This window comes from Streptomyces barringtoniae, assembly GCF_020819595.1.
GTDB classification, from domain to species: Bacteria; Actinomycetota; Actinomycetes; order Streptomycetales; family Streptomycetaceae; genus Streptomyces; species Streptomyces barringtoniae.
The window spans coordinates 1-57177 of sequence record NZ_JAJHNP010000005.1 but is presented as its reverse complement, the minus strand read 5'-3'; the positions used below and the strand labels follow the sequence as shown (position 1 = coordinate 57177).

Sequence of the window (57177 nt, the reverse complement as noted above, 5' to 3'; positions counted from 1 at the left end):
CAAGGACTGGATGCCGCACGAGTACGTGCCATGGAGCGACGCCCGCAACTTCCCCGGCCTGTTCGAGGACGGGGAGGCCTGGGGCAAGGACCAGTCCAAGGTGACCGAGATCGGCCGCATCGCCCTCGTGGTCAACCTGCTCACCGAGGACAACCTGCCGAGCTACCACCACGAGATCGCCACGCTCTTCGGCCGCGACGGCGCCTGGGGCACCTGGGTGCACCGCTGGACGGCCGAGGAGGGCAGGCACGGCATCGTGATGCGCGACTATCTGCTCGCCTCGCGCGCGGTGGACCCCGACAAGCTGGAGCAGTTCCGCATGTCGCACATGAGCGAGGGCTTCGAGTCCGACAACCGGCACTCGATGCTGCACTCGATCGCCTATGTCGCCTTCCAGGAACTGGCCACCCGGATCTCGCACCGCAACACCGGCCACCAGTCCGGCGACCCGGTCTGCGACCGCATGCTGGCCCGCATCGCGACCGACGAGAACCTCCACATGGTGTTCTACCGCAACCTGCTGAAGGCCGCCTTCGAGCTGGCCCCCGACCTGACCATGCAGGCGGTGCGGGACGTCGTGGTGAACTTCCGCATGCCCGGTCACGGCATTCCCGGCTTCGAGCGGGCCGCCGCGCAGATGGCCATCGGCGAGGTCTACAACCTGCGCATCCACCACGACGACGTGCTGCAGCCCGTACTGCGCTTCCTGAGGGTCCTGGAGATGGACGGCCTCGGCCCCGAGGGAGTCAAGGCGCAGGAGGAACTCGGCCTGTTCATGGGCGGCCTGAACGAGGAGGCCCTCAAGTTCGACGAGAAGCTGGCCACCCGCAAGGCCCGGATGGCGGCCCGGGCCGGAGCCTGAGGCACGCCGGTCACCGACCGCACGCCGGGGTCCGACGCCCGCAGGGGACCCGCCGGAAGGACGGGTACCCGGCGGGCGTCGGCGGACGTCGTCAGTGGGACGTGCGGCGCAGGGCGAGGCGCTCCTTCTCGGACAGGCCGCCCCAGACGCCGAAGCGCTCGTCGTTGGCCAGCGCGTAGTCCAGACAGGCAGGGCGCAGCTCGCACATGGCGCAGATGCGCTTCGCCTCGCGTACCGAGCTGCCGGGCTCGGGGAAGAAGAAGTCCGGCCCGGTCTGCGCGCAGAGTGCCTGCGCCTGCCAGGTGTCGTCGGCCGGAGTGATGGTTTCGAAGGGCATGACCAGGATCGTGCCGCGCGGCGAAAAACGTTCGATCAACGCCGGGTCAACGCCGCCGGCAGTGCCTCCGGCCGCCCCCGATGATGCTCTTCCGGACCGCACCGGCGCACGGCGGCGCGCGGGGCACGGCGAAAACCCGCAGGGCGCGCCCGGCCACCCGGGGTGAGCGTGGTCCGTCCGGCGCGTCGCGGCGATCCGGCGGCGATTGTCAGTGGGGGGTGCCAGACTCGGCAGTGCAGAGGACGGGACCCCTTTCGAGGAGGGCGAAGATGCTCACCACCCGTTTCGTCGACGGCGCCCCGAACTGGCTCGACATCAGCACCCCCGACATCGACGGCGCCGTGTCCTTCTACGGCGGTCTCTTCGGCTGGCAGTTCCAGTCGGCGGGCCCGGACGCGGGAGGCTACGGCTTCTTCCAGCTGGGCGGCAGGACCATCGCGGGCGGCATGCAGTCCGGCCCCGAGCAGGGCCCGCCGGCCTGGACGGTGTACTTCCAGAGCGCGGACGCACAGGCCACCGCCAAGGCCGCCGAACAGCACCACGGCAGCGTGCTGTTCCAGCCGATGGACGTCATGGGCGAGGGACACATGGCGGTCCTCGCCGACCAGGCGCACGTGCCCTTCGGGATCTGGCAGCCGGGCCGGACCAAGGGCGTCGACATGGCGAGCGAGCCGGGCTCGCTGTGCTGGGTCGAGCTGTACACCCCGGACATCGCGGCGGCCGCCGCCTTCTACCACCAGGTGCTGGGGCTCGAGACGTCCGCCGTGCCCTTCCCGGGCGGGACGTACACGTGCGTCAATCCGGCCGACGGCGGGGAGGACGCGATGTTCGGCGGGATCGTGCCCCTGGCCGACGACCCGGTCGAGGCCCAGGGCAGCCCGTACTGGCTGCCGTACTTCGAGGTCGAGGACACCGACGCGGTGGTCGAGAAGGCGCGGCAGCTCGGCGGAGAGGTGCGCGTGCCGGCGACGACCATGGAGGGCGTCGGCCGCATGGCCAGGCTCACCGACCCGTACGGCGCCCGCTTCGCGGTGATCAAGAGCGAGTCGCCACAGGGCTGAATCCGGTCGGCGGACCGGGGCGGGTCCTCTTGCGCGGCGGTCAGGCGGACACCCGTCGTATCAGCGTGGTCGGGAGGATGACGCCGCCGGCGTGCGGCTCGTCCACGGCGCTTCCGGTCCGGTCAAGGCCGTCCGTCCTGCCGCGGGCATCCGTCCGGTCACAGCCGTCCGTCGTGCCGCGGCCGTCAGGCCGATCTCGGTCGTCCGTCCGGTCGCGGCCGTCGGAGAGTCCGCGCAGCAGCAGGCGGGCCATCAGACGGCCCATTCCCTCGATGTCCTGACGAACCGTCGTCAGTGGCGGGTCGGCCTCCTCGGCGACGGGCAGCATGTCGTCGAAGCCGATGACGGCCACGTCGTCGGGGACGCGTCGGCCGCTCGCGCGCAGCACGCGCAGGGCACCGAGGGCGGTCAGGTCGTTGGCGGCGAACACGGCGTCCACGTCCGGGCAGCGGTCGAGGAGTTCGCGCATGGCGCGTTCACCGCCGGCCGGGGTGAAGTCGCTCTCCACCACCAGCCGGGGATCGTTCCCGCCCGGCACCTCGCCCATGACGTCCCGGTAGCCGTCGAGCCGGTCCACCGCCGACGTCTGGTCCAGGACGCCGGTGAGATGCGCGATGCGTGTGCGGCCGAGGCCCATGAGATGCCGTACGGCAGCGCGTGCTCCGCCCCGGTTGTCGCAGTCGACGTACACGACACCGGGGTCCTTCGCCGTAGGGCGAGCGGGGCCGGCCCCGCGGCCCTCGTCGCCCCAGCCGGGCCGTCCGCCGAACACGGTGGGCACACCGGCGTCCTGGATGAGGCCGGGCAGCGGGTCGTCGAGATGCAGGGAGAAGACGAGCGCGCCGTCGACATGTCCTCCGGAGAGATACCGGGCCACGCGCGCGTGATCGTCACGACCCTCGGTGAGCAACAGCACCAACTGGTTGTCGTGTGCGGTCAGTTCCTTGCTGATGCCGCGCAACTGCAGCGCGAAGAAGGGGTCGGCGAAGACCCGGGTCTCGGGCTCGGCGATGACGACCGCGACGGCGTCGTGCCGCTTGGTGACGAGGCTGCGCGCCGCCTGGTTGGGTACGTAACCCAGCTCTGCCACGGCCTGCCTGACCCGCTCGGCCAAGGGCGCGCGCACCCCGTCGCCGCCGTTGACCACCCGGGACACGGTGGCCCGGGACACGCCGGCCCGCGCGGCCACGGCCTCCAGCGTGGGACGCGACACTGCCTCGGTCACTTCGGGACTCCTCATCGGCGGCTGCCGGTCAGGATAACCGCGCGGTGGAGACCCCGTCGGTGCCGCGACGCAGGCATGCTCTTGCTCGCCCGAGCCGTACGGACGGCTCGCGTCCGGGGCGGCGGGCCCGGCGACGGTCACCGTGTGACGGCCGGATCGACGACGTCCGGGAGGGGACCCGGCCCGAGCGGTGGGTTCTCGTCCGCGGTTGGCTCGGGGCATCACCCGGCGTGGAGCCAGGTGAGGGTGAGGTCCTGCCAGGGCAGCCCGACGGGGGCGTACACCGTGCGCTGCCGGACCAAGGAGCGGCCGGGGTGCGTGCCCGTGAGGGTGGCGTAGGCGCTGGTCCGGACGAGCACCCGGGCGCGGCCAACGCACTCATGCACGCGGCGAGTTCGGTGTCGTCGACGACGAGGAGCGCCGCGTCCGGCAGATCCGGGAACGGCCGTCCGCGCACTGCCCTCAGGGCGTCTGCTCCCGCCGGGCCCGGCTCGGCTGGACGCGCTTGGGCTCGCCGGGCATCTTCGGGTACTCCGGCGGGTACGGCAGATCGCCCAGGCCGTGGTCGTGTTCGTCGCGGCGGGCAAGCTCCAGCAGGGCGTCCAGGGAGTAGGCGTGGTCGTCCATGTCGGCGTGGACGTCGCCGAGTTCGGCGAAGCGGGCCGGCATGGTGACGAGGTCGAAATCGGCGGGGCGGGCCACGCCGACCTCCTCCCAGCGCAGGGGTGCCGAGACGGTGGCGTTCGGGCGGGGGCGTACGGAGTAGGCGGAGGCGATGGTGCGGTCGCGGGCCGTCTGGTTGTAGTCCAGGAAGATACGGCTGCCCCGCTCCTCCTTCCACCACTTGATCGTCACCTGCTCGGGCATCCGGCGTTCCATCTCCCGGCCGACGGCGATGGCGGCGCGGCGCACCTGGGTGAAGGTCCAGCGCGGTTCGATCGGTGCGAAGACGTGCAGGCCCCGGCCGCCGGAGGTCTTCGGCCAGCCGCGCAGCCCGCCGAACTCGTCCAGGACCGCGCGCAGTTCGTGGGCGGCGCGGGCCGCGTCGTCGTAGTCGGTGCCGGGCTGCGGGTCGAGGTCGATGCGGAGTTCGTCGGGGTGGTCGACGTCCGTGGCGCGCACCGGCCAGGGATGGAAGGTGAGCGTGCCGTACTGGGCGGCCCAGACGACGGCGGCCTGCTCCGTGGGGCACATCTCGTCGGCGCTGCGGCCGCTGGGGAAGGTGATGTGGGCGGTCGGGATCCAGTCGGGCATGCCCTTCGGGGCCCGCTTCTGGAAGAACCACTCGCCGCCCACGCCGTCGGGGTAGCGTTCCAGGGTCGTGGGGCGGTTGCGCAACGCGCGCAGGATGCCGGGGCCCACGGCGACGTAGTACTGCGCGAGGTCCAGCTTGGTGAAGCCCCGCTCGGGGAAGAAGACCTTGTCCGGGCTGGACAGCCGTACGGTCCGGCCGGCCACCTCCAGTTCCACCGCAGCACCCATGCGGCCACGGTAGGCGCACCCCGCACAGCGCGCACACCGGGCGGTGCCGGAGGTATGCGAGCAGAATCGGTTGCATGGATCTGCCCGTCATGCCGCCCGTGAAGCCCATGCTCGCCAAGTCGGTGGCGAAGATCCCGCCGGGGATGCACTACGAGGCGAAGTGGGACGGGTTTCGTTCGATCGTGTTCCGGGACGGCGCCGACGTCGAGTTGGGCAGCCGTACCGGGAAGCCGTTGACCAGGTATTTTCCCGAGCTGGTCGCGGCGCTGAAGGAGCGGGTGCCCGAGCGGTGCGTGCTGGACGGGGAGATCGTGATCGCGCGGGAAGGCCATCTGGACTTCGACGGGCTGACCGAGCGAATCCATCCGGCCGACTCCCGGGTGCGGATGCTGGCGGAGAAGACCCCGGCGTCCTTCGTCGCCTTCGACCTGCTCGCCCTGGACGACCACTCCCTGCTCGACGTCCCGCTGACCGACCGTAGGGCCCTGCTGGAACGGGCGCTCGCCGACGTGACACCGCCGGTGCACGTGGCGCCCGCGACGACCGACATCGAGGTGGCGCAGCAGTGGTTCGAGCGGTTCGAGGGCGCCGGCCTCGACGGAGTCGTCGCCAAACCGCTCGACCTGCGCTACCGGCAGGACGAGCGGGTCATGTTCAAGGTCAAGCACGAGCGGACGGCGGATGTCGTCGTGGCCGGGTACCGGTTCCACAAGAGCGGCCCGGTGGTCGGCTCGCTGCTGCTGGGGTTGCACGACGAGCGGGGACAGCTCCAGCACGTGGGCGTGTCGGCCGCCTTCCCCATGAAGAAGCGGGCCGAACTGGTCGAGGAGCTGGAGCCGCTGCGCATGGACGACGTGGCCGGGCACCCGTGGGCGGCCTGGTCGGACGAGGCCGCGCATGAGACGGCCCGGCTGCCGGGCGCGCCGAGCCGCTGGTCCGGCAAGAAGGACCTGTCCTGGGTGCCGCTGCGGCCGGAGCGGGTCGCCGAGGTGGCCTACGACCACATGGAGAACGGGCAGCGCTTCCGGCACACCGCCCGCTTCCGCCGCTGGCGCCCGGACCGCACGCCGGAGAGCTGCACCTACGCCCAGTTGGAGGAGCCGGTGCGCTACGACCTGGCGGAGATCCTGGGCGAGAGGGACCGGGGCTGACGACCGGCCGGTCTACGGCTCCATGAGGATCTTGATGGCGCCGTCCTGCTTGTGCTGGAACATGTCGTAGGCGTGCGGTGCCTCGGCGAGCGGCAGCCGATGGGTGGCGAAGTCGTCGACGCCGAGGGGATCCTCGTCGGTCAGATACGGCATGATCCGGTCGGTCCAGCGGCGGACGTTGGCCTGGCCCATGCGCAGCTGGATCTGCTTGTCGAACAGGGTGAGCATCGGCATCGGGTCGGCCATGCCGCCGTACACGCCGCTCAGCGAGATGGTGCCGCCGCGCCGTACCAGGTCGATCGCGAGGTGGAGGGCGCCGAGCCGGTCGACGCTGAAGCGTTCCGCGATGGGGGCGCTGAGCTTGCGGGGCAGCAGCCCGGTCGCCGTCTGCGCGAGTTTGGCGGCGGCGCTGCCGTGGGCCTCGGTGCCGACGGCGTCGATCACGGCGTCCGGGCCCCGGCCGCCCGTCTCGTCTCGGATGGCGTTGACCAGTGCCTTCTCGTCGTCGAAGGCCCTCAGGTCGTAGGTCTCCACGCCGTCCCGGTCGGCACGCGCGAGCCGTTCCGGGACCAGGTCGATGCCGAACACGCGCTCCGCGCCGCGTGCCTTGCCGATCCGGCAGGCCATGTCGCCGATCGGGCCGAGGCCGAGGACGGCGAGGGTGCCGCCGGGCGGGACGGCCGCGTACTCGACGGCCTGCCAGGCGGTGGGCAGCACGTCGGAGAGGTAGACGAAACGGTCGTCCGGCGGACCCTCGGGCACCTTGATCGGCCCGAACTGCGCCTGGGGCACCCGCAGGTACTCGGCCTGGGCGCCGGGCACGGAGCCGTACAGGCGGGTGTAGCCGAACAGGGCGGCGCCCATTCCCTCGCCGGTGACCTGGGTGGTCTCGCACTGGGTCGGCAGCCCGGTCAGGCACATCCAGCAGTTGCCGCAGGCGATCTGGAACGGCACCACGACCCGGTCCCCGGCCTTGAGGTCCGGCACTCCGGGGCCGACCTCCTCGACGATGCCCATCGGCTCGTGCCCGAGGATGTCGCCCGGTGTCATGAACGGGGTGAGCACCTCGTACAGATGCAGGTCCGAGCCGCACAGACCGGTGGACGTGATGCGGATGACGGCGTCGGTGGGCTCTTCGATCCGCGGGTCGGGCACGTCCTCGACCCGGACGTCCCGCCTGCCCTGCCAGGTGACTGCCTTCATGGGTCGCGCTCCCTCGGTCGCGTGGGCGAATCGCGGTGGCGCCCGGGTACCCGCGCCCGCCAGCACCGAATCCCTAGCTCCGGTCCCGACCCGCCACCGCCCGCGCCCCTCCGACGCCTGCCACCAGCCACCACCGTCACCACCCACCACCGTCACCACCCACGCCATCGACAACCCTCCGCCGCCCACCGCCCGTCACCACCCACGCCTCGGCTCCGGCCGCTCCCCACGCCTCGGCTCCGGCCGTCTCGCCGCCACTCGGCCGTCTCGCCGCCATCGGCCCGTCTCAGCGCCTCCCGCCAACGGCGTCTCCGCCCGCCGGGGTCGTCTCCGGAGCCCGAACGGCCCACGGAGCGCGCATGACCGTAACTGTTCGGGTATGGCCAGCAATGACCCTATGAGCGCACAATCGGACAAACGAACGGGGTGGCCATGGTGGGCATGGGACACAGAGCGCGCATGCGCCGCGGGACGCTGACGATGACCGCGCTGGCGGTCTCACTGACCGCGACCCTCACGGCCGGCTGCACCCACCACGGCCGGGACGACGACCGCGCCCCTCAGCAGACGCCGGCACCCACGGCACCGTCGGCTCCGGCACCGGCCCCCTCGGACACGGCGGCCGGTTCACCACTCGCGGTGAAGATCGACAACGTGCCCGCGGCCCGACCCCAGACCGGGCTCGAAGCGGCGGACGTGGTGTACGCCGAGCAGGTGGAGGGCGGTCTGAGCCGGCTGATGGCGGTGTACGCGACCCGGCTCCCGAAGACCGTCGGACCGGTGCGCAGCGCCCGCGAGTCCGATCTGGAGCTGCTGCGCCAGTTCCACCGGCCGACGCTCGCCTTCTCCGGGGCCCAGCACAGGCTGCTCCCGCTGATCGACAGGGCGCCGCTGCGGGCGGAGTCCCCCGACGAGGCCCCCGCCGCCTACTACCGGGGCACCGCCAGGGCCGCCCCGCACAACCTCTATCTGCACCCGGCCAGGCTGCTGCCGTCCGCCCCGGGCGAGGCCGCGCTGACAACCGGCTTCAGCTACGGCCCGGCCCCGTCCGGCGGCACCCCCACGGCCACGCGCACCGTCCGCTACCCGGCCGCCCGCTTCACGTTCGACTGGTCCGCCGAGCGGCACCGCTGGCTGGTCGCGATGGACGGCACGCCCACGGTGACGACGGACGGCGCGCGGGTGGCACCGGCGACGGTCGTCGTGCAGTACGTGAAGATCCGGGCCTCCCGCTATCACGACGTGCTCGGCAACCGCACGCCGTACACCGAGACGGTCGGCTCGGGGAAGGCGCAGGTGCTGCGCGACGGCCGGTCCTTCGACGCCTCCTGGTCCCGTCCGGACGCGACGGACGGTACGACGTTCACCGCGGCGGACGGCGGCCGGATGGACTTCGCCGACGGCCAGGTGTGGGTGGTGTTCGCACCTGCACCGTGACCGCCCGTACCGGCCGGTCGGCGCCCATACCGGCCGGTCGATGCCCGTACGCCCCGGTCAGCCCCGCGCGGCCAGCGGTTCGGCCGGGTTGCGCAGGCCCTCCGCCGCGTCCGCGACCCGGCGGACCAGGTCGAAGAACACGGTCTGTTCCTCGGCGGACAGCGGCGCCAGGAAGACCTGGTTCATCCGGGCGGTGCGCACGGTCAGCTTGCGATGGGTGCGCCGGCCCTCGTCGGTCAGGCGGAGCAGGAAGCGCCGGCCGTCCTGCGGGTCGCGCACCTTGGTCAGCAACTCCCGGCGGCCGAGCCGGCTGATGACCTCGGCGATGGTCGAGCGGTCCAGGCCCACCCGCTCCCCCACGGTCCGCTGATCGAGGCCCGGCTCCGCGACGAGCGCGTTCATGACCGCGAACTGCGGCGAGGTGATCTCCTCGGAGACCATCGTGTTCCACAGCAGGTAGTGCGCCTGCTGCAGCCGCCGGGCCAGGTGCCCGGGATGGGTGGTGAGGTCCACCGCAGCCATGTGCGCTCCCTGATCATTTCGTTGGTGTACTGAACAATACTCGTCGACCGGACCACCTGTCTCCCGGCGGGAAGTGCGAACAACGCATGTCTTGACGGGCATCGCCTCCGGTGGCAGCGTGTGGAGCACCTCGCTGAAATGCTCAGTGCCCTGATTAATGGCGAAGAGATGAGGCCTCACGGATGGACAAGGTGGTCGCCACGGCCGCGGAGGCGGTGGCCGATGTGCCGGACGGCGCGTCCCTCGCGGTCGGCGGGTTCGGGCTGAGCGGTGTGCCGAACGTGCTGATCCAGGCGTTGTACGAGCGCGGGGTCGGTGGTCTCTCGGTCGTCTCCAACAACTGCGGGGCGATGGAGTCCGGTCTCGCGGTACTGCTGGCCGCCGGGCGGATCAGCCGGGTGACCGGCTCCTACATCGGCGGCAACAAGGAGTTCGCCCGCCAGTACCTGGGCGGCGAGCTGGAGCTGGAGCTGATCCCACAGGGCACGCTGGCCGAGCGGCTGCGCGCGGGCGGCGCCGGCATCCCCGCCTTCTACACCCCCGCCGGAGTCGGTACCCAGGTCGCCGAGGGCGGTCTGCCGTGGCGCTACGACGGCGAGGGCGGCGTCGCGCTGGCCTCGCCACCGAAGGAGGTGCGGGAGTTCGACGGCGTGCAATACGTCCTGGAGCGCGCCATCCGCACCGACTTCGCCCTGGTCAGAGCCGCGAAGGGCGACCGCCACGGAAACCTCGTCTTCAACAAGTCCTCCCGCAACTTCAACCCCCTCGCGGCCATGGCGGGGAGGGTCACCGTCGCCGAGGTGGAGGAGCTGGTCGAGCCCGGCGAGATCGCCCCGGACGCGGTGCACCTGCCGGGCGTCTTCGTGCAGCGGGTGGTGGCCCTGACCCCGGAGCAGGCGGCGGACAAGCGGATCGAGCAGCGGACGGTGAGCGGTTGATGGCCTGGACACGCGAGGAGATCGCCGCACGGGCGGCGCGGGAGCTGCGCGACGGACAGTACGTCAACCTCGGCATCGGCCTGCCCACGCTGATCCCGAACCACCTGCCCCCGGGTGTGGAGGTGGTCCTGGAGTCGGAGAACGGCATTCTGGGCACGGGCCCGTATCCGACCGACGACCAGGTCGACCCCGATCTGATCAACGCGGGCAAGGAGACCGTGACGGTCCTGCCGGGCGCCTCCTTCTTCGACTCGGCGCTGTCCTTCGCGATGATCCGCGGCGGGCACATCGATGTGGCCGTGCTCGGCGCGATGCAGGTCTCCGCCGGCGGCGACCTGGCCAACTGGGCCGTACCGGGCAGGCTGGTCACCGGGATCGGCGGCGCGATGGACCTGGTGCACGGCGCCCGTCAGGTGATCGTGGTGATGACCCACACCGCCAAGGACGGCTCCCCGAAGATCCTCAAGGAGTGCACGCTGCCGCTCACCGGCAAGGCCTGTGTGAACCGAGTCATCACCGACCTTGCGGTGTTGGACGTCAGCGAGCAGGGCCTGGCCCTGGTGGAGACCGCGCCCGGTGTGACAGTTGACGAGGTCGTCGCCCGGACCGACGCCGAACTCGTCATCCCGGGGAATCTGCTGTGAACGCCGTCAACAGGCTCAATACGGTTTACCTCGTCGACGCCGTCCGCACCCCCTTCGGCCGCTACAACGGCGCCCGGCTCGCCGGCACCGTCGCCCACCAGCTCGCCCGCCGCGGCTCCGGCACCGGCGTGGCCACCCTGTGCATCGGCGTGGGCCGAGGCCTCGCCCTCCTTCTCGAACGCTGACCCCAGGACGCCCCATGCCTCTCACCCAAGCCGACATCGACCTCGAAATCGCCACCGAGCACGCCGCGTACGACAAGCGCGTCGCCGACGGCGCCCCCGTCGAGCACCACCCGCGTCGCGACTACGCGCCCTACCGCTCCTCCGTGTTCCGCCACCCCAAGCAGCCTCTGGTCGCCATCGACACCGCCCAGGACCCGGAGCTGGTGGAGCTGTACTCCCCCGCCTTCGGGGAGCGCGACGTCACCGGGATCGACAACGACCTCACCCGGCACCACCGGGGCGAGCCGATCGGTGAGCGGATCACCGTCTCCGGGCGGCTGCTGGACCGCGACGGGCGTCCGGTGCGCGGCCAGCTCATCGAGATCTGGCAGGCCAACTCGGCCGGCCGCTACGCCCACCAGCGCGAACAGCACGACGCCCCGCTCGACCCGAACTTCACCGGCGTCGGCCGCACCCTCACCGACGCCGAGGGCCGCTACCACTTCACCACCATCCAGCCCGGCCCCTACCCGTGGCGCAACCACGTGGGCGCCTGGCGCCCGGCCCACATCCACTTCTCGGTGTTCGGTACGGCGTTCGCCCAGCGGCTGGTGACGCAGATGTACTTCCCCAACGACCCGCTGTTCCCGTACGACCCGATCCTGCAGTCGGTGACGGACGACGCGGCCCGGCAGCGGCTGGTCGCCAGCTACGACCACGGCCTGTCGGTGCCGGAGTTCTCACTCGGTTACCACTGGGACATCGTGCTGGACGGCCCGGCCGCCACCTGGATCGAGGAAGGACGCTGACCGCCATGACGAAGATCGACACGAGCAGGCCGGAGCAGGTGCTGCCCACCCCGTCCCACACGGTCGGCCCGTTCTACGGCTACGCCCTGCCCTTCCTCGGCGGCGAGGAGATCGCCCCGTTCGGCCACCCGGACACGATCACCGTGCACGGGTACGGCCTCGACGGCGCGGGCCGACCGCTGCCGGACGCACTCGTGGAGGTGTGGGGTCCGCACCCCGACGGCACCGTCCCGCAGGCCGACGGCTCCATCCGGCGCGACCCGGCCACCGGCGGTTACCTGGGCCGCAACGGTGTGGAGTTCACCGGCTGGGGCCGCAGCCAGACGGACACCGACGGCCACTGGTACGCCCGTACGCTCCGGCCCGGCGCCCGCGGCGGCAACGCCCCCTACCTCAGTGTCTGCGTCTTCGCGCGCGGCCTGCTCGTCCACCTGTTCACCCGGATCTATCTGCCGGGCGACGAGGCATCGCTCGCCGCCGACCCGCTGCTCACCCGGGTGGGCGACCGGCGCGACACGCTGATCGCCGCCGAGGAGGGCCCGGGGACCTACCGTTTCGACATCCGCCTTCAGGGCGAAGGCGAGACGGTCTTCCTGGAGTTCCAGTGACACCTGCGTCCCCTCCGTACGCCGACACCGGCCTGCTCGCGCCCGAGTGGGGACAGTCGGGCGCCGCGTCCGCGACCAGTGACCACGCGTATCTGCGGGCGCTGCTCGACGCCGAGGCGGCGCTGACCCGCGCCCAGGCCACGCTGGGGCTCGCCCCGGCCGAGGCCGCGGCGGCGGTGACCGAGGCCGCCGTCCCGGACCGGTTCGGCATCCGCTCCCTGGCGGCTCGGACCCCGGCCGGCGGCAACCCGGTCATCCCGCTGGTCGCCGACCTGACCAGGGAGGTCGGCGAGCAGTACGGCCCCTACGTCCACCGGGGCGCCACCAGCCAGGACATCATGGACACCGCGACGATGCTGGTCGCCGTGCGCACCCTCGGCCCGGTCCTGGCCGACCTGGGCCGCACCGAGCGGGCGCTGGCCCGACTCGCCGCGGAGCACCGGGACACGGCGATGCCGGGACGGACGCTCACCCAGCACGCCGTACCGACCACGTTCGGGCTGAAGGCGGCCGGCTGGCGGTCGCTGGTCCTGGACGCAACGGACCGCCTCACCCGGGTACGGGACTCGCTCCCCGCCCAACTCGGCGGCGCGGCCGGTACCTTGGCGGCCTTCCAGGCGTACGGCGCCCGGGACGCCGCCGCACTGACGGCGGCGTACGCCCGCGAAGTCGGCCTCGCCGTACCGGCGTTGCCCTGGCACACGCTGCGCACGCCGATCGCCGACCTGGCGGGGTGCCTGGCCTTCACGGCGGGCGCCCTGGGCAAGCTCGCCGTGGATGTGCTGACGCTGTCGCGCACGGAGATCGGCGAGGTGAGAGAGGGCAGCAGCGGCGGCGGCTCGTCGGCCATGCCGCACAAGGCGAACCCGGTGCGCTCCACGCTCCTTTCGGCCGCCGCCCGGCGTGCCCCCCAGCTCGCGGCCACGCTGTACGGCTCCGTCGCCGCCGAGGACGAGCGGCCGGCCGGCGCCTGGCACGCCGAGTGGGAGCCGCTGCGCGACCTGCTCCGGCTGGTGGGCGGCTCGGCCACCCACGCGGCCGAGCTGGCCGAGGGCCTGCGTGTGCACCCCGCCGCGATGCGCCGGAACCTCGGTCTCACCCGGGGGCTGATCGTGTCCGAGCGGCTGTCCGCCGCCCTCGGCCCCGTTCTCGGTCGTGCGCGTGCCAAGGAGCTGCTGACCGAACTGACCCGCCGCGCCCATGCCGAGGACCGTCCGCTGCGCGAACTCCTCGGCGAGCAGCCAGAGGTGAAGGACATCGACCTGGACGACCTCTGCGCCCCCGCCCACTACACCGGCTTCGCCGGAGCTCTCACCGACCATGCCCTGGAGCGACGTTGACCGGGAAACTCCTCAACCATCTGGCAGAAGGCCCGGCCTCGGCGCCCCCGCTGCTGCTGGGGCCGTCGCTCGGCACCTCGTACGCCCTGTGGGACGCGGTCGCGCCCGAGCTCTCGGCAGCCCATCGCGTGGTGCGCTGGGACCTGCCCGGCCACGGGGGGTCGGCACCGGAGCTGATCGGACCGGGCGCGACCGTCGGCGACCTCGCCGCGCTGGTGCTGGCCCTCGCCGACGCGCTCGGCATCGACCGGTTCGCCTACGCGGGCGTCTCCCTCGGCGGCGCCGTCGGCCTCCACCTGGCCGTGCACCACCCCGACCGGCTGACCTCCGTGGCCGTGCTGTGCTCCTCCGCCCACTTCGGCGACGGCACGGCCTGGCGGGAGCGGGCGCGGCGGGTGCGCCACGAGGGCATTCAGTGGCTGGTGGAGAGCGCCGACGCGCGCTGGTTCACCCCCGGCTTCAGCGTCCCGAAGCTCCTCCAGGACCACCGGGAGGCCGATCCGGAGGCGTACGCCGCCTGCTGCGACGCGCTCGCCGCGTTCGACCTGCGCGACCGGCTCGGCGAGATCTCCGTACCGACACTGCTCGTGGCGGGTCGGCAGGATCCCGCGACGCCGCCCGCGCATCTGCGCGAGATCGCCGACGCGGTGCCCGGCTCGACGCTGGTGGAGCTGCCCGGCGCCTCGCATCTGGCGCCCGCGCAGGTCCCGCACGCCGTGCTGACGGTCCTGCGCACCCACCTCGACGGGCCGCCGGCGAGCGGAATGGCCGTGCGCCGGGAGGTGCTGGGCGACGCGCACGTGGACCGGGCGCAGGCCCGGCAGACCCCGTTCACCGCCCGGTTCCAGGACTTCGTCGCCCGCTACGCCTGGGGCGAGATCTGGACCGATCCGACGCTGTCCCGGCGCGAGCGCAGCATGATCACACTGACCGCGCTGGTCGCCCACGGTCACCACGACGAGCTGGCGATGCACGTCCGGGCGGCGCGCCGCAACGGGCTGACGACTCAGGAGATCGCCGCGGTGCTGCTGCAGACCGCCGTGTACTGCGGGGTGCCGGCCGCCAACTCCGCGTTCGCGACCGCCCAGTGCGTGCTCGCCGAGGAGGACGACGAGGAGGGCCGGGGCCGAGGGTGACCCTGCCGGTCGTAGCTTCGACAGCACCTGCCTCGCGGCGCCGGGCCGTGCCTAGGGTGGAACCATGTCCACCATTCTGATCACCGGCGCCACCTCCGGACTCGGCCGGTACGTGGCCTTCGAACTGGTCCGCTCCGGCCATGTCGTCCTCGCCCACGGCCGTGACCGGGACCGCACCGAGCGGCTGGTCGCGGAGCTGCGCACCGAGGGCGAGGCCGAGGGGTTCGTCGCCGACCTGGCCCGCCTCGCCGAGGTGCGGGGGCTGGGCGCCCGGGTCGCGGAGGCGCGTCCCGGCCTCGACGTGCTGATCAACAACGCGGGGGTGGGCGGCGGCACGCCCGGCTCCGGGCGGGAGCTGAGCGCCGATGGGCACGAGCTGCGGCTCGCCGTGAACCATCTCGCGCCCGTCGTCCTCACGCGGTCCCTGCTGCCGGTCCTGCGGTCCAACGCGCCGGCCCGGATCGTGAACGTCGGCTCGGCCGGCCAGGAGCCTCTCGACTTCTCCGACCCGGAACTCACCCGCAGCTACAGCGGGATGTCGGCGTACTGCCGCAGCAAGTTCGCCCTCGCCGCGCACACCTTCACGCTCGCCGAGGAACTCGCGGACAGCGGGGTGTCGGTGAACGTCCTGCACCCCGCCACCTTCATGGACACGGCGATGGTCCGCGAGAGCGGCATCGCCCCGTGGAACTCGGTCGCCGACGGCGCAGCGGGCGTACTGGCCCTGGCCACCGAGGAGTTGGGCAGCGGCGGCTACTTCGACGGCACCCGGCGGGCCCGGGCGCACGAGGAGGCGTACGACCCGGAGGTCCGCAAGCGTCTGGCGACGGCGACGGAGCAGTTGCTCACGGTGTGAGGCCCGCCGAAGGCGCTACCGCAGCCCGCGTCCCGTCTCCAGCACCTCCCTCGCCTGTGCCGCCAGCCCCTCCGCACCGCACGCCCGGGCGAGGTCCAGGCCCCGGTTGAGTTCCGCCACGGAGCGGGCGGCGATGCCGTACTCGACGCGGGCCGCCGCGTGTTCGTACTGACAGGGTGAGGCCTCCAGATAGGTGACGGCCTGGGCGGCGAGCTGGACCGCGCGCCCGCCGGTCTCCAGGGCGGCGGCGCAGCGCAGGGCCTCGCCGATGGCGGTGTCCGTGCCAAAGCGTTCGGCCTGCCGGCGGGCGTCGGCGGCGAGCTGTGCGGCGCGTGCCGGGTTCTGCTCGGCGAGGGCCTTGGCCAGGTCGACGGACCAGGGCGAGAGGACCGGGTTGTGGCCGCCGCGCGAGGCGGCGATCTTCTCGGCGGCCTCCAGCTCGTGGACGCCCTCCTCGGTGCGGCCGACGGCGAGCAGCAGCCGGCCGCGTACGCAGCGGATGTCCGGCAGCACGATCGTGGAGGGGTAGGGCGGCGCGAAGCCGTACTGCCCGGCGATCGACCAGGCCTCGTCAATACGGCCGCGGGCCAGCAGGGTGTCGACCAGTCCGCAGGTCGCCGACCAGTACAGCGGCAGGCGGCGGCCGACGCGTTCGGCGAGCACCAGTGCCTCGCGCAGCGTGGACTCGGCCTCGCGGAGCCGTCCCTGCCTGCGGTAGGCGAGCCCGAGGAAGGCGTTGGCGAGGGAGAGGTGGCCGCCGCGCCAGCCGGCGCCGGTGTAGACGCGCAGGGCTTCGGCGAAGAGGTTCTCGGCGCGGTCGAGCCGGTCGGCGTAGGCGTACGCGCTGCCGAGCATCATCAGCAGCTCGATGCCCCACTCGGGGTCGGTCCAGCCGAGGCCGGGGGCGAGGCGGCCGTTGACGAGGGCTCGGTCGCACAGTTCGAGCACCTCGTCGGCGCTCTCACCGTGGGTCATGGCGTCGAAGCCGCGCAGGACGAGCAGGGCGCGTTCGGCGTTGTCGCGGCCGGTGCAGGTGCTCGCGAGTTCGGCGAGGCGCCGGGAGCGGGCCGGGGAGACGGTCTCGCCGTGGATGCCCTCCCACATGAACTGCACGGCCTGCAGCCGCATCTTCACGGGGCCGGCTTCGTGCCGGGCGGCCTCGGCCTCGACCGTGCGGACGGCCTCCTCCAGCTGGTCGTTGTGGAGCAGCGCCTGGGAGAGCCGGACCACCGCGTCGACCCGCCGCTCGCCGTCGAGGCCGGGCAGGCCGAGCGCGAACTGGAGGTGGTCGATGGTGACGGAGGGTGCCGTGAGCAGGGTGGCGCAGCCCAGTTCGTACAGGACGTGGGCGTGGACCTCGGGCAGCGGTGGCTCCTGCAGGGCGCGTTCGAGGCAGGTGCGGGCCGCGTCCGGCGCGCCGACGGCGAGGTGTTCGCGGGCGGCCTCGCGCAGCTGCTCGACGAGTTCCTCGTCGCCGTCCGGGTGCACCTTCAGCAGGTGCCGGGCGGACTGGGCGGCGCCGCGTCCCAGCTCGGTGATGATCTGCGCGGCGACGCCGTGCATGGCGGTGCGGACCCCGGAGGGGATGGAGTTGTAGACGGCGCTGGCGATGAGCGGGTGGACGAACTCCAGCTCGCCCCCGTCGCGTTCGCTGCCGTCCGCGGGGTCGGGTTGGGCGAGGATGCGGTGGGTGCAGAGGAGTTCGGCGCAGTGCCGGGCGATGGCGTCGTCCATGGTGGCGAGGCGGGCGACCATGTCGACGGTGATGCCGGTGCCGAGGATGGCGGCCGCCCAGGCGAACTGGGTGGCCTCCAGGCCGAGCCCCTTGAGCCGGTCGACCAGTCCACCGCCGCGGGCGGCGCGGTTGAGGGCGCGCAGTTCGGCGGCCCGGGACTCGACCGGCTGCAGTTCGCTGTCCTGCACCTTGGCGAGGAGTTCGGTGGTCTCGTAGGGGTTGCCCGCGGTGACGGCCCAGACCTCGCGGCAGAACGCGTCGTCGGCATGGCGGCCCAGGGCGGCCCGGGTGAGTCCCGCCGCGGCGTCGGGCGTGAGGGCCCTGAGGTTGTTGACGGGGCGGCCCGCGGCGGCGGCCACCGCGTCGAGGTGGCGGGCGCTGTCGCCGCTCACCTCGCCGGGGCGGCGGGCGACCACGACGAGCACGGAGAGGTCGTCCAGGCGCTCGGCGAACGCGGCGAGCCAGCGCAGGGTCTCCTGATCGGCCCAGTGCGCGTCGTCGATCAGCAGCACCAGCGGCCACTCGCGGCGGGCGAGCCGGCGCACCGCGGCGACGAGTCCGTCGCACACGTACTGCGGGTCGGCGCTGCCCTCCTGCGGGTCGACTATGCCGAGGGCGGGTCCGGCGATGTCGTACCAGTCGCCGAGGTACTCGCGGGCCTCCTCGGGCAGTAACGACAGCAGGGCGGGCTGGAGCAGCTGCCGTACGACGTTGAACGGGACCGTCCGCAGGGTCTCCGCGCCGCGCGCGGACCACACGGCGCAGCCGCGGCGCTCGGCAATGCGGCGTGTCTCGGCCAGCAGTGCGGTCTTGCCGAATCCCGCCTCGCCGCGGAAGACCAGCAGACTGCCCGCGGACGACTGGTCGGCGCACAGGAGGTCGAGTGCCTGTGCGACGGTGGCGATCTCCGCGTCCCGCTCCCACAGGGAAGCCGAGGCGGCCGCCGGCGGCCGTCCCTCCGTCATCCCGTTACCTCCCCAGGTCGCCCGAATGACGTACAGAGCATGAGCGTAGCCGTCCGGTGGGACGTGTGGTGGCCGGTCGGGGCAGCTGTTGCCCCGGCGGGTGAAAGTGGGTGCGGGCAGGCGACGCGCACCCGGCCCGAACAGCCGGTCAGCAGCGGACGGAGCGTCAACATCGGCTGGTGCCAGCCTGGTTGCCGGCTCACGTGTGCCCGCACGGGCATCGGGGGGATCACCTGCCCGACCGCACCGGACGGGACGGGCTTCGCCGCCGGGCCGGGCCGCCGGCGGCGGCGGTCCGCCGGCTGGGCGTCGTGACGGGGCGGTGAGCGGTGGCCGTGCCGGAGGAGTGAGAAAAAAAATCCCCGCGCCGATATGTCCCGTACGCTCGATTGGCGACGGATCCTCTCATCACACTTTCACTGTCGCCTCATACGGTGGGGTCATGACGCAGGTGACTCCCCCCGGGTGGTACCCCGACCCCGGGCAGACGAACGACGGCCCGCCCACCGAGCGCTGGTGGGACGGCAAGGCCTGGACGGACCAGACCCGCCCCGCCGGGACGGCCGCCACGTGGGGTCCCCCGACACAGCCGCCGCCGGCCGGCGGCCCGCACCCGGCGGCCCCCGCGGCTCCCCCCGCCTACGGCGCGCAGCCCGGATATCCGGTCTATCCGGGCTACCCCGCCCCGCCTCAGCCCCGGTCCCGGCGCGGCCTGCGCACGGGCATAGCCGTCGCGGCGGCGACCGCGGTCCTGGCGAGCATCGCGGTCGGCGTGTGGGCCCTGGCCGAGAATCCCGGCGGCGGCGCCGACCGGGCCGGGTCGCAGCAGGGCGCCACGGGTGGACAGGACGGCGGTCAGGGCGGGCCGGGCGGCGGCTCGGGGGGCCCGGGGGGTTCGGGCGGCTTCGGCGGTCAGGGCGGGTCCGGTGGATCCGGTGGGGCCTCGCCGTCGCCGGGCCAGTCCGAGGCGCCCAAGGTGAAGGGCGGCGGCACGGTGCCGGACCCGGTCAACGGCATCAGCCTGCCGGTGCCGACGGGGTGGACCGGCCAGACGATCAGCGTCGGCGCGCAGGTCACCTCCGACGACTCCTACAAGTGCCCGGGCAACTCCGCCCAGACCTGCACCTCGGGCGGCGCCTACTCGGCTCCCGCCCAGGCGCTGGACATCAAGGGCGACACGGCCGAGCAGGTCGCCAAGGCGGACATCGCGGCCAACGCCAAGCAGTCGTACGGCGGCACCACCTACGGCAGCATCACCTCGCACCAGGTGCTGGGCTCGGGCGCGGTGACGGTGGCCGGACAGAAGGGGTACATGGTGCGCTGGAAGGCGGTCACCAGCAAGGGCGCCGACGGCTATGTCGAGTCGGTCGCCTTCCCCTCGCCCGACGACGCCAAGCAGATCGTGGTGGTGCGCTTCGGCATCGACGTCGGGCAGAAGACGGCCGTCATCGACGAGATCCTCAAGGGGATCAAGGTGTCGTCCGGCGACGGGAACGGCCAGGACGTCTGATCCACGGCCGCCGGGACAAGAGTGCGGCCGGGTGGGGCTCCCCTCCGCTCAAGAGGAGCCCCACCCGGCCGGGGGGTGCGCGCCGCCCCCGTCCCCACGGTGCGGCGCCTGCAGGTCACCGTTCAGTCATCCCGTGAACGGCAGCCTGGGTCTTGGGTCAGCCCGAGCGCGGGCAGCACGGTGGCCTCCACGAACCGGGTGAGATAGTCGCTGTCGGCGTACTGGCCACTGAGCACGGGCCGCACGCGCAGCACGCCGAACATCATGGCGGGGATGTACTCCAGCGCCGGATGGTCGGCCCGGACCTCGCCCCGGGCGACGCCCCGCGCGAGCATCTCCTGCAGCGCGGCGATCTCCGGGTACACGAGCGCCTCGCGCAGCGCCTGGGCGAGTTGGTGGTCCGCCGTCACCGCGTGCCCGAGCGCGTGCAGCAGCCTGGTGTCCTTGCCGGACCATTCCCCCGCGGCCTGCGCGGCCTGGCGCAGGTCCTCGGCGAGCGATCCGGTGTCGATGCCGGCGAACCGCACCCGGCGGTTGGCGCGCAGCGCGGCCGCGACGAACTGGGGCTTGGTCTTCCACTGCCGGTAGAGGGTGGACTTGCTGCACCGGGTGCTGGCGGCGACGCCCTCCATGGTGACGGACTCGTAACCGCATTCGCGGATCTGCTCCAGCACGGCGTCGAAGAACTCCCGCTCACGCTCCGGCGTGATCTTGGAGCGGCGCGAGGCGGCGACCATGTCCGGTCCGTCCGCGGCCTGCGACGTCATGCGGTGCTTCCCCTCACTCGTGTCCGGCTGGGCCATTGGCGCACACCCGCTCAAGTCTCGCTTTAGCGGCACGGCCGACCCTGTCTCCAGTGTGTCGTACATCAACCGATACGCAAGTGTACCGGTACACGAGCGTATCGGTACACTGGCGTATCGGTACGATGACGTATCGATGAGTTCCGGCCGGGGGCGGGGCTCGTCACCATCACACGCACCACCGTCAGCGAAGGGGCCGGGGGATGAATGCCCGAACCGAGCCTGCAGAGGCATCAGCGGAGCCGCCGGACGCTCCCGCGCGCCCGGCACTCATACGTGAGCTTCTGCTGGTCGCGGGGCTCTTCCTCGTCTACAAGCTCGGCCGGCAACTGGCCACCGGACACACCGCGAACGCCTTCCGCAACGCCCACCGCGTGTGGCACCTGGAGCGGGCGCTGGATCTCCCCCGCGAGAACGACGTGCAGTCCGCACTGCTGCACGGCGACACCCTCGTCCACCTGGCGAACACCTACTACGCCACCGTCCACTTCCCGGCGACGCTGGCCTTCCTGGTCTGGCTGTACCTCAGACGGCCCGTGCACTACGTGTGGGCCCGCCGGGTCCTCGCGGTCGTCACCGCGGCCGCGCTGGTGCTGCCGTTCACCTTCCCGCTGGCCCCGCCCCGGATGCTGACCGGCACCGGTCTGGTGGACACCGCCCGCCGGTTCGGCCCGTCCGTGTACGGCCCGCCGTCCAGCGACCATCTGTCCAACCAGTTCGCGGCGATGCCGTCGCTGCACTTCGGCTGGGCGCTGATGGTGGCGATCGGCCTGATCGCGGCCACCCGCTCCCGGTGGCGCCGGCTGTGGCTACTGCACCCGCTGATCACCCTGCTGGTGATCGTGGGCACGGCGAACCACTACTGGCTCGACGCGGTCGTCGCGACGGCCATGCTCGGCGTCGCCCTCACGGTGATCCGTCCGCCGCGCGGGACGGCCGGGACGACCGGCCCGGCGGGACGCGGCGCCGGCCGGCTCGCGCCGCGCGAGCACGTCCTGGCGGGAGCGGGCCGATGAGCGCCGCCGCAGTGATCGCCGTCGCCCTCTCGCTCGTCTCGGCGATCGCCTACGCGCTGGCCGCCGTCGCCCAGGAACGCCTCGCCGCCCGTACCGCCGGCACCGGCCTGCTGCGACTGCTCGGCACCGGCGCCTGGTGGTCGGCGGTCGGCCTCAACGCCGCCGCCGCCCTGCTGCACGTCATCGCCCTCAAGTACGGCCCGCTCACCCTCGTCCAGCCGCTCGGCGCACTCACCCTGGTGGCGGCGGTACCGCTCGGCGCACGGGCGGCGGGGCGCCGGGTCAGCGCGGTGGAGTGGCGCGGTACGGCGCTGACGCTGCTCGGGCTCGCCGCGCTGCTCGTCACCGCTTCCGGTCCGGCGCCCGCAAGGGTGCTGTCGCTGACCGAGGCACTGGCCGTCGCCGGTACGACCGCCGCCGCGATCGGCATGCTCTCCTGGCCCGGCGCCCGGCCGGGCCTCAGGCACGCGACGGCGTCCGGCTTCGCCTCCGGTGTCGCCTCGGCGCTGACCCAGACGGTAACGGTGGCGGCCACGGACCGCACGGCCCCGGTGCTGAGCACCGAGGTCATCGTGGTCGCCGTACTCGTCGCCGCGTTCGCCGTCGGCGGGCTGCTGCTGTCCCAGACCGCCTACCGCGGCGGCCTCGGCGCGCCGCTGGCCCTGGTCACCCTCGCCAACCCGGTCGCCGCCGCGGTCATCGGCCTCACCATGCTGGGCCAGGGCCTCCACGGCGGCCCGGCCGGCGTCCTGCTGGCGCTCGCCGGAGCGGGCCTGGCCTCCTGGGGTGTGGTCCTGCTCACCCGGGTCACGCCCGGGCCGGTGCCCGAGGACGACGACCACCCCGTGGCCGCCGTACTGGCCCTCCGGCCGGACACGGCGACCGCCGAACCGGCCCTGGTGCCACGGCAGCCGGAACAGCCCGGACACCTCACGGCACTGTGAGGACACACAGCGGCGGCCGGTGCCCGCGAACCGCGCGCACCGGCCGCCGTCGCCGTGCTCCTCGTGCCTTTTCTCCCCCGTCGGGGGCTGCTCAGTTCCAGCCCCGCGAGTCCTGCTTGAGCGCGGTGTCGACGGTCAGGGCCGTCGCCACCACGAGGCTCAGCAGCGGCTCGGGCAGCTGGTAGTGGATCTGCAGGACGTAGTTGTCCGCGGTCGTGAAGAGCGTCTTGGCGAGGCCCTCCCAGGTCTTGGTGATCCGGGCGACCTCGTTGTCCGCGTGGTCGACGATCGCGAAGTTCCACGCCCGCCAGTTCTCCGCCTTGATCGCGCCGACCTGCTGGCCGTTGGCGTTCATCGCGAAGTTGATCTTCCCGATCATGTTCTGCTGGACGATCTCGCCGACCTGCGACCCGTCCGGACGCGACACGATCACGCGGGACTTGAAGAACTTCGCCGGCCGGGTCAGCAGCAGCTGCGGCTGGCCGTACGCGTCGCGGATCTCCAACTTGTGGGTCATGAACTGGTCGAGGCTGGAGACGAAGCGCAGGATCTTCTTCAGCGCGCCCTGCCCGACCTCCATGACCGAGCCGATGTCCCGGCCGTTCTGATCCATGACCTTGTACTCGTTGGTCACCTCGATCAGCTTGGCCTTCTGGTTCACGACCAGGACGGGCTCGGTGAAGAGGGTGCCGCCGCCGGGGCCGCCGGCCGCGACCCCGGCCTGCTGCTGCACCTGGCGCTGCACCTTGGGGTCCATGCCCTGCGCCTGCGGGGCGCCGTACTGCTGCGGAGCGGCCTGCTGCTGGGGAACGGCCTGCTGATGCGGAACCTGACCGGCGGGCTGCTGCGCCGGGTTGGTGTGCTGGGTCCACTGCGAGCCGTCCCAGTAGCGAAGCGTCTGCGGCGCTCCGTGCGGATCCGGGTACCAGCCTGCCGGAGTGTTCGATTGCGTGGTCACCGGGGCACACTACCCTGATATGACCGGTACCTGACCAGTCCGCACGGAGCGGTGTTCATCGCCCGTTCACTCCGCTGCGATCGCCGGGTCGCTGACGCCGGGGTGGCCGTTCTCGACATGGCCGGCGAAGCCGCGCAGGAAGGCCGGGTCGGCCTCGCAGGTGACCGTCACGTCGTACCAGCGCTTGCTGGCCGTGAGGTCCACGGTGTGCCTGACGGTCGCGCCGGGACGCACGGTGACGGTGGCCGGGTGGCCGCCGTAGCCGTTCGTCACCTTCAGCTTCACCGTGCCGGAACCCTTGTTGGTGAAGGTGAGTTCCAGGGCGTCGCCCACGTGCCGCGCGCTCGCCTCCGGTCCCGCGGCCTTGCCCCTGCCCTTGAAGACGCGCAGGAAACCGTTGGGGCCGTGCACGGTGAGATCGTGCACGCCACCGGAGTAGGCCGAGTTCCAGGTGTCCGAGAGGGACTTGCCGGCCGTGGTGGTGTAGGTCCAGGGGCCGTCGGTGCGGTTGCCGGAGGTCACCAGGAAGGCGGCGCCCGCGTGCGCCCCCGAGGCGAACGCGAGTGTGAAGGTGCCGGCCGCGGTGTCCGCGGAACCGTCCACCACCGGGACGTACTTCAGCGGGCGGGTGGGCCGGTGGCCGCGCTCCTGCTTGGGCGGGGCCGGGTTGGCGGGCGGCTTGGGCACGTAGTCGGGGTGCCGGTTGTGGTCGGGCGGCTCATAGGCGGTGGTGGACGGCAGCGCGACCGGCTTGGTGTCCTTGCGGGAGAAGTCGAAGGCGCTCGTCAGGTCGCCGACGACGGCACGGCGCCAGGGGGAGATGTTCGGCTCCTGTACACCGAAGCGACGCTCGATGAACCGGACGATCGAGGTGTGGTCGAAGGTCTCGGAGCAGACGTAACCGCCCTTGCTCCACGGGGAGACGACCAGCATCGGCACCCGCTGGCCGAGCCCGTAGGGGCCGGCGGCGTGGCTCGCGTCGCCCTTGTACAGGTCGAGGGAGGCGTCCACGGTCGACTTTCCCTGGGCGCCGGAGGCCGGCGGGAAGGGCGGTATGACGTGGTCGAAGAAGCCGTCGTTCTCGTCGTAGGTGATGAACAGCGCGGTCCTGCCCCACACCTCGGGGTTGGAGGTGAGGGCGTCGAGGACCTGGGAGACGTACCAGGCGCCGTAGTTGGCGGGCCAGTTGGGATGTTCGGTGAAGGCCTCCGGGGCGACGATCCAGGAGACCTGCGGCAGCTTGCCCGCCTTCACGTCGGCCTTCAGCTGGTCGAAGAAGCCCTCGCCCTTGCGCGCGTCGGTGCCGGTGCGGGCCTTGTCGTACAGCGGGTCGCCGGGCTGGGCGCTGCGGTACTGGTTGAAGTAGAGCAGGGCGTTGTCGCCGTAGTTGCCGCGGTAGGCGTCGTCGATCCAGCCCCAGCCGCCGTTCGCGTCGAGGCCGTCGCCGACGTCCTGGTAGATCTTCCAGGAGACCCCGGCCTTCTCCAGGCGCTCGGGGTACGTCGTCCAGCCGTAGCCCTTCTCGTCGTTGCCGAGCACCGGGCCGCCCCCCTGGCCGTCGTTGCCGACGTACCCGGTCCACATGTAGTAGCGGTTCGGGTCGGTCGAGCCCATGAACGAGCAGTGGTAGGCGTCGCAGATGGTGAAGGCATCCGCGAGGGCGTAGTGGAACGGTATGTCGTCGCGGGTCAGGTGCGCCATGGTCGTGGTGCCCTTGGCCGGCACCCACTTGTCGTACTTGCCCCCGTTGAAGGCGGCATGCGTGTCCTGCCAGCCGTGCGGCAGGTCCTGGATGAACGCGAGGCCCAGGTCGTCGGCGTCCGGGTGGAAGGGCAGGATGTCCTTGGTCCCGTCGGACTGCTTCCAGACCGACCGGCCGTTCTGCGTGACGGAACGGGGGTCGCCGAAACCGCGGACGCCGCGGAGCGTGCCGAAGTAGTGGTCGAAGGATCGGTTCTCCTGCATGAGGACGACGATGTGCTCGACGTCCTTGACCGTCCCGGTGCGATGGAGCGCGGGCAGGGCGGCGGCGCGCTGGATGCTGCTGGACAGCGCGGTGAACGCCGTGGTGGCGCCCGCGAGTTGGAGGAAACGGCGCCGGTTGACTTCGGCCATGGGTCTGAGGGTCCTCTCGTCCTGACGTACGTGACGCCACTCAAATGACGGAATCTGCGCGGAGCGAGTGTTCCAAGAGCAACAAACGTCAGGGAAGGGCCCGGTGGCGCCTGCGTGAAAGTCGATGGTCCGTGTGGTGCCGTCAACCGGTCGTGGTGACCGCGCGCGCCGCACAGGATCCGGGCGCGACGGATTCCGTCGGCCGTCTCGCGGGCCGCGTTCGCACGAAGACCGCCGCCCCGGCCCGAGCCGGCCGACGGCTCACCGGCCTTTGCGTCAACTGCCGCCCCTCGCCCACGAACGCGCCCAGCCCGGGTCCGGGAAGGCTTGTGTCAGACGGAAGTTCGCGTTGCGGCGGGCGGGGTCCGCGACCGGCTCGCGGACCACCGCAGGAGCGCACGCCACCACCGGTTGGCCGATTCCCGCCATCCCCGCCGAACGGCGCGGTGACGACCAGTGGGCCGCCGAACGACAGAAGCTGCCCCCGTATCACCGGCACAAATGGTTCATTTTCGAATCAGACTCCCCCGGGATGCGAAATCAGACCGAAGACGGCACCGTAAATACACATGAAGCTGACTGGAACCGGACAATTCCACCCGGTACGCTGGAGGCTACTGCTGGCCAGCGCCACCATGCTCTTCGTCGAGCTAGCGCTGATCAGGTGGGCGGGCGCCAACGTAGTCCATCTCAGCTACTTTTCGAACTTCATCCTTCTGGGTTCGTTTCTCGGCATCGGGATCGGGTTCCTCATCCCCGCCACGCGCGGGCAGTGGATCATACGCTGGGCACCGGTGCCGCTCGCGGTTCTCGTCGTCCTGGTGCGCGCGTTTCCGGTGCAGGTGCGCCAGAGCAGTCCACAGATCATCTACTTCACGTCCGTGAAGACCACCGGCTTTCCCGAGTGGGTGACGCTGCCTGTCATCTTCCTGCTCACCGCGGTGATCATGACCGCGATCGGCAAGATCACCGCGGACCTCTTCCGCCGGCTTCCCTCGCTCGACGCCTACCGCTACGACCTGCTCGGCAGCCTCACCGGCTCGGCGTCCTTCGCCCTGCTCTCCTGGCTACGGGCTCCATCGGTCGTGTGGGGCGTGCTCGCCGCCGCGGCCCTGCTGGTCCTCGGCGGACGACGCAACATCCTGAGGTACTCCGTCCCGCTCACGGCGATGGTCGCAGCACTGTTCGTGGAGACGACGACGGTCGGCATCTCCTGGTCGCCCTACTACAAGATCCAGGTCAAACCGTTGTCACCCACCGTCCCGGAGTACACCATCTCCGCCAACGGCGTCCCGCACCAGGCGATCGTGCCGCTTTCGGTACTGATGCAAGCAGGCTCACCCTATCGGCAGGCGTACGACCAGACCCCCGCCAATCCGCACAAGCGCGTGCTCGTCATCGGAGCCGGCAACGGCAATGACGTCGCCGTCGCGCTGGCGCACGGAGCGCAGCGCGTGGACGCGGTCGAGATCGATCCCCGACTGCAGCAGATCGGTGCACAGCTGCACCCCGCCAAGCCGTACGCCGACCCCAGGGTGCACGTCCACATCAACGACGGACGGGCTTTCCTGGAACGGACGAACACCAAGTACGACCTCGTCGTCCTCGCGCTGCCCGACTCGCTGACGCTGGTGGCCGGGGCGAGCAATCTGCGCCTGGAGAGCTACCTGTTCACGCAGCAGGCGTTCGAGGCTGCGCGCGATCACCTGACGCCGCACGGTGCCTTCGCCATGTACAACTACTACCGGACGAGCTGGCTGGTCGACCGCTTCGCCGGCTCCCTCAACGACATCTACCGCCATGCGCCGTGCGCGACGACGTTCGCCGCGAACGCGGCCGTCCTGGTGGCCGGCATGACGACCGCCGACCAGTCGTGCACGCAGACCTGGCGGCCCAGCGGCGTCGTCCCGGCGGCCGCCAGCGACGACCACCCTTTCCCGTATCTGCTGCACCGTGACATTCCCACGCTCTACCTGGGCGTGCTGGGCGGGATCCTGCTGGTGACGCTCGTGTCGGTGCGCCTGACCGGGGTCCACATCCGCAGGACGCTCCGCTACACAGACATGTTCCTGATGGGCGCAGCCTTCATGTTGCTCGAAACGAAGAACGTGATCGGCTTCGCGCTCTACTTCGGTACGACCTGGCTGGTCAACGCCCTGGTCTTCATCGGCGTCCTGCTCGCCGTCCTCGGGGCGGTCGAGACCCGGCGCCGGCTGCGGCGGGTCAACCTGCTGCCGCTGCAGCTACTGCTCTTCGGCACCCTTGCGGCAGCCTGGCTCGTCCCGGCGCACGTCGTGCTCTCGCTGCCCTTCCCCGGACGCCTCGCCGCCGCCATCGCCCTGGCCTTCGCCCCCATCTTCTGTGCCAACCTGATCTTCTCGGACCGCCTCGCGCTCGCCCCTGATCCGGCATCCGCGTTCGGCGCGAACCTGCTGGGCGCCCTGACCGGGGGTGTGCTCGAATACCTCGCCCTGGTGACGGGCTATCAGGCACTGCTGCTGGTCGTTGCCCTGCTGTACCTGGGTGCGTGCGTCGTCATGCGGTTCACCGGGCGCAGGCCGGACGCGCAGTCGACGTCCGCGCCGGACGGCATGGTGGCCGTCAACAACCAGTAGCCGCGCGCCGCCGCCGTGCGGCAGTCTCCAACGCCTCTTCCGCGAGGCAGAAGTCGTGTTGCGCTCCTGCGACGCCCGTCTTGACGATGTCGCCATCATCCAGAGACGGGAGCCGCCCGCATGCCGCACATGACTGCTTTTGCCAGGAACCGGTGGTACGTCGCCGCCTACGGCGCGGAGCTCGGGCGCGCGTTGCTCGGCCGGACCATCCTCGGCGAGCCGCTCGTCCTCTACCGTGCCGAGGAGGACGGCACCCCGGTCGCCCTGCACGACCGGTGCGTCCACCGCCGCTACCCGCTCTCCTCCAGCGGCCTGGACGGCGACCGGATCGTCTGCGGTTACCACGGTTTCACCTACGACCGCGCCGGCGCCTGCGTGTACGTACCGGGCCAGAAACGCATCCCGCGCACCGCGCGCGTCGCCTCCTACCCGGTGGTGGAGCAGGACTCGCTCGTCTGGGTGTGGATCGGCGACCCGGCACTCGCCGACCCGCAGACCATCCCGCGGGCCCGGCACCTGGACTCCCCCGGCTGGACCACCGTGCGCGGCATGGAGCCGATCGACGCCGACTACGGCCTGCTCGTCGACAACCTCCTCGACCTGTCCCACGAGACGTATCTGCACGGCGGTTACATCGGCACCCCCGAGGTCGCCGAGACGCCCATCATCACCGAGGTGGACGAGGGCGCGGGCGTGGTCCGGGTCAGCCGGCACATGGACGACGCCGAGTGCCCGCCGTTCTACGCCCGTTCGACCGGCATCGAGGGCCGGATCACCCGCTGGCAGGACATCGAGTACCACGCGCCCTGCCTGTATCTGCTGCACAGCCGGATCGCGCCGGCGGGCGTCGTACCGGAACCGGACGGCAGCGACCCGCACGGCTTCCACACCGAGATCACCTACGCCATCACACCGTCCGCCGACGGCAAGGTGTACGACTTCTGGGCGGTGTCCCGGGACTGGGCGACCGAGGACGCCGAGGTCACCGAGTTCCTGCGGGCCAACAACCACACCGTCGTCATGCAGGACGTGGACGCGCTCAACCTGCTGCAGCGCACCCTCGGCACCGAACGCACCGGCTACCAGGAGCTGAGCATCAACATCGACACCGGCGGCCTGGCCGCGCGCCGCATCCTGGCGCGGCTGGTCGAGGAGGGCGACAAGCCGGTCGAGAGGGTCCGGTGAGCCCCGGCACCGGCGAGGTCTACCGGATCGACTGGCTGCCGGGCACGGACCTGCTGCACGGCACCTGCCACTGCGGTGCGCAGCACACCGCCGAGGACCCGGTGCTGATGTGGGAGTGGATGCTGGCGCATCCCGAAGGACACGGCAGCGAAGAGGCCGTACGGTGACCGAACTCGAACTCGCCGTGGAAAAAAGGGAGTTCGCCGCTGACGGCGTGCTGGCGCTGGCCTTGCGCGATCCGCTGGGCCGGGAGCTGCCCTCCTGGGAGCCCGGCGCCCATGTGGATCTGCTCCTCGGGCCGGGGCTGGAGCGGCAGTACTCGCTGTGCGGGGATCCGGCGGACCGGTCGGCATGGCGGATCGCGGTGCTGCGCGAACCCGCCGGGCGGGGAGGGTCGGCCCGGGTGCACGAGCAGGTGGGCGAGGGCACGAGGGTACGGCTGCGCGGGCCGCGCAACCACTTCCGGCTTGAGCCCGCGCCCCGCTACCGCTTCATCGCGGGCGGCATCGGCATCACCCCGATCCTGCCGATGCTCGCGGCCGCCGAACAGGCGGGCGCCGACTGGAGGTTGCTCTACGGCGGACGCACCCGCTCGTCCATGGCGTTCACGGACGAGCTGACATGCTACGGCGACCGGGTCACCCTCGCCCCGCAGGACGAGACCGGCCTGCTGGACCTGGGCCCGGTGCTGGACGGCCTGCCCGAGGGCACCCTGGTGTACTGCTGCGGTCCGGGGCCGCTGCTGGACGCCGTCGAGGAGCGCTGCCCGGCCGGGGTGCTCCGGGTGGAGCGGTTCCGGCCGAGGGACCAACAGACGGGCGGTTCCGAGCAGTTCGAGGTCGTGCTCGCCCGCAGCGGCCGTACCGTCACCGTCCCTGCGGAGGTGTCCGTGCTGGACGCGGTGCGGGCCGCCGGGGTCGAGGTGCTGTACTCCTGCACCGAGGGGACGTGCGGCACCTGCGAGACGGACGTGCTGGAGGGCGCCCCGGATCACCGGGACTCGGTCCTCACCGAGGAGGAGCGGTCGGCGGGTGACACGATGATGATCTGCGTGTCCCGGTGCCGGGGCGCCCGTCTGGTGCTGGATCTGTGACGCGGTCCTGAATCAGGACGTCCGGTACGCCTCCACCTCACTGAACTGCCCGGCCGGCCAACCGGTGTTGGCGCTGACGGTGAGGCGGAGGTACCGCAGGTTCGTGCTGCTCGGCAGGGAGACGGTGGCCGTGTTGCCGGTGGCCGGGTCGAATCGGTAGCCCTGGGAGCCCAGGACGCAAGGTATCGCGCGAAGTCTGTAATTACTTGACAGCAGGATGGATCTTCGGGATCGCAGCCGGGAAGCTCAGTCGCGCGGGGCTTGCGCGGTGGATCCGCGCACCACCAGCTCGGGCTCGAACAGCAGCTCCTCGGCGGGTACGGCGGTGCCGCCGATCTGCGCGTTCAGCAGTTCGACGGCCGCGCGCCCCATGGCCTCGATGGGCTGGCGGACGGTGGTGAGCGGGGGCTCGGTGCAGTTCATGAACGCCGAGTCGTCGTAGCCGACGACCGAGATCCGCCCCGGCACGTCGTATCCCTTGCGGCGCGCGGCCCTGACCGCGCCGAGCGCGAGCGGGTCGCTGGCGCAGATGATGCCGGTGACACCTCGGTCGATGAGCCGGGACGCGGCGGCGTGACCGCCCTCGACGGAGAAGATCGCCCGGGCGACGAACTCCTCCGGCAGTTCGCCGGCGATCGCCCGCGCGGCGGCCAGTTTGCGCGCCGAGGGCACGTGGTCGCCCGGGCCGAGGACCAGCCCGATGCGCTCGTGGCCGAGGGAGGCAAGATGCCGCCACGCCTGTTCGACGGCGACGGCGTCGTCACAGGACACGCCCGGGAAGCCGAGGTGTTCGATGGCCGCGTTGACCAGCACGACGGGGATGTTGCGCTCGGCGAGCAGCCGGTAGTGGTCGTGCGGCGCGTCCGCCTGCGCGTACAGGCCGCCGGCGAAGACCACGCCGGAGACCTGCTGCTGCAGCAGCAGTTCGACGTAGTCCGCCTCCGAGACCCCGCCCTTGGTCTGCGTGCACAGCACCGGGGTGAGTCCGAGCTGGGCCAGCGCGCCGCCGATGACCTCGGCGAACGCCGGGAAGATGGGGTTCTGCAGCTCCGGCAGCACCAGTCCGACGAGCCGGGCGCGTTCACCGCGCAGCTGCGTGGGGCGCTCGTAACCGAGGACGTCGAGAGCCGTCAGCACCGCCTGCCGGGTGGCGTCGGAGACCCCGGGTTTGCCGTTGAGCACCCGGCTGACGGTCGCTTCGCTGACGCCGACCTTCTTCGCCACTTCCGCAAGTCGTCGTGTCATGCGCGCAAGAGTAGCGCAAGGTATGCAAACGGCTTGCGCAAGGGAGGCGGGCACGAGGGGGTTCCGACCCGGCGCCGCCGGCGACCTGAACGCCGGCGGTGCCGGGTCAGTTCTCGGGGGCCGGGACGACCGCCAGATGGGCCGCCGCGCCCCGCGGCCGGCGCGGACGGCGTACCGGCGCGGCGGGCCGGCGGTTCTCGCGCAGGACCATCGAAAGGCGCCGGTAACCGAGGCCGCCCAGGACCTCCGGGGTCTCCTCGACGATGCGGCACTCGGTGGGACCACGCCGCGGGTCGGGGTGGAGCAGCAGCCGGACGGCCCCGTCCAGCCGGGTCGCGCGCTCGCCGACGGCGTGGATCCAGTGCGGCAGGCCCTGCCGGTAGGCGGCCTCCATGAGCGGGTCCTGGGCGATGTCGCGGCGGACGGCCTGGAGCTCGTGGTCGTGACCGTACGTCTCCAGGGCGGCCTTGAGGTGGGCCAGCATCGGCAGGCACCAGCCCTGTTCGTGCTCGCCGAGGACGTCGGCCGCGTCCGGATGGAACAGCACGAACCGCAGGAAGTTGTCCCCGGGCATGGCCGTCGCCTGCCGGCGCACGCCGCGGAAAAGTGTCTCGAACGCACCGTTGGCCATGACGACGTCCCAGCGGTGGTCGACGACCAGGGACGGGCAGGCGAGGGACTCCAGCAGTACGGCGTAGTCCTGGAGGTACGCCTGGGTCTCGCAGGTCTCGGGGACGGGCCGCGGTGCCGGCCGCTGCCCTCCTGCCTGATGTGCCATCGGGAGGTCACCCCTCTTGCCTCTGCGGCCTTCACGCGGCTCTGCGATCCTGCGGCCCGCGACAAGACCGTGTCAACTATCGTGGCATTTTGTGCTCGTTGACGGCTGAAATTCGCCACAGTTGTGGCGACACCTGGATGTGAGTTCGAGACACCCGCTACTCTCCGGGAAGTTCACGGCGATCGCTCGTGAGAAGCACGGACGCATCTGAAGCCCTCGAGAGACGTAGGAGTTCTGTCGGTGACGGATGGCTACGAGGATCCGGGCGCCACGGCGACCGCCCAGCTGCCGGCCGTCGTCGCCCGCGTCACCGCGCTCGCCGACCGGCTCGGCGTGCCGCACACCGAGGTCTTCGACGTCGGGCGGCTCTCCGTGGCCTGCGGGGTCCCGGAGCCGGTGGTCAAGGCCCTGCTCGCCGGCCGGCCCGCCGGCGAACCGGACGTGCAGGCACGCTTCCTGCAGCGCCTGGGCCTGTTGCGGCGCACTCGGCTGAAACCGAACGGCCGCAAGTACACCCAGCAGGAGATCGCCGACGGCGCGGGCATGTCCCGGCAGCAGGCCGGCGCCCTCATCAACGGCGACCGGCGGCCGACCATGGAGCACTGCGACGCGCTGCAGCGTTTCTTCCGGGTGCACGCCGGCTTCCTCACCGCGGAGGACCCCGAGGCGCTGGCGGGTGCGCTGCAGCGCACCCAGCAGGAGCTGCTGACGAAGCTCGCCGACCGGGAGCGGGCCGCCGCCGGGGCCGAGGAGGATCCGCTGGAGCGGCTGCTGCAGGACCACGGGGTGCGCGGAATAGCCTGGCGGGCCGCACAGTTGCCCACCGACCAGCACCGGGACAAGGTCGCGGAGTGGCTCGACATGCTCCTGGAGAGCGTCAAACGGCCCGAGTCGTGAGCCGGGGGAGGACTGTGGGCATCGGCAGGGACATGCGCCGGCTGTGCAACGAGCTGGTGGGCGGTCTTGCGCTGCCCGCGCCGGTGCCGCCGCGGGAGCTGTACGGCGCGCTGTGCGAGGCGATGAGCCGCCGCCGGGGCCGCCCGGTGCACTTCCGTGCGGCCGCCTTCCCGACGGGCACGGCGAGCGGTCTGTGGCTGGACCTGACCGACCGCGATCTCGTCGTCGTGGAGGAACGCACCGCGCCCGACCACCAGTTGGTGATCCTGGGCCACGAGCTGTGGCACATGCAGGCCGACCACCGCGGTCACCATGTCGGCGGGGTGGGCGTGGCCACGCGGCTGCTGCACGACGACACCGACCAGGAGGCGCTCCAGGCCACGGTGCAGCGGGTCGCGGCCCGGACCCGTTTCGACCTCGCCGAGGAGCGGGACGCCGAGACCTTCGGGCTGCTGCTGGCCAGCAAGTGCCGCACCTGGCTCACCGGTTCGGTCCTGCGCGGCCCGGTGCAGCGCGACGACGTGGCTGGGCGCATCGAGGCGTCCCTGGGGTATCCGGGGACTCAGGGCTGACGCCGAGGCGGGGCCGCAGGGCCGGCCTGGGGCCGTACGGCGCAGGGCGAAAGGATTCGGCCTCGGCTGAGCGGGCGAACCGGGACGCGACCGAACGGCGTTGTCAGTGGTGGGCGGCAAGCTGGAGAGGTGCGCCGCAGCGCGCGCGACCGTGACGCCTACTCGGGGAGAGCCGACCGATGCCCACCGCCGTACTGACCGACCGTGAGCGCACCGCCGTACAGGCCTACCTGCGGCTGCTGCACACCGTGCGCGCCGCCTTCGACGGGCCACCGGACGCCGGCCGGCCCGCCGTGGTGCCGCCCGCCGTGCTGGCCGAGGCGGAGCAGGCTCTGACGCGCGCGGGCCTCACGGGCAACGAGGAGCAGTTCTTCCGCCTGCTGCGCGACTGGTGCCCACCGGCCTGACCGCACCGAACACCGCGCGCCGCCGCCGGGTTTCAGGGATGCGGGACGACCACGGCGGTGGTGATCAGTCCGTCGCGCACGGCCCACCGGCCGTCGAAGACCTGGATCCGGCGGCCGCCGACCCGTGGCCCGGGGACGAGGAGTTCGGCACGCAGGGTGCCCCGCGACTCGTCGCCGGGGCTGGATTCGAGGGTCATGTCGGCCTCGGAGAAGTCCAGCCAGGTGCGGGTCAGGGGGAACCACGCCTTGTAGACCGACTCCTTGGCGCTGAACAGGATCCGGTCCCAGTGCACGTCGGACCACTGCCCGTGGAGCCCCGCGAGCCGCTCGGCCTCGGCGGGCAGGAAGACGGCCTCGCCGACGCCGTCCGGGAGCGCGCCGTGCGGTTCGGCGTCGATGCCGAGGGACGCCAGGTCGCCGGCCCGGGCCAGCGCGGCGGCGCAGTAGCCGTCGCAGTGGGTCATGCTGCCGATCAGGCCGTCCGGCCAGCGCGGCGCGCCCCGCTCGCCTCTGAGGACGGACTGCGCGGGCACACCGAGCTTCTCCATGGCGAGCCGGGCGCAGCCGCGTGCGGCGGCGAACTCGCGGCGGCGCTTGGTCAGCGCCCGTGCGACGAGCGCTTCCTCCCCGGGGTGGAGCGGGGCGTCCCACAGCGGGTCGTCACCGTGTGCCTCCACGGCCACGACCGACTCCGGGAGCAGCTCCTCGATCACCTGTTTCGACCTCCATCGGCAGGATGCGGCGCAGCCGCCCCGGCGGCTCCGGGCGCTTGCGCCATTCACGGGGATAGCCTACGGAGACCTCCTCGAAGCGGACTCCGTCGTGCCAGGTGGTGCGCGGGATGTGCAGATGGCCGTAGACCATGGTCGCCACGCGGAACCGGCGGTGCCAATCGGCGGTCAGCAGGGTGCCGCACCACATGGCGAACTCGGGGTACCACAGCACCTCGGTGGGGTGCCGGTGCAGCGGATAGTGGTTGACCGGTACGACCGGCAGGTCCGGGGGCAGCTCGGCGAGCCGGCGCTCGGTCTCGGCGACCCGCGCCCGGCACCAGGCGTCACGGGTCGGGTAGGGATCGGGGTGGAGCAGGTACTCGTCGTTGCAGACCACGCCGGTGCTCTCGGCGTAGGCCAGGCCCTCGGCCTTGGTGGCGCAGCCGGGCGGCAGGAACGAGTAGTCGTACAGCAGGAACAGTGGGGCGACGGCGACCGGGCCGCCGGGGCCGTGCCACACCGGGTAGGGGTCCTCGGGGGTGACGACACCCAGCTCGCGGCACAGCCCGACCAGGTGCTCGTAGCGGGCGACGCCGCGCAGGGTGACCGGATCCTTCGGGTGCGTCCACAGTTCGTGGTTGCCGGGGGCCCACAGCACCTTGCGGAAGCGGCCGGCGAGCTTCTCCAGGGTCCAGCGGATGTCGGCCACCGTCTCGGCGATGTCACCGGCCACGATCAGCCAGTCCTCGTCGCCGGCGGGCCGCATGTCCTCGACCAGGGAGCGGTTCTCCGGATAGCCGATGTGCAGGTCGCTGATGGCCAGCAGCTGCCCGGCCCCGGCCTCAGACTCCACCCGACTCCCCTTCCGATCATCATCCGCCGGGACCACGAGATCACATTCCCGGACAATCAGACAAGAGGGTCCCCAGCCGCCGTGTCGCGAGGGTGCGGCAGCGGGCCGGGCACCGACCGGACGGGCCCGGCGGGCCTCCTGGACGAGTCCCGGAAATCCGTAACATCCGCGTTGCACGCGCGGGCTGTCGAAAGCCGTATGATCGCCCCGACACCATCACCCCAACCTCCCTTTTCGCAGGGGTTGTTTGGCGTCCCTTCCTCCCTCCTGCCCGGGCACGGGCCGCTGAGCCCTGCCCGAAAACCCTGAAAGGCGGCCTGCATGCTCTCTCGCGTACGCGTCTGGCTCAACCGCACGTACGCGGAGAACGTGTTCTTCATGGATCAGCTGCGCAGAAATCCCAGCGATCGCGCGGTGGAGATCCATGCCACGCACGGGGACCCCGACTCCCCCGTCCTGGCCGCAGCCGACACCGCCGACCTGGAGCCGGAGGGCCTGTCCCCGGCCGCCTATGTCGAGTACGCGCTCGACCAGTGCGTCCGGCGCGGCATCGACGTGTTCGTGCCCCGGCTGCACCAGGCGGCCATCGTGCGGCACCGCGCGGAGTTCGCGGCGGCGGGTACGGCCCTGCTGGCGCCGACGCCCGAGGCGGTGGCCGTGTTCGAGGACAAGGCGACCGCGTACGAGGCGGTCCGCTCGGTGGGTGTCCCGGTGCCGCCGTGGTGGCGGGTGCGCACGGCCGACGAACTCCTCGCCGCCGTGGAGGAGTTGGAGCAGGCCGGGCACAAGGTGTGCTTCAAGCCGGCCGCCGGTGCCGGCGGGGTCGGCTTCCGGGTGATCACCCGCGCCCCGTTCTCGCTGGCCCACCTCGAAGGGTTCCCTGGCCCGTACGTCCAGCTCGACCTGGTCGTCGAGGCGTTGCGGCGGTCCGGGGAGCCGGTGGACTGGCTGGTGATGCCGCGCCTGGAACAGCCGGAGGTGTCGGTCGACTGCCTGACCGGGCCCGACAACCGGCTGCGGTTCGCGGTGGGCCGCACGAAGAACGGCCGCCGCAGGGGCTTCACGCTTGACGAGCGGTGGCTGGAACCGGCCCGGCTGATCGCCGAGGGCTTCGGGCTGCACCACCTGTCCAACATCCAGTTCCGCATGCTGGGCGACCTGCCGGTGCTGCTGGACGTCAACACGCGGCCCTCCGGGGGCCTGCACCAGTTGTCGCTGTGCGGGGTGAACGTGCCCTGGGCCGCCGTGCGGTTGGCGCTGGGCGAGGATCCCGGTGTGATCGTGCCGCCGTTCCTGGGGCAGGACTACACGGTGGTGGCGGGGCCGCGATCGCTTCTTCCGGTGTCACTTCCCCGGCAGAGGGATGCCGAGTTCGCCCTTCCGGCGGTGCCCGTGCAGGCGGCTTCGGCGGTGGAGGCCCTGCCCCTCTAGTCCGCCGGTATGGACCAATTCTGCGTCCGTCCTTGACAGCAGGATTGGTCCATACCAAATTCATTGGCGCACCTCCGCACACCCGTGCACTCCCGAACACCCCATCCCCACAGGGAGATCGCGTGCGCAATCCACTCGGACGTCACAGACGTCGGCTTCTCGCTCTCCTCGGTTCCGTCGCCCTCGCGGTCGGCGGGGCCATCGCCCTTCCGGGTACCGCTCAGGGGGCCAACATCCTCACCAACCCCGGCTTCGAGTCCGGCGGCCTCTCCCCCTGGACCTGCACCGGCAACCTCGGCTCGGTCGTCTCCTCTCCCGTGCACAGCGGCTCGAAGGCCCTGCAGGGCGCGGTGACCGACAGCGACAACGCACAGTGCAGCCAGACGGTCGCCGTCCAGCCGAACACGACGTACACCCTCAGCGGCTGGGTACGCGGCAGTTACGTGTACCTGGGCGTGAACGGCGGCGCCTCGACCTGGACGACATCGCCGACGGCGTACAGCCGGCTGAGTGTCTCGTTCACCACCGGTGCCTCGCAGACCAGCGCCACCATCTATGTCCACGGCTGGTACGCCCAGGGCACCTACTGGGCCGACGACATCGGCCTCGACGGCCCGGGCGGCGGCGGGGGCGGCGGGGACACGCAGGCGCCGACCGCGCCGACGGGCCTGACCTCCACCGGCAAGACGTCCTCCAGCGTTTCGCTGTCGTGGAACGCCGCCACGGACAACGTGGGCGTAACCGGTTACGACGTCTACAGCGGCGCCAACCAGGTGCTGACCGTCTCCGGTACGTCCGCCACGGTCAGCGGGCTGTCGCCCAGTACGTCGTACACCTTCACGGTGAAGGCGCACGACGCGGCCGGGAACGTCTCGGGCGCCTCCAACTCCGTCTCCGTGACCACGAACGCGGGCAGTGGCGGCGGCACCGGGTTCAAGCAGGCCGCGCCGTACCTGTACGAGGGCTGGGGCGATCCGCCGAGTCCGACGACGGTGATGAGCGCGACCGGGATCAAGTGGTTTACGATGGCGTTCGTGCTGGACTCCGGCGGCTGTACGCCCGCCTGGGACGGCAGCCGGCCGCTCACCGGCGGCGCCGACCAGAGCGCGATCAACGCCGTCCGGTCCGCCGGCGGCGACATCGTCCCGTCCTTCGGGGGCTGGCAGGGCAGCAAGCTCGGCGCCAACTGCTCCTCCGCGGCCGCGCTCGCCGGCGCCATCCAGAAGGTGATCGACGCCTACGGCCTGAAGGCCGTCGACATGGACATCGAGAACACGGACGAGTTCGAGAACGAGGCCGTGCAGGCGAAGATCCTCACCGCGCTGAAGACGGTCAAGGCCAGCAACCCCGGCCTGAAGACCATCGTCACCTTCGGCACCTCTACCACCGGGCCGACGTACTACGGAAACCGGCTGATCGAGCAGGCGCAGTCGCTCGGCGCGAACATCGACGTGTTCACCGTCATGCCGTTCGACTTCGGTGGCGGTTCGGACATGTACGGCAACACCGTGAACGCCGCGGAGGGCCTGAAGAACAAGCTGAAGTCGACCTTCGGCTGGGACGACGCGACCGCCTACGCCCACATCGGCATCTCGGGCATGAACGGCCTGTCCGACCAGCAGGAGACGACCACCCCGGCGATCTGGACCCAGATCCGCGACTGGGCGAACTCGCACCACATCGCGCGGCTCGCCTTCTGGTCGGTCAACCGCGACCGGCCGTGCCCGGGCGGCGGCGTGGTGAGCAACTGCTCCGGCATCAGCCAGAACAACTGGCAGTTCACCTCGATCACGGCCGGGTTCACCGGCTGACGGTCGCTTGCGGTACGGCGGAGGGCCGCTCGGCGGAGCGGCCCTCCGTCGCGTGCCGTCTCAGCGCCCCACGGCCAGGCGCAGCGTGCGCACCTCGAACGGACGCAGTTGCAGGGGTACGGCGTTCCCGTCGGCCCGGGCCGGGCCGAGCGGGCGTTCCAGCAGGTCGGTGACCTCGGCTCCGGCCAGCGGGAACCCGGTGCGCAGCACCCCGGAGGCCCGGCCGCCCCGGGACTCGTACAGCCGCACCACCACGTCCCCGGAGCCGTCGTCGGCGAGCTTGACCGCCTCCACGGTCACGCCCTCGCCCTCGGCGGCAACGACCGGCTCGGGCTCGCCCGCCGAATCTGCGATGCGCAGTGGCAGGTTGAGGGCATAGCCCTCGGCGACCGCGTCCTCGACGGTCGCGCCGGGCAGCAGGGCGTAGGTGAAGCGGTGCCGGCCCTGGTCGGCCTCGGGGTCGGGCACGCGCGGGGCACGGACCAGGCTGAGGCGGACCGTGGTGGTGGTGCCCCCGTCCTCGCGGACGGTGCGGGTGACGTCGTGGCCGTAGGTGGAGTCGTTGATGACGGCGACGCCGTAACCGGTTTCGGCGATGTGCACCCAGCGGTGGCCGGAGACCTCGAAACGGGCCGCCTCCCAGCTGGTGTTGGTGTGAGTGGGCCGCTGGACATGGCCGAACTGGATCTCGGCGCAGGAGTGCGGGGCGCGCAGATCGACGGGGAAGCCCGCCTTGAGGATCTTCTCCGTCTCGTGCCAGTCGATGTCCGTCTCGACGTCGATGCGGGCGCCTCCGGCGCGGACGGTGATCGTCTGCGTGATGCGGGAGCCCTTGCCGAAGGAGCGGACCACCCGGATCGCACCCGCCAGGGGGTGCTCCTCGACCACGGTGACGGAGTCGGCCTCCAGCAGGTCGGTGTAGCGGTTCCGGTAGTGCTTGTCGATGTCCCAGGCGTCCCAGCAGTTGGGCAGGTCCGTGTGGAGGCGGAGCAGGTTTCCCGGGCCGGCGAGGACCTCGCGGTCGGCCCGTAGATCGCGTACGGACGACAGTGTGCCGTCTGCGCCCACCTGCACCCGGACGATCCCGTTGTCCAGTGTGCGTCCCTCGACCGTCACGGGGTGCGGGGGTTCGGCGGGCGTGAGGGGTGCGGAGCCGCTCGCGGGCACCCGCACGTACATCGGTGCGCCCTCGGGGGTGCGGACCACCTCGGCGCGGTCGCGGGGGGCGGTGTTGAACACGCGGGGCCCGCCGGTGCCCAGCGCGGCAATCGCCTCGCCGGTGAGCTCCGTCAACTCCCTTGCGACGCGGGCGTATTCGGCCTCGGCCTCGCGGTGCACCCAGGCGATGGAGGAGCCGGGCAGGATGTCGTGGAACTGGTGCAGCAGGACCGTCTTCCACAGGCGGTCCAGCCTCTCGTACGGGTAGGCGTAGCCGGGTGCGTGCAGGGCGGCCGTCGTGGCCCACAGCTCCGCCTCGCGCAGCAGGTGTTCGGAACGGCGGTTGCCCTGCTTGGTGCGGGCCTGGGTGGTGTAGGTGGCGCGGTGCAGCTCCAGGTACAGCTCGCCCGCCCAGACCGGGGCGTCCGGGTACTCCTCGCGGGCCTTGGCGAAGAAGGCGTCGGGGTGTTCGATCTCGACCTTCGCGGAGCCCTCCAGGTTCTTCAGGCGGCGGGCACGTTCCATGATCTCGCGGGTGGGGCCGCCTCCGCCGTCGCCCCAGCCGAAGGGTGCGAGGGAGCGGGTGGCGCCGCCCTTCTCGGCGTAGTTGCGGACCGCCAGGGCCAGCTCGGCGCCGCTGAGGCGGGCGTTGTAGGTGTCGATGGGCGGGAAGTGGGTGAAGACGCGGGTGCCGTCGATGCCCTCCCACCAGAAGGTGTGGTGGGGGAAGGTGTTGGTCTGGTTCCAGGAGATCTTCTGGGTGAGGAACCACTCGTTGCCGGCGAGCCTGGCCAGCTGCGGGTAGGCCGCTGTGTAGCCGAAGGAGTCCGGCAGCCAGACGCCCTTGGTCTCGATGCCGAAGTGGTCCATGAAGAACCGCTTGCCGTGGACCAGTTGGCGGGCGAGGGCCTCGCCGCCGGGCAGGTTGCCGTCGGCCTCCACCCACATCCCGCCGACCGGCGCCCACTGGCCCTTCGCCACCGACCTCTTGATCCGCTCCCACACGTGCGGGTGGTTCTCGCGCACCCACTCGTACTGCTGGGCCTGGGAGCAGGCGAAGACGAACTCCTCGTACTCGTCGGCGAGCGCGGTGACGTTGGCGAAGGTCCGGGACGTCTTGCGCTTGGTCTCACGGATGGGCCACAGCCAGGCGGTGTCGATGTGCGCGTGGCCGACACCGGAGAGGATGTGCGCGCTGGCGTGGGCGGGCCTGGCCAGCACCGGGCGCAGGGACTCCCGTACGGCGGGGGCCGAGGCGGAGACGTCGTCCAGGTCGAGCAGGTCCATGGCGCGGTCGAGGGCGTGCATGATCTCGTGCCGGCGCGGTTCGTGCTCGCCGAGCTCCAGCATCAGTTCGCGCAGCACCTGCAGGTCGAGGTCGAGGTGCCAGACCTCTTCGTCGAGCACGGCGAGGTCGGCGCGCCGGAAGGTGTACAGCGGGCGGTCGCCCGCCGTCCGTACATCGCCGAGCGGGGTCGGGGCGGCGAAGCCGTTCGCGAGGACGTCCGGGTTGGAGGCCGCCTCCACCAGGTACTCGACCACCTCGTCGCCCGCCGCGGGGTTGGTGACCGGCACGTAGTGGTTGAGCGGGTTGACCGCCTTCAGCGGGGTGCCGTCGGTGCGGTGGACGAGGGCCTCGGCCTGGTTGCCGGGCCAGTCGCCGACGAACCCGAGGTCGATGACCGTCTCCACCCGCCGGCCGGCCCAGTCGGCGGGGACCCGGCCGCGCATCCGGAACCAGGTCGTCCCCCAGGGCGGACCCCAGGGGGTGTTCGTCGCGAACGGCGTGTACGGGGCGGCCGCGGCCTCCTCGAAGGGAACCGGTTCCCCCGGGGCCTGCCAGGCCTCCACCTCCAGGGGGACGCTTGCGGCGTAGATCGCGGGCTTGATGCGCTGGCTGTGGAGGCGTTCGACGCGGTCCTCGATCCTGCGACGTTCGTCGTGCATGGAGATCTCCAGGAGGGAGCGGCGAGCGATACTGGGGAAAGCGCTTACCGACTGTGCTCACTCAGGTACGCCAGGCCAGGATGGACCTCGAGATAGCCCTCGACCAGCCTGCGGGCCACGTTGACCGAGTCGACCAGCGGGTGCAGCGCGAACGCCTTCACGGCCGCCTGCCGGGAACCCGACTCGGCGGCGGCGAGCACCTCCCGCTCGACGGCCTTGACCGAGCAGACCAGCCCGGTGGCGTGCTCGGGCAGCGGGGCGACGGCGACCGGGTGGGCGCCGCCCGCGTCGACCCGGCAGGGGACCTCGATCACGGCGTCGCCGTCGAGCAGGGAAAGCGAGTCGCGGTTGCGCACGTTGAGGATCAGCGTGGTCCGCTCGTCGCGGGCGATGGCACGCATCAGGGCGAGCGCGACCTTCTCGTAGCCGCCGGACAGGTCCTCGGCCTCGCGCTCGCCCGCGCCGGCGCTCTCCCGGTTCTCGGCCATGTAGGTGGCCTCGCGCTCGGCGCGGGTGCGGTCCCACACCTCGAGCGCGGACCGGTCCGCGCGCAGTGCCTCCGTGTAGAACCGGGCCTGCTGGTCGCGCAGGAAGGCACCCCGGGTCTGCTCGGCCCGCTGGTAGGCGTGCACGGCCTCCCGGTTGAAGTAGTAGTAGTGCAGGTACTCGTTGGGGATCGCGCCGAGCGACTGCAGCCAGTCGACGCCGAACAGCCTGCCCTCCTCGAAGGAGCCGAGCAGGGCGGGGTCGGCGAGCAGGCGCGGGAGCTCGTCGCGTCCGGCGACGCGCAGGCCGCGCACCCAGCCGAGGTGGTTGAGGCCGACGTAGTCGACGAAGGCCTCCTCGGGGTCGGCGCCGAGGGCGCGCGCGATGCGGCGGCCGAGGCCGACGGGCGAGTCGCAGATGCCGATGACGCGGTCGCCGAGGTACCGGGACATGGCCTCCGTGACCAGTCCGGCCGGATTGGTGAAGTTGATGACCCAGGCGTCCGGGGCGAGTCTGGCCACGCGCCGGGCGATGTCGACGGCGACGGGCACGGTCCGCAGGCCGTAGGCGATGCCGCCCGCACCGACGGTCTCCTGGCCGAGCACCCCCTCGGCGAGCGCCACCCGCTCGTCGTCCGCCCGGCCCTGGAGGCCGCCGACGCGGATCGCGGAGAAGACGAAGTCGGCGCCGGCGAGGGCCTCGTCGAGGCCGGTGGTGGCGGTGACGCGCGGCGCGTCGGGGATGCCGGCGGCCTGTTCGGCCAGGACACGGGTCACCGCATGCAGCCGGCGCTCGTCCAGGTCGTGCAGGACGACCTCGGTGACCCGCCCTTCGGCCCGGTCGGTCAGCAGCGCACCGTGGACGAGCGGCACCCGAAACCCGCCGCCGCCCAGAATCGTCAGTTTCACGTCTGCACCCTTCCCCGAACTCCCGCCACGACCACTCGGCCTCGGCCCCGGACGCGGCCCCGGACCCCGAGAGGCCGGACCGGATGGTGACCGGGTCCACCGCCATCCCATCATTTCCGGGCGCGCGGACCACTGGGCGGCCACCGAGTACACCCCGGGCCTTCAGGGTGGCTTCATCCGGGAGTTCTGGGGCCACGGAATCCTGCGTCGCGTGAGCGAGGGAAGACCGGCCGGGCGCACGGGTGCCGGGCTGTACGACAACGGTGTCACCGCACCCGTCGGCGGCTGGACGTACGGCGGTGGCCTCGGCGGCGCGCCGTACGACGGCACGTTCGTCGCGGCAGCGGCCGACAGGACCGACAGGGCGCACGAGGCCGACGCGTCGGACTTGACGGTCTTCCGCGACCGCAGCGCCCGCGTCCCGAGGCCGGACGACCCGCAGCACCGCCGGGAGAACACGGCGCCGGTGCGGATCCGGTGCTACCGGCACGAGGGGATCGTCGTCGCCAACCACCGGCGTTTCCCTGGTCTCGCCGGGCTGGCGGCGACCTGGGAGCTGGCGCCGGCCGACGGCCGTACCCTGACCGCTCCGGCTGAGCTGCCCGATCTGCGGCCGGGCGAGACCGCGGCCGTACCGCTGCCCTTCACACTGCCGGAGGACGGCGGTGGGGTGTGGCTGACGCTGCGGGTGGTGACGGCCGAGGACGAGCCGTCGGCGCCGCGCGGTACCGAGGTGTGCGCGCCGCGGATCCGCCTGCGGGCGGCGGCGCCGGTGCTCACCCTGGGCCGGACGCCCGCCGACGGCGATCCGCGGTTCGACGCCCTCGTACGGAAGATCGCGCAGGCGCACCACGAGCCCTTCCTTTTGTAGATCCCTGGCCTTCTGGCCCGCCTGCCCCCTGGCCCCTGGCCCCTGGCCCCGCACGACTTCCCCTCGAAGCCCTCTCACCCTCACGGAGCACACGTGTGTACGTCGCATGACCACAGCCAGGGCGAGGCCGTGCAGGCCGGTGCCGGACGACGCAGTTTCCTCAGGGCCACCGCGCTGCTCGGCGCCGCGGCCACGGCCGGGGTCGCCGTACCGGCCGCTGCCGAGACGGCCGAGCGGGGCGGCCTGCGGCCGGACACGGACAGCCGCCGGTTCACGCTGGCGGTGATGCCCGACACCCAGTACCTGTTCGACGGCCCGAGCATCTACCCGGCGCCGCTCGAGGCCTCGCTGCGCTATCTTCTGGAGCACGGAAGGGACGACAACATCGTCTTCCTGACCCACCTCGGCGACCTCACCCAGAACGGCGCCGAGGACGAATTCGCGGCGATCGGCGAGGCGTTCGGGATCCTGGACCGCCGGGACGTCGGCTACAGCGTGCTGGCCGGCAACCACGACGTCAGGTCGTCCACGGACGACCAGCGCGGCGCGACGCCGTACCTGGACGCCTTCGGGCCGCGGCGCTTCCGGGACAAGCCGACGTTCGGGGGCGCCTCCTCGGACGGCTACAACACCTACCACCTGTTCAGGGCCGGCGGCCGTGAGTGGATGGTGCTCGCGCTCGACTGGCGGCTGTCGGCGAAGGGGTACGCCTGGGCCAAGGACGTGCTCGCCCGGCACCCGAGGACGCCGGTCGTGCTCACCACGCACGAACTGGTCGCCGGGGACGATCAGTTGTCGTCCTACGGGCAGCAGCTGTGGGACCAGCTGATCGAGGACCACGACCAGATCTTCCTGACCCTGAACGGCCACTACTGGCCCGCGGGCCGCGCGACCCGCAAGAACGCGGCCGGCAACGAGGTGCACCTGCACCTCACGAACTACCAGAACCGCTACTTCGGCGGGGCGGCGATGATCCGCCTCTACCACTTCGACCTGGACCGGAACGTCATCGACGTGGAGACGGTCTCGCCGTGGATCCTCGGCCGGGCCAAGAAGGGCCTCAACGAGCTGGAGCGGCAGGAGATCGAGCTCAGCGGCGAGGCGGACCGTTTCTCCGTCGAGATCGACTTCGCCGCCCGTTTCTCCGGCTTCGACCCGGTGCCGGCCCGCCGGGCGCGGCCGGCGTCGAAGATGCTGGTACCGGGCACGGTCGCCTACTGGCGTTTCGAGTCGCCCGTCTCCGGCACCGTCCGCGACCTCTCCGGCCGGGGCAACGATGTCACCGTGGTCTCGGTGGGCGGCGGGTCGCTCGGCTGGTCGGCGGACCACCACCCCGACCAGCCGGGCCACGGCAGCCTGGAGTTCCAGGGCTACAAGTCGCCGCTGAAGGGCGCGTATCTGCGGACGGTCGACGGCGCCCCGCTCAACTCGGCCACCTTCGAGCACGGTTACACCATCGAGGCGTTCTACTGGCTGCCCGCCGACTGGGACGCCTCGCACAACGCCTGGTCCGGCCTGGTGAGCCGCACCGGCCGCAACGGCTCCGTGGGCACGGTCACGGACGACCCTGACGAACCGCTGGCCACGCTGTCCATCTCCGACGGCCCTGGCCCGCAGTGGGCGGTCCACCCGCTCAACCAGCGGCAGCTCGCCACCAACTGGGGCGACGAGACCGCCCGCGAGACCTGGTGGCACCTGGCCGTGGTCAACGACGGACAGCACACGACCATGTACGTCCAGGGCTGCCCCGTGGCGCGCAACCCGCACGCCCCCGCGATCGGCATCGCCTCGTCCGGGCACCCCTGGCTGCTCGGCGGCTACGAGTACGCGGACAAGATCGACCAGATCCTGCACGGACGCCTCGGCGACGTCCGGATCGTCTCCCGGCCGCTGCCCGTCACCTCCTTCATGACCCACTGACCCGCCAGGGGATCCGTGACCGACATGACCGGGCAGCGGCTGCCTGCCCGGGCCGACGGCGTCGGTTACGATCCGGGCCACGACGTACGGCGACCGGGTGAGGTGCTGTGTGAGCGAGCGGTCCGCGGCCGACCGGCTGCTGGCGGTGCTCGCCGCGTTCGACCACGAGCACCCCGCCCTGTCCCTGACGGACATCAGCCGCCGGGCCGGGCTCAGTCTGACCACCGCGCACCGGCTGGCGGCCGCCCTGACCGCGTGGGGCGCGCTGGAGCGCGACGCGTCCGGGATGTACCACGTGGGGCTGCGGCTGTGGGAGGTGGCCGCGCTCGCACCACGCGGCCTGGGCCTCAGGCAACTGGCACTGCCGTACCTGGAGGACCTGTACGAGGCGACGCACGAGAACGTGCAGTTGGCCGTGCGGGACGGTACGGAGGTCGTCTACATCGAGTGGCTGTCGGGCCGTTCGGCGGTGGGCGTGCACATCCGGGTCGGTGCGCGCTGGCCGTTGCACGCCACCGGCGTCGGTCTCGCCCTCCTCGCCCACGCCGGCCCGGACCTGCAGGAGGAGTACTGCGCCGGGCCGCTGGCCGCCTTCACGCCGTACACGATCAGCGATCACGTGCGGCTGCGCCGTACGCTCGCCGAGGTGCGCCGGTCCGGTGTGGCGGTGAGCGAGCGTCAGGTGACCGAGGACGCGCTGTCGGTGGCGGCGGCGGTGCGCGGGCCGGGCGGGGACGTGGTGGCGGCGGTGTCGGTGGTGGTGCCGCGGGCGGGTGCCCAGGTGCCGGCGCTGGCTCCGGCGGTACGGCTGGCGGCCCGGGGCATCTCACGGGCGCTGGGCTGGCGGCCGGTCTGAGCTGGTACGGGCGGCTTCACCCCCTGAACTCCCCTGCGGATCAACGACTTTCTTTGTTTCACATCTTGACGACCGCAGGGGCGGGGAGCACATTGGCGGCACCTTGAGAGCGCTCTCAGTACGAGTGTGGGAGCGCTCTCACATCGCCCCGCACACTCCCCGTACCCACCGAGAGGCCCCCATGAGCGATTCCTCCGGCATACCCAGACCCCGCCCCCTGCGCCGTGCGCTCGTCGCCGCCGTCGCCACGCTCGGCCTGGCGGTGGCGGTCGCCACGGCCGCCACCGCCCCCGCCGGCGCCACCGCCCCCACCCCTCCCTCGGGCTGGACCCAGGTCTTCCTGGACGACTTCAACGGCGCGGCGGGCTCCGGCATCAACACCTCCAACTGGCAGTACGACACCGGGACTTCGTATCCCGGCGGAGCCGCCAACTGGGGCACCGGCGAGGTCGAGTCGATGACCTCCAGCACGAACAACGTCGCACTCGACGGCAACGGCGACCTGCTCATCACCCCGCGCCGCGACGCCTCCGGCAACTGGACCTCCGGCCGGATCGAGACCACCCGGACCGACTTCCAGCCCCCGGCCGGCGGCAAGCTGCGCGTGGAGGCCCGGATCCAGATGCCGAACGTGACCGGGAACGCGGCCGCCGGCTACTGGCCCGCCTTCTGGATGCTGGGCGCGCCGTTCCGCGGCAACTACCAGAATTGGCCGAGCGTCGGCGAGCTGGACATCATGGAGAACGTCCAGGGCCTGAACAAGACCTGGGCCACCATGCACTGCGGCACCAACCCGGGCGGCCCCTGCAACGAGACCTCGGGCCTCGGCAACTCCACGGCATGCCCCAACACCACCTGCCAGTCGGGCTTCCACGCCTACACCATGGAGTGGGACCGCTCGGTGAGCCCCGAGGCGATCCGCTTCTACGTCGACGGGGTCAACTACCAGACGGTCACGGCGAACCAGATGGACGCGACCACCTGGGCCAACGCCACGAACCACGGCTTCTTCGTCATCCTGAACGTGGCGATGGGCGGCGGCTTCCCCGGTGCCTTCGGCGGCGGTCCCACCGGTGCCACGGAGCCCGGCCACCCGATGGCCGTCGACTACGTGCAGGTCCTGCAGTCCTCCGGCAGCGGCGGCGGCACCACTCCCCCGCCGCCCGGCAACCGCGACGCCTACAGCGCCGTCCAGGCCGAGTCCTACGACGGCCAGTCCGGCATCAGCACCGAGACCACGAGCGACACGGGCGGCGGCCAGGACATCGGCTGGATCGCGAACGGCGACTGGGCGCTGTACAAGGGCGTGAACTTCGGCTCGACACCGGCCACGCAGTTCTACGCGCGCGTGGCGAGCGGCGCGGCCGACGGCGTCAGCGGACTGGTCGAGGTGCGCCTGGACAGCCGTGGCAACGCGCCCGTCGGCAGCTTCGCGGTCGGCAACACCGGGGGCTGGCAGTCCTGGAGGACGGTCCCGGCCAACATCGGCTCGGTCACTGGAACACACGACGTGTATCTGACCTTCAGCAGCGGCCAGCCGTCCGACTTCGTGAACGTCAACTGGTTCGACTTCGGCCACTGACCACCCGGCGCCGGGGGTTGACCTTCACGTGCGGGCCAACCCCTGGCGTCGCGCCGTGACCACCACAACGCGCGTCGCACGTCAGGGACTTCAGGCCCGCGCGGAGGCCGGGATGTGCCGACGGGTGGACCGGGATGCCTGTCCCCGCCCGCCCCGGCACCTCGGCTTCGGTTCGTCGCCGGGCGCGGGGCGGGTGATCGGCAGTGCGGACCCGGCGGCGAAGGCGGCCCGTCGTCCGAACGGCCGGCCCGGTTTCGACGCGGCCTTCGACCACCACGACGGCCCATTCGCCGACCGGTTGCGCAGGGCCGCGCCCGACGGGACCGACGTCTGCTTCGACAACGTCGGCGCCGAGCATCTGCGGGCCGCGTCGAGGTGATGAACGTACCCGGCCCTGTCGCGGTCTGCGGCGCCCCGCACCGGCAGTCCCCCTCCCCCGATGTGGCCGCCGTATGCCGTTGCCCGCCGCACGCTGAACCCTTCAGCGCAGTTCCGCGCGGAACGCGACCGGTGTCTGCCCGGTGTGCAGGTGGAAGAACTTGGTGAAGTTCGCCGCGTCGGGGAAGCCGACGGCCGCTCCGACACGGCCGATGGGCAGGTCGGTGTGGGCGAGGAGGCGCTTGGCCTCCAGGACGACGCGTTTGTCGATGAATCCCTTGGGGGTCTCGCCGGTGGCGGCGCGGACGGCGCGGACGAGGGTGCGGCGGGAGTAACCGAGGGCGTCGGCGTAGGCGCTGACGCTGTGGTTGGTGGCGAAGCCCTGCTCGACGGCTTCCCGGAAGCGGGTGAAGGTACTGTCCGTCCGCTGCCGGCCGGCCTCCGCGGAACTGGCCGCGAGGTGGGCGAGGCGCAGCAGGAACGCGGTCAGGGTGTGGCGGAGCACGGCGGTGTGCAGGCTCAGCGGGAGCGTGGCGGTGTCCTCGTACTCGCGGCGCAGCTGGTCGAGGGAGGCCTGGAGGGCGGCGAGCCGGTCGGGGTCGGGGTGCAGCAGGGGCGGGAGGTCGTAGCGGTACAGGCCGGTGGCCTCGACGGTGGCGCGCGGCAGGAAGCCGGGCTGCATGGTCAGCACGGTTCCGCGGTACACGGCCTCGCGGGAGAAGCGGTGGACCTGTCCGGGGCGGATCCACAGCAGGTCGCCGGCGCCGGCCTCGTACTCGGCGAAGTCGACCATGTGCCGTACGGGACCGTCGGTGAACAGCATGATGACGTGGAAGTCGATGCGGTGGACGCGGTGCAGGGGAGCGTCGGCGTGCCAGGTGCGGTCGGTGCCCATCGGGCCGATCTGCATGCCGACGCCGCCGACGGCCAGTTCGGTCGGGAAGGGGAAGGTCTTGATGCCCTCGCCGCCCGTACCTGACCCCTCACCTTGGGGCGTTCTGTCAGCCATGTCCTTTTCGTGCCGTCCCTGTCGCGCGATCACTGTCCCAGATTCACCACAGGCTGACACACCCCGACCTTTCCTCGAAAAAGTCAGACTTTTAAGTTTGAACGCGTCAAGCCAGCGCTCCCGCACTCAACGAGGACTTCTTGAAGATGACCACGCAGACTTCCGACGGCTTCGAGTGGACGGACCTCGACCGGCGTGCCGTGGACACCGCCCGTCTTCTGGCGGCCGATGCGGTGCAGAAGGTGGGGAACGGGCACCCGGGCACGGCGATGAGCCTGGCACCTGCCGCGTACACGATCTTTCAGAAGGTGATGCGTCACGATCCCGCCGACCCCGAGTGGACCGGCCGGGACCGTTTCGTGCTCTCCCCCGGTCACACCTCGCTGACCCTGTACACGCAGCTGTTCCTCTCCGGGTACGAGCTGGAGCTGGACGACCTGAAGGCGTTCCGGACGCAGGGCTCCAAGACGCCGGGTCACCCCGAGTACGGGCACACCGCCGGCGTCGAGACCACCACCGGACCGCTCGGCCAGGGCGTCGCCAACGCCGTCGGCATGGCGATGGCGGCCCGCTACGAGCGCGGCCTGTTCGACCCGGAGGCCCCCGCGGGCACCTCCCCCTTCGACCACACCGTCTGGGCGATCGTCTCCGACGGCGACCTGGAGGAGGGCGTCTCCGCCGAGGCCTCCTCCCTGGCCGGCCACCAGAAGCTCGGCAACCTGGTCTTCGTCTACGACGACAACCACATCTCCATCGAGGGCGACACCGCGACCGCCTTCTCCGAGGACGTGCTGAAGCGGTACGAGGCCTACGGCTGGCACACCCAGCGCATCGAGCCCACCGCCGACGGCGACATCGACGTCCCCGCCCTGCACGCGGCGCTGAAGGCCGCGCAGGCCGAGACCGAGCGGCCCTCGATCATCGCGATGCGCACGGTCATCGCCTGGCCCGCCCCGAACGCGCAGAACACCGAGGCCTCCCACGGCTCCGCGCTCGGCGCGGAGGAGATCGCCGCCACCAAGCGGGTCCTCGGCTTCGACCCGGAGCAGACCTTCCAGGTGGAGGACGCGGTCATCGAGCACACCCGGCGGGCCCTGGACCGGGGCGCCGAGGCGCACGCCGCCTGGGACAAGCGGATCGCCGAGTGGCGCGCCGCGCAGCCGGAGCGCGCCGAGCTGTTCGACCGCGTCAGCAAGGGCGAGCTGCCCGAGGGCTGGCAGGACGCGCTGCCGGTGTTCGAGGAGGGCAGGTCGGTCGCGACCCGCGCCGCCTCCGGCAAGGTGCTGCAGGCGCTCGGCCCCGTCCTCCCCGAGCTGTGGGGCGGCTCGGCCGACCTCGCCGGCTCCAACAACACCACCATCGACAAGGCCAGCTCCTTCCTGCCCGAGGGCAACCCGCTGCCCGAGGCAGACCCGTACGGCCGTACCGTGCACTTCGGGATCCGCGAGTTCTCCATGGCCGCGGAGATGAACGGCATCGCCCTGCACGGCAACACCCGGATCTACGGCGGCACCTTCCTGGTGTTCTCCGACTACATGCGCAACGCCGTCCGCATGTCGGCGCTGATGCAGCTGCCGGTGACATACGTGTGGACGCACGACTCCATCGGCCTGGGCGAGGACGGCCCCACCCACCAGCCGGTCGAGCACCTGGCGTCGCTGCGTGCCATCCCGGGCCTGAACGTCGTCCGCCCGGCCGACGCCAACGAGACCGCCGCGGCCTGGGCCGAGATCCTGAAGAGGCACGCCGTGAACCCCGCCCCGCACGGGCTCGCGCTCACCCGCCAGGGCGTGCCGGTGTACGCGCCGAACGAGGACGCGGCCAAGGGCGGCTATGTGCTGCGCGAGTCCTCGACCCAGGTCCCGGAGGTGATCATCATCGCGACGGGCTCCGAGGTGCAGCTGGCCGTGGCCGCACGCGAGCAGCTTCAGGCCGAGGGGATCGGCACGCGCGTGGTGTCGATGCCGTCCGTGGAGTGGTTCGAGGAGCAGCCCCGTGAGTACCGCGAGCGGGTGCTGCCGCCGGCCGTGAAGGCTCGGGTGGCCGTCGAGGCCGGGATCGCCCTGACCTGGTACCGCTACGTGGGCGACGCCGGCCGGATCGTCTCCCTCGAGCACTTCGGCGCCTCCGCGGACGCCGGGACGCTGTTCACCGAGTTCGGCTTCACCCCCGAGAACGTCGCCGCGGCGGCCCGCGAGTCGCTCGCCGCCGCGCGCGCCTGACACCGACGCCCGATACCGACCCGAAAGAAGAATGATCACTGTGACCGAAGCAATCGCGACCCCGGGAGCCCTCAAGCGCCTCGCCGACGAGGGCGTGTCGATCTGGCTCGACGACCTGTCGCGGAAGCGGATCACCTCGGGCAGCCTCGCCGAGCTCGTGGCGAGCGGGAGCGCCGTCGGTGTCACCACGAACCCGTCGATCTTCCAGGCCGCCATCGGCTCCGGCGAGGGCTACGAGGAGCAGCTCACCGACCTCGCCGTGCGCGGTGTGACGGTGGACGAGGCGGTGCGGATGATGACGACCGCCGACGTGCGCGACGCAGCCGACATCCTGCGTGAGGTGTACGACGCCTCCGGTGGCCGGGACGGCCGGGTCTCCATCGAGGTCGATCCGCGCCTGGCGCACGACACGGCGGCGACCGTCGCCGAGGCCAAGCAGCTCTTCTGGCTGGTCGACCGCCCCAACGTGATGATCAAGATCCCGGCGACCAGGGCGGGCCTGCCGGCCATCACCGAGGTCATCGGCCTCGGCATCAGCGTCAACGTGACCCTGATCTTCTCCCTCGAGCGCTACCGCGAGGTCATGGCCGCCTACCTGGCCGGCCTGGAGAAGGCCAGGGAGCGCGGCATCGACCTCGCCACGATCCACTCGGTGGCGTCCTTCTTCGTCTCCCGCGTGGACTCCGAGATCGACAAGCGGCTGACCGCCCTCGGCACCGACGAGGCCCTCGCCCTCAAGGGCCGCGCGGCCCTTGCCAACGCCCGGCTCGCCTACGAGGCCTACGAGGAGGTCTTCGCCTCCGACCGCTGGGTAGCGCTCGCCGGCGCCAAGGCGAACAAGCAGCGCCCGCTGTGGGCCTCCACGGGCGTGAAGGACCCCGCCTACAAGGACACCCTGTACGTGGACGAGCTGGTCGCACCGGGCACCGTCAACACGATGCCCGAGGCCACCCTGAACGCCGTCGCCGACCACGGCGAGATCACCGGCGACACGGTGACCGGCGGCTACGCGCAGGCCAGCGCCGACCTGGCCGCCGTGGAGCGGCTCGGCATCTCCTACGACGAGGTCGTCCAGCAGCTGGAGGACGAGGGCGTCGCCAAGTTCGACGCGGCCTGGCAGGAGCTGCTGGACGCCGTGGCCACGTCCCTGAAGAGCAAGGGAGTTGACGCCCGATGACCGAGAACGCCCCCGCCGCCGAGGCGCCCGCACCGCAGGCGCCCGCACCAGAGGCGGTTCAGGTCCCGGTGGCCCCGGCCGCCGACTGGGAGAACGCGCTGCGGGACGCCCGCGACCGCAGGCTCCCCCGCATCGCCGGTCCTTCCGGCCTGGTCATCTTCGGTGTGACCGGTGACCTGTCCCGCAAGAAGCTGATGCCGGCCGTGTACGACCTCGCCAACCGGGGCCTGCTGCCGCCGGGCTTCTCCCTCGTCGGGTTCGCCCGCCGGGAGTGGGAGGACCAGGACTTCGCGCAGCTCGTGCACGACGCCGTGAAGGAGCACGCCCGCACCCCGTTCCGCGAGGAGGTGTGGCAGCAGCTCGCCGAGGGCATGCGGTTCATCCCCGGCGACTTCGACGACGACACCGCGTTCAAGCAGCTGAAGGACGCCGTGGAGGAGCTGGACGCCTCCCGCGGCACCGGCGGCAACTTCGCGTTCTACCTCTCGGTGCCGCCGAGGTTCTTCCCGAAGGTCGTGCAGCAGCTGAAGAAGCACGGCCTGGCGAGCCCGCCGCAGGGTTCCTGGCGGCGCGCGGTCATCGAGAAGCCGTTCGGCCACGACCTGGCCAGCGCCCGCGAGCTGAACGCGATCGTGCACGACGTGTTCGAGCCGGACCAGGTGTTCCGCATCGACCACTACCTCGGCAAGGAGACCGTCCAGAACATCCTGGCGCTGCGCTTCGCCAACCAGATGTACGAGCCGATCTGGAACCGCAGTTACGTCGACCACATCCAGATCACGATGGCCGAGGACATCGGCATCGGCGGCCGGGCCGGCTACTACGACGGCATCGGCGCCGCCCGTGACGTCATCCAGAACCACCTGCTGCAGCTGATGGCGCTGACCGCCATTGAGGAGCCGATCGCGTTCGACGCGGAGGCGCTGCTCACCGAGAAGCTGAAGGTGCTGAAGTCGGTGCGGCTGCCGCAGGACCTCGGCAGGCACACCGTGCGCGGCCAGTACGCGGCCGCCTGGCAGGGCGGCGAGAAGGTCGTCGGCTACCTCGAGGAGGAGGGCATCGACGCCAAGTCGAAGACCGACACCTTCGCCGCGATCAAGCTGGGCATCGACAACCGCCGCTGGGCGGGCGTCCCGTTCTACCTGCGCACCGGCAAGCGGCTCGGCCGCCGGGTCACCGAGATCGCGGTGGTGTTCAAGCGGGCCCCGCACTCCCCCTTCGACTCCACCGCCACCGAGGAACTCGGGCAGAACGCGATCGTCATCCGCGTCCAGCCGGACGAGGGCATGACCGTGCGGTTCGGCTCCAAGGTGCCGGGCACCTCGATGGAGATCCGGGACGTGTCCATGGACTTCGCCTACGGCGAGTCGTTCACCGAGTCCAGCCCGGAGGCGTACGAGCGGCTCATCCTGGACGTGCTGCTCGGCGACGCGAATTTGTTCCCCCGTCACCAGGAAGTGGAAGAGTCCTGGAAGATCCTCGACCCGATCGAGGAGTACTGGGCGGCGCACGGCCGGCCGGCGCAGTACGCGTCGGGCAGCTGGGGACCGAGGGAAGCGGACGAGATGCTCGCACGAGACGGACGGAGCTGGCGCAGGCCATGAAGATCGACCTGACCGACACCACGGCAAGCAAGATCAACAAGGCGCTGGTGCAGGGCCGCCGCGCCATCGGCACCCCGGCCGTGGGCATGGTCCTGACGATGGTCATCGTCACGGACGAGGAGAACGCCTACGACTCGATCAAGGCCGCCGAGGACGCCTCGCACGAGCACCCCATGCGGACCCTGGTCGTCATCAAGCGGCACGTCCGCACCCTGCGCGACCGCACCCACTCCCGGCTCGACGCCGAGGTCCGGGTCGGCTCCGAGGCAGGCACCGGCGAGACGGTCGTGCTGCGCACCTACGGCGAGGTGTCCGACCACGCCGACTCGGTCGTGCTGCCGCTGCTGCTGCCGGACGCGCCCGTCGTCGTGTGGTGGCCGGTGGACGCGCCCGACGCCCCGGCCGAGGACCCGCTCGGTGCGCTCGCGCAGCGCCGGATCACCGACCTGTACGCCTTCGAGCGGCCGATGGAGGTCCTGGAGACCCGCGCCCGCAACTACGCCCCCGGCGACACCGACCTCGCCTGGACCCGGCTCACCCTGTGGCGGTCCATGCTGGCCGCCGCCCTGGACCAGGCCCGGGTGCGGATCACCTCGGCGGCCGTCGAGGCGGAGGCGGACAACCCCAGCGCCGAGCTGCTGGCCCGCTGGCTGGAGGCCCGCCTGAAGGTGTCCGTGGACCGCGTGGTCACCGCGGGACCGGTCGTCACCGCCGTACGGCTGGGCACCCAGAACGGCGAGATCCGCATCGACCGCCCCGAGGGCCCCCTCGCCACGCTGTCCCTGCCCGGCCAGCCGCCGCGCACCCTGGCGCTGAAGGTCCGCCCCACCTCCGAACTCATCGCCGAGGAGCTGCGCCGCCTCGACGCCGACGAGATGTACGCCATCGCCCTGAAGGGCGAGGCCGCCAAGGAGAACGCCTGAGATGGCAGAGTCCGAGTTTCCGAAGCTCACCAACCGGCCCGAGTGGACGGCACTCGCCGACCACCGCGCCGAGGGGCAGCCGCACCTGCGCGAGCTGTTCGCGGCGGACCCCGGCCGCGCCGAGCGGTACGTCGTACGGGTCGGCGACCTGTACATCGACTACAGCAAGCACCTGATCACCGACGAGACCCTGGCCCTGCTGCAGGAACTCGCCGCCGCCACCGACGTGTTCGGGCTCCGGGACGCCATGTTCCGCGGCGAGAAGATCAACGTCACCGAGCAGCGGGCCGTGCTGCACACCGCGCTGCGCGCCCCGCGGAACGCGGTGATCGAGGTCGACGGCGAGAACGTCGTCCCGAAGGTGCACGCCGTCCTGGACAAGATGGCAGGCTTCGCCGGCAAGGTCCGCTCCGGCGAGTGGACCGGCCACACCGGCAGGCGCATCAGGAACGTCGTCAACATCGGCATCGGCGGCTCCGACCTCGGCCCGGCGATGGCCTACGAGGTACTGCGCCCGTTCACCGCACGGGAGTTGACGTTCCGGTTCGTGTCGAACGTCGACGGCGCCGACCTGCACGAGGCCATCCGCGACCTGGATCCGGCGGAGACCCTGTTCATCGTCGCGTCCAAGACGTTCACCACGATCGAGACGATCACCAACGCGACCTCGGCACGCTCCTGGCTGCTGAAGGCCTTCGAGGGCGACGAGAAGGCC

General features: G+C 71.8%; 50 protein-coding genes and 1 pseudogene (1 of these 51 only partly in view). 34 read left to right on the top strand and 17 right to left on the bottom strand.

Translation table 11 applies throughout. The features are described from left to right. A protein-coding gene (locus LMU33_RS09655) for an acyl-ACP desaturase (RefSeq protein WP_228619175.1) crosses the window boundary here: on the top strand, nucleotides 1–862 show its 3' portion. The gene continues 113 nt to the left of window position 1, outside the view; the window shows 862 of its 975 coding nt (coding positions 114–975); the start codon falls outside the window, past its left edge; it ends in the stop codon at nucleotides 860–862. A 91-nt stretch (nucleotides 863–953) separates the two neighbouring features. Here the strand turns inward: LMU33_RS09655 and LMU33_RS09650 are convergent, their stop codons facing one another. Then, nucleotides 954–1199, bottom strand: a complete 246-nt coding sequence (locus LMU33_RS09650) for a WhiB family transcriptional regulator (protein WP_055709873.1) — start codon at nucleotides 1197–1199, stop codon at nucleotides 954–956. Nucleotides 1200–1468: 269 nt separating this feature from the next. Between LMU33_RS09650 and LMU33_RS09645 the strand changes: the two genes are divergently transcribed. Continuing rightward, the gene (locus LMU33_RS09645) at nucleotides 1469–2260 is read left to right on the top strand and encodes a VOC family protein (protein WP_228619174.1); all 792 of its coding nucleotides are present in this window, start codon (nucleotides 1469–1471) and stop codon (nucleotides 2258–2260) included. A gap of 40 nt (nucleotides 2261–2300) precedes the next feature. On the opposite strand, the gene LMU33_RS09640 is transcribed toward LMU33_RS09645, so the two are convergent. The 3 genes from LMU33_RS09640 to ligD form a co-directional block, all read right to left on the bottom strand. Next, nucleotides 2301–3485, bottom strand: coding sequence for a LacI family DNA-binding transcriptional regulator (locus tag LMU33_RS09640; protein ID WP_228619171.1), 1185 nt, complete (start codon nucleotides 3483–3485; stop codon nucleotides 2301–2303). Between the two features lie 221 nt (nucleotides 3486–3706). Next, the gene (locus tag LMU33_RS09635; protein ID WP_228619169.1) at nucleotides 3707–3871 is read right to left on the bottom strand and encodes a hypothetical protein; all 165 of its coding nucleotides are present in this window, start codon (nucleotides 3869–3871) and stop codon (nucleotides 3707–3709) included. 76 nt (nucleotides 3872–3947) lie between these two features. Then, nucleotides 3948–4967 (bottom strand): non-homologous end-joining DNA ligase, encoded by a 1020-nt coding sequence (gene ligD, locus LMU33_RS09630; RefSeq protein WP_228619167.1) that lies wholly within the window; start codon nucleotides 4965–4967, stop codon nucleotides 3948–3950. A 74-nt stretch (nucleotides 4968–5041) separates the two neighbouring features. On the opposite strand from ligD, the gene LMU33_RS09625 reads away from it, so the two are divergent. Beyond that, complete coding sequence (locus tag LMU33_RS09625) at nucleotides 5042–6118, top strand: ATP-dependent DNA ligase (protein ID WP_228619165.1); 1077 nt, start codon at nucleotides 5042–5044, stop codon at nucleotides 6116–6118. Nucleotides 6119–6130: 12 nt separating this feature from the next. Here LMU33_RS09625 and LMU33_RS09620 read toward each other — a convergent pair whose 3' ends face one another. Continuing rightward, nucleotides 6131–7321, bottom strand: a complete 1191-nt coding sequence (locus LMU33_RS09620; RefSeq protein ID WP_228619162.1) for a zinc-dependent alcohol dehydrogenase — start codon at nucleotides 7319–7321, stop codon at nucleotides 6131–6133. 441 nt (nucleotides 7322–7762) lie between these two features. Here LMU33_RS09620 and LMU33_RS09615 point away from each other — a divergent pair, with 441 nt between their 5' ends. Further along, a complete protein-coding gene (locus LMU33_RS09615) occupies nucleotides 7763–8758 on the top strand; it encodes a DUF3048 domain-containing protein (RefSeq protein WP_228619160.1) in 996 nt (331 codons plus the stop codon). Between the two features lie 57 nt (nucleotides 8759–8815). On the opposite strand, the gene LMU33_RS09610 is transcribed toward LMU33_RS09615, so the two are convergent. Beyond that, complete coding sequence (locus LMU33_RS09610) at nucleotides 8816–9280, bottom strand: MarR family winged helix-turn-helix transcriptional regulator (RefSeq protein ID WP_228619158.1); 465 nt, start codon at nucleotides 9278–9280, stop codon at nucleotides 8816–8818. Between the two features lie 182 nt (nucleotides 9281–9462). Here LMU33_RS09610 and LMU33_RS09605 point away from each other — a divergent pair, with 182 nt between their 5' ends. The 8 genes from LMU33_RS09605 (at nucleotide 9463) to LMU33_RS09570 (ending at nucleotide 15775) form a co-directional block, all read left to right on the top strand. After that, nucleotides 9463–10218, top strand: coding sequence for a CoA transferase subunit A (locus tag LMU33_RS09605; RefSeq protein WP_228619157.1), 756 nt, complete (start codon nucleotides 9463–9465; stop codon nucleotides 10216–10218). After that, nucleotides 10218–10862: a CoA transferase subunit B gene (locus tag LMU33_RS09600; RefSeq protein WP_228619155.1), complete on the top strand. Its 645-nt coding sequence runs from the start codon at nucleotides 10218–10220 to the stop codon at nucleotides 10860–10862. Before LMU33_RS09605 ends, LMU33_RS09600 begins: the two co-directional genes overlap by 1 nt. After that, complete coding sequence (locus tag LMU33_RS09595; RefSeq protein ID WP_308280766.1) at nucleotides 10859–11047, top strand: hypothetical protein; 189 nt, start codon at nucleotides 10859–10861, stop codon at nucleotides 11045–11047. The genes LMU33_RS09600 and LMU33_RS09595 overlap by 4 nt, the downstream gene beginning before the upstream one ends. A gap of 14 nt (nucleotides 11048–11061) precedes the next feature. Further along, nucleotides 11062–11835, top strand: coding sequence for a protocatechuate 3,4-dioxygenase subunit beta (gene pcaH, locus LMU33_RS09590; protein ID WP_228619154.1), 774 nt, complete (start codon nucleotides 11062–11064; stop codon nucleotides 11833–11835). Between the two features lie 5 nt (nucleotides 11836–11840). Beyond that, the gene (pcaG, locus tag LMU33_RS09585) at nucleotides 11841–12443 is read left to right on the top strand and encodes a protocatechuate 3,4-dioxygenase subunit alpha (protein WP_228619153.1); all 603 of its coding nucleotides are present in this window, start codon (nucleotides 11841–11843) and stop codon (nucleotides 12441–12443) included. Next, nucleotides 12440–13783 (top strand): 3-carboxy-cis,cis-muconate cycloisomerase, encoded by a 1344-nt coding sequence (gene pcaB, locus LMU33_RS09580; protein ID WP_228619151.1) that lies wholly within the window; start codon nucleotides 12440–12442, stop codon nucleotides 13781–13783. Before pcaG ends, pcaB begins: the two co-directional genes overlap by 4 nt. After that, the gene (gene pcaDC, locus LMU33_RS09575; RefSeq protein WP_228619149.1) at nucleotides 13780–14919 is read left to right on the top strand and encodes a bifunctional 3-oxoadipate enol-lactonase/4-carboxymuconolactone decarboxylase PcaDC; all 1140 of its coding nucleotides are present in this window, start codon (nucleotides 13780–13782) and stop codon (nucleotides 14917–14919) included. Before pcaB ends, pcaDC begins: the two co-directional genes overlap by 4 nt. Before the next feature lie 64 nt (nucleotides 14920–14983). Continuing rightward, nucleotides 14984–15775 carry an SDR family NAD(P)-dependent oxidoreductase gene (locus LMU33_RS09570; protein WP_228619148.1) on the top strand — a complete coding sequence of 264 codons (792 nt, stop codon included), beginning with the start codon at nucleotides 14984–14986 and terminating at the stop codon, nucleotides 15773–15775. Between the two features lie 15 nt (nucleotides 15776–15790). Here the strand turns inward: LMU33_RS09570 and LMU33_RS09565 are convergent, their stop codons facing one another. Further along, nucleotides 15791–18475 (bottom strand): ATP-binding protein, encoded by a 2685-nt coding sequence (locus tag LMU33_RS09565; protein ID WP_228619147.1) that lies wholly within the window; start codon nucleotides 18473–18475, stop codon nucleotides 15791–15793. A gap of 442 nt (nucleotides 18476–18917) precedes the next feature. On the opposite strand from LMU33_RS09565, the gene LMU33_RS09560 reads away from it, so the two are divergent. Then, a complete protein-coding gene (locus LMU33_RS09560; RefSeq protein WP_228619145.1) occupies nucleotides 18918–19985 on the top strand; it encodes a DUF2510 domain-containing protein in 1068 nt (355 codons plus the stop codon). Nucleotides 19986–20107: 122 nt separating this feature from the next. Here LMU33_RS09560 and LMU33_RS09555 read toward each other — a convergent pair whose 3' ends face one another. After that, complete coding sequence (locus tag LMU33_RS09555) at nucleotides 20108–20752, bottom strand: TetR/AcrR family transcriptional regulator (protein WP_228619144.1); 645 nt, start codon at nucleotides 20750–20752, stop codon at nucleotides 20108–20110. Between the two features lie 239 nt (nucleotides 20753–20991). Here LMU33_RS09555 and LMU33_RS09550 point away from each other — a divergent pair, with 239 nt between their 5' ends. Continuing rightward, complete coding sequence (locus LMU33_RS09550) at nucleotides 20992–21804, top strand: phosphatase PAP2 family protein (protein WP_228619142.1); 813 nt, start codon at nucleotides 20992–20994, stop codon at nucleotides 21802–21804. Further along, nucleotides 21801–22748, top strand: a complete 948-nt coding sequence (locus LMU33_RS09545; protein WP_228619140.1) for a DMT family protein — start codon at nucleotides 21801–21803, stop codon at nucleotides 22746–22748. The genes LMU33_RS09550 and LMU33_RS09545 overlap by 4 nt, the downstream gene beginning before the upstream one ends. A gap of 91 nt (nucleotides 22749–22839) precedes the next feature. Here the strand turns inward: LMU33_RS09545 and LMU33_RS09540 are convergent, their stop codons facing one another. Then, the gene (locus LMU33_RS09540; RefSeq protein WP_228619139.1) at nucleotides 22840–23706 is read right to left on the bottom strand and encodes an LURP-one-related family protein; all 867 of its coding nucleotides are present in this window, start codon (nucleotides 23704–23706) and stop codon (nucleotides 22840–22842) included. Nucleotides 23707–23772: 66 nt separating this feature from the next. After that, nucleotides 23773–25821, bottom strand: a complete 2049-nt coding sequence (locus LMU33_RS09535; protein ID WP_228619137.1) for a phosphocholine-specific phospholipase C — start codon at nucleotides 25819–25821, stop codon at nucleotides 23773–23775. Between the two features lie 569 nt (nucleotides 25822–26390). Here LMU33_RS09535 and LMU33_RS09530 point away from each other — a divergent pair. The 4 genes from LMU33_RS09530 to LMU33_RS09515 all read left to right on the top strand — a co-directional run bounded on the left by LMU33_RS09530 (nucleotide 26391) and on the right by LMU33_RS09515 (nucleotide 30714). Next, nucleotides 26391–28436 (top strand): spermidine synthase, encoded by a 2046-nt coding sequence (locus LMU33_RS09530; RefSeq protein WP_228619135.1) that lies wholly within the window; start codon nucleotides 26391–26393, stop codon nucleotides 28434–28436. Nucleotides 28437–28556: 120 nt separating this feature from the next. Beyond that, nucleotides 28557–29621 carry a Rieske 2Fe-2S domain-containing protein gene (locus LMU33_RS09525; protein WP_228619134.1) on the top strand — a complete coding sequence of 355 codons (1065 nt, stop codon included), beginning with the start codon at nucleotides 28557–28559 and terminating at the stop codon, nucleotides 29619–29621. Next, complete coding sequence (locus tag LMU33_RS09520; protein WP_228619132.1) at nucleotides 29618–29788, top strand: hypothetical protein; 171 nt, start codon at nucleotides 29618–29620, stop codon at nucleotides 29786–29788. Before LMU33_RS09525 ends, LMU33_RS09520 begins: the two co-directional genes overlap by 4 nt. Beyond that, on the top strand, nucleotides 29785–30714 hold the full coding sequence (locus tag LMU33_RS09515) for a PDR/VanB family oxidoreductase (RefSeq protein ID WP_228619130.1): 930 nt from the start codon (nucleotides 29785–29787) through the stop codon (nucleotides 30712–30714). The genes LMU33_RS09520 and LMU33_RS09515 overlap by 4 nt, the downstream gene beginning before the upstream one ends. Before the next feature lie 246 nt (nucleotides 30715–30960). On the opposite strand, the gene LMU33_RS09510 is transcribed toward LMU33_RS09515, so the two are convergent. Next, nucleotides 30961–31959, bottom strand: coding sequence for a LacI family DNA-binding transcriptional regulator (locus LMU33_RS09510; RefSeq protein ID WP_228619128.1), 999 nt, complete (start codon nucleotides 31957–31959; stop codon nucleotides 30961–30963). Nucleotides 31960–32065: 106 nt separating this feature from the next. Then, nucleotides 32066–32737: an MmyB family transcriptional regulator gene (locus tag LMU33_RS09505; protein ID WP_228619127.1), complete on the bottom strand. Its 672-nt coding sequence runs from the start codon at nucleotides 32735–32737 to the stop codon at nucleotides 32066–32068. Nucleotides 32738–32977: 240 nt separating this feature from the next. Here LMU33_RS09505 and LMU33_RS09500 point away from each other — a divergent pair, with 240 nt between their 5' ends. The 3 genes from LMU33_RS09500 (at nucleotide 32978) to LMU33_RS09490 (ending at nucleotide 34613) form a co-directional block, all read left to right on the top strand. Next, nucleotides 32978–33634 (top strand): helix-turn-helix domain-containing protein, encoded by a 657-nt coding sequence (locus LMU33_RS09500; RefSeq protein ID WP_228619125.1) that lies wholly within the window; start codon nucleotides 32978–32980, stop codon nucleotides 33632–33634. A gap of 14 nt (nucleotides 33635–33648) precedes the next feature. Next, nucleotides 33649–34206 (top strand): toxin-antitoxin system, toxin component, encoded by a 558-nt coding sequence (locus tag LMU33_RS09495; protein WP_228619124.1) that lies wholly within the window; start codon nucleotides 33649–33651, stop codon nucleotides 34204–34206. 179 nt (nucleotides 34207–34385) lie between these two features. Further along, nucleotides 34386–34613: a hypothetical protein gene (locus LMU33_RS09490; RefSeq protein WP_228619122.1), complete on the top strand. Its 228-nt coding sequence runs from the start codon at nucleotides 34386–34388 to the stop codon at nucleotides 34611–34613. Between the two features lie 32 nt (nucleotides 34614–34645). Here LMU33_RS09490 and LMU33_RS09485 read toward each other — a convergent pair whose 3' ends face one another. Then, nucleotides 34646–35326 (bottom strand): 4'-phosphopantetheinyl transferase family protein, encoded by a 681-nt coding sequence (locus LMU33_RS09485; protein ID WP_228619120.1) that lies wholly within the window; start codon nucleotides 35324–35326, stop codon nucleotides 34646–34648. Next, entirely contained in the window at nucleotides 35274–36179 is a 906-nt protein-coding gene (locus LMU33_RS09480; protein WP_228619119.1) for a metallophosphoesterase family protein, read from the bottom strand. Before LMU33_RS09480 ends, LMU33_RS09485 begins: the two co-directional genes overlap by 53 nt. A gap of 321 nt (nucleotides 36180–36500) precedes the next feature. Here LMU33_RS09480 and LMU33_RS09475 point away from each other — a divergent pair, with 321 nt between their 5' ends. Both LMU33_RS09475 and LMU33_RS09470 read left to right on the top strand, forming a co-directional pair. Continuing rightward, complete coding sequence (locus tag LMU33_RS09475; RefSeq protein ID WP_228619117.1) at nucleotides 36501–37610, top strand: ATP-grasp domain-containing protein; 1110 nt, start codon at nucleotides 36501–36503, stop codon at nucleotides 37608–37610. 122 nt (nucleotides 37611–37732) lie between these two features. After that, a complete protein-coding gene (locus LMU33_RS09470; protein ID WP_228619115.1) occupies nucleotides 37733–39421 on the top strand; it encodes a carbohydrate binding domain-containing protein in 1689 nt (562 codons plus the stop codon). 60 nt (nucleotides 39422–39481) lie between these two features. On the opposite strand, the gene LMU33_RS09465 is transcribed toward LMU33_RS09470, so the two are convergent. Both LMU33_RS09465 and LMU33_RS09460 read right to left on the bottom strand, forming a co-directional pair. Further along, nucleotides 39482–42526: an alpha-mannosidase gene (locus LMU33_RS09465; protein WP_228619114.1), complete on the bottom strand. Its 3045-nt coding sequence runs from the start codon at nucleotides 42524–42526 to the stop codon at nucleotides 39482–39484. Nucleotides 42527–42570: 44 nt separating this feature from the next. Continuing rightward, the gene (locus LMU33_RS09460; protein WP_228619112.1) at nucleotides 42571–43920 is read right to left on the bottom strand and encodes a 6-phospho-beta-glucosidase; all 1350 of its coding nucleotides are present in this window, start codon (nucleotides 43918–43920) and stop codon (nucleotides 42571–42573) included. Nucleotides 43921–44044: 124 nt separating this feature from the next. On the opposite strand from LMU33_RS09460, the pseudogene LMU33_RS09455 reads away from it, so the two are divergent. The 5 genes and pseudogenes from LMU33_RS09455 to LMU33_RS41635 all read left to right on the top strand — a co-directional run. Next, nucleotides 44045–44758, top strand: a pseudogene (locus tag LMU33_RS09455) (DUF4981 domain-containing protein); the annotation flags it as partial. A 126-nt stretch (nucleotides 44759–44884) separates the two neighbouring features. Continuing rightward, complete coding sequence (locus LMU33_RS09450; RefSeq protein ID WP_228619110.1) at nucleotides 44885–46711, top strand: LamG-like jellyroll fold domain-containing protein; 1827 nt, start codon at nucleotides 44885–44887, stop codon at nucleotides 46709–46711. Nucleotides 46712–46820: 109 nt separating this feature from the next. Next, on the top strand, nucleotides 46821–47567 hold the full coding sequence (locus LMU33_RS09445; RefSeq protein ID WP_228619109.1) for an IclR family transcriptional regulator: 747 nt from the start codon (nucleotides 46821–46823) through the stop codon (nucleotides 47565–47567). Nucleotides 47568–47748: 181 nt separating this feature from the next. Continuing rightward, nucleotides 47749–49149, top strand: a complete 1401-nt coding sequence (locus tag LMU33_RS09440; RefSeq protein WP_228619107.1) for a glycoside hydrolase family 16 protein — start codon at nucleotides 47749–47751, stop codon at nucleotides 49147–49149. 55 nt (nucleotides 49150–49204) lie between these two features. Further along, nucleotides 49205–49528: a hypothetical protein gene (locus LMU33_RS41635; protein ID WP_308280765.1), complete on the top strand. Its 324-nt coding sequence runs from the start codon at nucleotides 49205–49207 to the stop codon at nucleotides 49526–49528. 102 nt (nucleotides 49529–49630) lie between these two features. Here LMU33_RS41635 and LMU33_RS09430 read toward each other — a convergent pair whose 3' ends face one another. After that, the gene (locus LMU33_RS09430; protein ID WP_228619105.1) at nucleotides 49631–50536 is read right to left on the bottom strand and encodes a helix-turn-helix domain-containing protein; all 906 of its coding nucleotides are present in this window, start codon (nucleotides 50534–50536) and stop codon (nucleotides 49631–49633) included. 146 nt (nucleotides 50537–50682) lie between these two features. Here LMU33_RS09430 and tkt point away from each other — a divergent pair, with 146 nt between their 5' ends. The 5 genes from tkt to LMU33_RS09405 all read left to right on the top strand — a co-directional run. Continuing rightward, on the top strand, nucleotides 50683–52758 hold the full coding sequence (gene tkt / locus LMU33_RS09425; RefSeq protein ID WP_228619103.1) for a transketolase: 2076 nt from the start codon (nucleotides 50683–50685) through the stop codon (nucleotides 52756–52758). A gap of 31 nt (nucleotides 52759–52789) precedes the next feature. After that, nucleotides 52790–53935 carry a transaldolase gene (gene tal, locus LMU33_RS09420; RefSeq protein WP_228619102.1) on the top strand — a complete coding sequence of 382 codons (1146 nt, stop codon included), beginning with the start codon at nucleotides 52790–52792 and terminating at the stop codon, nucleotides 53933–53935. Then, nucleotides 53932–55539, top strand: coding sequence for a glucose-6-phosphate dehydrogenase (zwf, locus tag LMU33_RS09415; RefSeq protein WP_228619100.1), 1608 nt, complete (start codon nucleotides 53932–53934; stop codon nucleotides 55537–55539). The genes tal and zwf overlap by 4 nt, the downstream gene beginning before the upstream one ends. Continuing rightward, the gene (opcA, locus tag LMU33_RS09410; RefSeq protein WP_228619099.1) at nucleotides 55536–56462 is read left to right on the top strand and encodes a glucose-6-phosphate dehydrogenase assembly protein OpcA; all 927 of its coding nucleotides are present in this window, start codon (nucleotides 55536–55538) and stop codon (nucleotides 56460–56462) included. The genes zwf and opcA overlap by 4 nt, the downstream gene beginning before the upstream one ends. Nucleotide 56463: 1 nt before the next feature. Then, the coding region (locus LMU33_RS09405; RefSeq protein ID WP_504967690.1) for a phosphoglucose isomerase-related protein at nucleotides 56464–57177 on the top strand (714 nt) is incomplete at its 3' end.

Bases quoted from the DNA above. Each gene is read 5' to 3' on its own strand.
- LMU33_RS09650 (WP_055709873.1), bottom strand. From the start codon at position 1,199: ATGCCCTTCGAAACCATCACTCCGGCCGACGACACCTGGCAGGCGCAG.
- LMU33_RS09645 (WP_228619174.1), top strand. From the start codon at position 1,469: ATGCTCACCACCCGTTTCGTCGACGGCGCCCCGAACTGGCTCGACATC.
- ligD (WP_228619167.1), bottom strand. From the start codon at position 4,967: ATGGGTGCTGCGGTGGAACTGGAGGTGGCCGGCCGGACCGTACGGCTG.
- LMU33_RS09625 (WP_228619165.1), top strand. From the start codon at position 5,042: ATGGATCTGCCCGTCATGCCGCCCGTGAAGCCCATGCTCGCCAAGTCG.
- LMU33_RS09620 (WP_228619162.1), bottom strand. From the start codon at position 7,321: ATGAAGGCAGTCACCTGGCAGGGCAGGCGGGACGTCCGGGTCGAGGAC.
- LMU33_RS09615 (WP_228619160.1), top strand. From the start codon at position 7,763: ATGGGACACAGAGCGCGCATGCGCCGCGGGACGCTGACGATGACCGCG.
- LMU33_RS09610 (WP_228619158.1), bottom strand. From the start codon at position 9,280: ATGGCTGCGGTGGACCTCACCACCCATCCCGGGCACCTGGCCCGGCGG.
- LMU33_RS09605 (WP_228619157.1), top strand. From the start codon at position 9,463: ATGGACAAGGTGGTCGCCACGGCCGCGGAGGCGGTGGCCGATGTGCCG.
- LMU33_RS09600 (WP_228619155.1), top strand. From the start codon at position 10,218: ATGGCCTGGACACGCGAGGAGATCGCCGCACGGGCGGCGCGGGAGCTG.
- pcaH (WP_228619154.1), top strand. From the start codon at position 11,062: ATGCCTCTCACCCAAGCCGACATCGACCTCGAAATCGCCACCGAGCAC.
- pcaG (WP_228619153.1), top strand. From the start codon at position 11,841: ATGACGAAGATCGACACGAGCAGGCCGGAGCAGGTGCTGCCCACCCCG.
- LMU33_RS09570 (WP_228619148.1), top strand. From the start codon at position 14,984: ATGTCCACCATTCTGATCACCGGCGCCACCTCCGGACTCGGCCGGTAC.
- LMU33_RS09565 (WP_228619147.1), bottom strand. From the start codon at position 18,475: ATGACGGAGGGACGGCCGCCGGCGGCCGCCTCGGCTTCCCTGTGGGAG.
- LMU33_RS09560 (WP_228619145.1), top strand. From the start codon at position 18,918: ATGACGCAGGTGACTCCCCCCGGGTGGTACCCCGACCCCGGGCAGACG.
- LMU33_RS09555 (WP_228619144.1), bottom strand. From the start codon at position 20,752: ATGACGTCGCAGGCCGCGGACGGACCGGACATGGTCGCCGCCTCGCGC.
- LMU33_RS09550 (WP_228619142.1), top strand. From the start codon at position 20,992: ATGAATGCCCGAACCGAGCCTGCAGAGGCATCAGCGGAGCCGCCGGAC.
- LMU33_RS09545 (WP_228619140.1), top strand. From the start codon at position 21,801: ATGAGCGCCGCCGCAGTGATCGCCGTCGCCCTCTCGCTCGTCTCGGCG.
- LMU33_RS09535 (WP_228619137.1), bottom strand. From the start codon at position 25,821: ATGGCCGAAGTCAACCGGCGCCGTTTCCTCCAACTCGCGGGCGCCACC.
- LMU33_RS09530 (WP_228619135.1), top strand. From the start codon at position 26,391: ATGAAGCTGACTGGAACCGGACAATTCCACCCGGTACGCTGGAGGCTA.
- LMU33_RS09525 (WP_228619134.1), top strand. From the start codon at position 28,557: ATGCCGCACATGACTGCTTTTGCCAGGAACCGGTGGTACGTCGCCGCC.
- LMU33_RS09510 (WP_228619128.1), bottom strand. From the start codon at position 31,959: ATGACACGACGACTTGCGGAAGTGGCGAAGAAGGTCGGCGTCAGCGAA.
- LMU33_RS09505 (WP_228619127.1), bottom strand. From the start codon at position 32,737: ATGGCACATCAGGCAGGAGGGCAGCGGCCGGCACCGCGGCCCGTCCCC.
- LMU33_RS09490 (WP_228619122.1), top strand. From the start codon at position 34,386: ATGCCCACCGCCGTACTGACCGACCGTGAGCGCACCGCCGTACAGGCC.
- LMU33_RS09475 (WP_228619117.1), top strand. From the start codon at position 36,501: ATGCTCTCTCGCGTACGCGTCTGGCTCAACCGCACGTACGCGGAGAAC.
- LMU33_RS09465 (WP_228619114.1), bottom strand. From the start codon at position 42,526: ATGCACGACGAACGTCGCAGGATCGAGGACCGCGTCGAACGCCTCCAC.
- LMU33_RS09440 (WP_228619107.1), top strand. From the start codon at position 47,749: ATGAGCGATTCCTCCGGCATACCCAGACCCCGCCCCCTGCGCCGTGCG.
- LMU33_RS09430 (WP_228619105.1), bottom strand. From the start codon at position 50,536: ATGGCTGACAGAACGCCCCAAGGTGAGGGGTCAGGTACGGGCGGCGAG.
- tkt (WP_228619103.1), top strand. From the start codon at position 50,683: ATGACCACGCAGACTTCCGACGGCTTCGAGTGGACGGACCTCGACCGG.
- tal (WP_228619102.1), top strand. From the start codon at position 52,790: ATGATCACTGTGACCGAAGCAATCGCGACCCCGGGAGCCCTCAAGCGC.
- zwf (WP_228619100.1), top strand. From the start codon at position 53,932: ATGACCGAGAACGCCCCCGCCGCCGAGGCGCCCGCACCGCAGGCGCCC.
- opcA (WP_228619099.1), top strand. From the start codon at position 55,536: ATGAAGATCGACCTGACCGACACCACGGCAAGCAAGATCAACAAGGCG.